The 42,098-nt window shown below is 42.0% G+C and carries 33 protein-coding genes and 1 tRNA gene (1 of these 34 only partly in view); 25 read left to right on the forward strand and 9 right to left on the reverse strand.

Annotation, left to right across the window (positions count from 1 at the left end; all coding sequences use genetic code 11):
- Positions 1-2,241 carry the 5' portion of a sodium:solute symporter family protein gene (locus J6I44_RS18230; RefSeq protein ID WP_265767626.1) on the reverse strand. Its footprint begins 501 nt before the window's first position, so only the first 2,241 of its 2,742 coding nucleotides appear in the window; it begins with the start codon at positions 2,239-2,241; its stop codon lies off the left edge, out of view.
- A 566-nt stretch (positions 2,242-2,807) separates the two neighbouring features.
- Between J6I44_RS18230 and J6I44_RS18235 the strand changes: the two genes are divergently transcribed.
- The 5 genes from J6I44_RS18235 to J6I44_RS18255 all read left to right on the forward strand — a co-directional run bounded on the left by J6I44_RS18235 (position 2,808) and on the right by J6I44_RS18255 (position 10,566).
- Positions 2,808-5,999: a SusC/RagA family TonB-linked outer membrane protein gene (locus tag J6I44_RS18235; protein ID WP_265767628.1), complete on the forward strand. Its 3,192-nt coding sequence runs from the start codon at positions 2,808-2,810 to the stop codon at positions 5,997-5,999.
- Positions 6,000-6,051: 52 nt separating this feature from the next.
- Positions 6,052-7,521 carry a RagB/SusD family nutrient uptake outer membrane protein gene (locus tag J6I44_RS18240; protein ID WP_265767629.1) on the forward strand — a complete coding sequence of 490 codons (1,470 nt, stop codon included), beginning with the start codon at positions 6,052-6,054 and terminating at the stop codon, positions 7,519-7,521.
- Positions 7,522-7,641: 120 nt separating this feature from the next.
- Positions 7,642-9,207: a sialidase family protein gene (locus J6I44_RS18245; protein ID WP_265767630.1), complete on the forward strand. Its 1,566-nt coding sequence runs from the start codon at positions 7,642-7,644 to the stop codon at positions 9,205-9,207.
- Positions 9,204-9,608, forward strand: coding sequence for a hypothetical protein (locus J6I44_RS18250; protein ID WP_265767631.1), 405 nt, complete (start codon positions 9,204-9,206; stop codon positions 9,606-9,608). The genes J6I44_RS18245 and J6I44_RS18250 overlap by 4 nt, the downstream gene beginning before the upstream one ends.
- Before the next feature lie 34 nt (positions 9,609-9,642).
- Positions 9,643-10,566, forward strand: coding sequence for a dihydrodipicolinate synthase family protein (locus J6I44_RS18255; protein ID WP_265767632.1), 924 nt, complete (start codon positions 9,643-9,645; stop codon positions 10,564-10,566).
- 289 nt (positions 10,567-10,855) lie between these two features.
- Here the strand turns inward: J6I44_RS18255 and J6I44_RS18260 are convergent, their stop codons facing one another.
- Both J6I44_RS18260 and J6I44_RS18265 read right to left on the reverse strand, forming a co-directional pair.
- Complete coding sequence (locus tag J6I44_RS18260; RefSeq protein WP_265767633.1) at positions 10,856-11,938, reverse strand: serine hydrolase domain-containing protein; 1,083 nt, start codon at positions 11,936-11,938, stop codon at positions 10,856-10,858.
- A gap of 87 nt (positions 11,939-12,025) precedes the next feature.
- Positions 12,026-13,075, reverse strand: a complete 1,050-nt coding sequence (locus J6I44_RS18265) for a serine hydrolase domain-containing protein (RefSeq protein WP_265767634.1) — start codon at positions 13,073-13,075, stop codon at positions 12,026-12,028.
- Positions 13,076-13,406: 331 nt separating this feature from the next.
- Between J6I44_RS18265 and J6I44_RS18270 the strand changes: the two genes are divergently transcribed.
- Positions 13,407-13,772, forward strand: coding sequence for a recombinase family protein (locus J6I44_RS18270; RefSeq protein ID WP_265767635.1), 366 nt, complete (start codon positions 13,407-13,409; stop codon positions 13,770-13,772).
- A gap of 228 nt (positions 13,773-14,000) precedes the next feature.
- Positions 14,001-14,234, forward strand: coding sequence for a hypothetical protein (locus J6I44_RS18275; RefSeq protein ID WP_265767636.1), 234 nt, complete (start codon positions 14,001-14,003; stop codon positions 14,232-14,234).
- 30 nt (positions 14,235-14,264) lie between these two features.
- On the opposite strand, the gene J6I44_RS18280 is transcribed toward J6I44_RS18275, so the two are convergent.
- Positions 14,265-18,086, reverse strand: a complete 3,822-nt coding sequence (locus J6I44_RS18280) for a PAS domain S-box protein (RefSeq protein WP_265767637.1) — start codon at positions 18,084-18,086, stop codon at positions 14,265-14,267.
- 494 nt (positions 18,087-18,580) lie between these two features.
- Between J6I44_RS18280 and J6I44_RS18285 the strand changes: the two genes are divergently transcribed.
- Positions 18,581-18,793, forward strand: coding sequence for an MbcA/ParS/Xre antitoxin family protein (locus J6I44_RS18285; RefSeq protein ID WP_265767638.1), 213 nt, complete (start codon positions 18,581-18,583; stop codon positions 18,791-18,793).
- A gap of 78 nt (positions 18,794-18,871) precedes the next feature.
- On the opposite strand, the gene J6I44_RS18290 is transcribed toward J6I44_RS18285, so the two are convergent.
- From J6I44_RS18290 to J6I44_RS18300, 3 genes are read right to left on the reverse strand one after another with little or no spacing between them, the layout of a single operon-like run.
- Positions 18,872-19,072, reverse strand: a complete 201-nt coding sequence (locus J6I44_RS18290) for an addiction module protein (protein ID WP_265767639.1) — start codon at positions 19,070-19,072, stop codon at positions 18,872-18,874.
- A 14-nt stretch (positions 19,073-19,086) separates the two neighbouring features.
- The gene (locus tag J6I44_RS18295; protein ID WP_265767640.1) at positions 19,087-19,743 is read right to left on the reverse strand and encodes a DUF2442 domain-containing protein; all 657 of its coding nucleotides are present in this window, start codon (positions 19,741-19,743) and stop codon (positions 19,087-19,089) included.
- Positions 19,740-19,982 carry an addiction module protein gene (locus J6I44_RS18300; RefSeq protein ID WP_265767642.1) on the reverse strand — a complete coding sequence of 81 codons (243 nt, stop codon included), beginning with the start codon at positions 19,980-19,982 and terminating at the stop codon, positions 19,740-19,742. Before J6I44_RS18300 ends, J6I44_RS18295 begins: the two co-directional genes overlap by 4 nt.
- 599 nt (positions 19,983-20,581) lie before the next feature.
- On the opposite strand from J6I44_RS18300, the gene J6I44_RS20945 reads away from it, so the two are divergent.
- The 16 genes from J6I44_RS20945 to J6I44_RS18375 all read left to right on the forward strand — a co-directional run bounded on the left by J6I44_RS20945 (position 20,582) and on the right by J6I44_RS18375 (position 37,707).
- Positions 20,582-20,707: a type IV toxin-antitoxin system AbiEi family antitoxin domain-containing protein gene (locus tag J6I44_RS20945; RefSeq protein WP_350356720.1), complete on the forward strand. Its 126-nt coding sequence runs from the start codon at positions 20,582-20,584 to the stop codon at positions 20,705-20,707.
- Positions 20,708-21,156: 449 nt separating this feature from the next.
- Positions 21,157-23,196, forward strand: coding sequence for a type I restriction-modification system subunit M (locus J6I44_RS18305; protein ID WP_265767643.1), 2,040 nt, complete (start codon positions 21,157-21,159; stop codon positions 23,194-23,196).
- A 3-nt stretch (positions 23,197-23,199) separates the two neighbouring features.
- Positions 23,200-24,723, forward strand: a complete 1,524-nt coding sequence (locus tag J6I44_RS18310) for an RNA-binding domain-containing protein (RefSeq protein ID WP_265767644.1) — start codon at positions 23,200-23,202, stop codon at positions 24,721-24,723.
- Between the two features lie 15 nt (positions 24,724-24,738).
- Positions 24,739-25,656 carry a DUF4268 domain-containing protein gene (locus J6I44_RS18315; RefSeq protein WP_265767645.1) on the forward strand — a complete coding sequence of 306 codons (918 nt, stop codon included), beginning with the start codon at positions 24,739-24,741 and terminating at the stop codon, positions 25,654-25,656.
- Positions 25,653-26,153: a hypothetical protein gene (locus J6I44_RS18320; protein WP_265767646.1), complete on the forward strand. Its 501-nt coding sequence runs from the start codon at positions 25,653-25,655 to the stop codon at positions 26,151-26,153. The genes J6I44_RS18315 and J6I44_RS18320 overlap by 4 nt, the downstream gene beginning before the upstream one ends.
- Positions 26,150-28,126: a restriction endonuclease subunit S gene (locus J6I44_RS18325; protein ID WP_265767648.1), complete on the forward strand. Its 1,977-nt coding sequence runs from the start codon at positions 26,150-26,152 to the stop codon at positions 28,124-28,126. Before J6I44_RS18320 ends, J6I44_RS18325 begins: the two co-directional genes overlap by 4 nt.
- A gap of 2 nt (positions 28,127-28,128) precedes the next feature.
- Positions 28,129-31,158 (forward strand): type I restriction endonuclease subunit R, encoded by a 3,030-nt coding sequence (locus tag J6I44_RS18330; protein ID WP_265767649.1) that lies wholly within the window; start codon positions 28,129-28,131, stop codon positions 31,156-31,158.
- Positions 31,159-31,290: 132 nt separating this feature from the next.
- Complete coding sequence (locus J6I44_RS18335; RefSeq protein WP_265767650.1) at positions 31,291-31,746, forward strand: YccF domain-containing protein; 456 nt, start codon at positions 31,291-31,293, stop codon at positions 31,744-31,746.
- Between the two features lie 355 nt (positions 31,747-32,101).
- Positions 32,102-32,377, forward strand: a complete 276-nt coding sequence (locus tag J6I44_RS18340) for a hypothetical protein (protein ID WP_265767651.1) — start codon at positions 32,102-32,104, stop codon at positions 32,375-32,377.
- Position 32,378: 1 nt separating this feature from the next.
- Entirely contained in the window at positions 32,379-32,708 is a 330-nt protein-coding gene (locus tag J6I44_RS18345) for a helix-turn-helix domain-containing protein (protein WP_265767652.1), read from the forward strand.
- 2 nt (positions 32,709-32,710) lie between these two features.
- Positions 32,711-33,565, forward strand: coding sequence for an ImmA/IrrE family metallo-endopeptidase (locus tag J6I44_RS18350; protein ID WP_265767653.1), 855 nt, complete (start codon positions 32,711-32,713; stop codon positions 33,563-33,565).
- Complete coding sequence (locus tag J6I44_RS18355) at positions 33,562-34,365, forward strand: hypothetical protein (protein ID WP_265767654.1); 804 nt, start codon at positions 33,562-33,564, stop codon at positions 34,363-34,365. The genes J6I44_RS18350 and J6I44_RS18355 overlap by 4 nt, the downstream gene beginning before the upstream one ends.
- A 1-nt stretch (position 34,366) precedes the next feature.
- Complete coding sequence (locus J6I44_RS18360; protein ID WP_265767655.1) at positions 34,367-35,017, forward strand: dCTP deaminase; 651 nt, start codon at positions 34,367-34,369, stop codon at positions 35,015-35,017.
- A gap of 20 nt (positions 35,018-35,037) precedes the next feature.
- The gene (locus J6I44_RS18365; protein ID WP_265767656.1) at positions 35,038-35,625 is read left to right on the forward strand and encodes a dTMP kinase; all 588 of its coding nucleotides are present in this window, start codon (positions 35,038-35,040) and stop codon (positions 35,623-35,625) included.
- Positions 35,626-35,657: 32 nt separating this feature from the next.
- On the forward strand, positions 35,658-36,713 hold the full coding sequence (locus tag J6I44_RS18370; RefSeq protein WP_265767657.1) for a nucleotide kinase domain-containing protein: 1,056 nt from the start codon (positions 35,658-35,660) through the stop codon (positions 36,711-36,713).
- Complete coding sequence (locus J6I44_RS18375; RefSeq protein WP_265767658.1) at positions 36,700-37,707, forward strand: thymidylate synthase; 1,008 nt, start codon at positions 36,700-36,702, stop codon at positions 37,705-37,707. The genes J6I44_RS18370 and J6I44_RS18375 overlap by 14 nt, the downstream gene beginning before the upstream one ends.
- Here J6I44_RS18375 and J6I44_RS18380 read toward each other — a convergent pair.
- Together J6I44_RS18380 and J6I44_RS18385 are read right to left on the reverse strand one after the other, a co-directional pair.
- The gene (locus J6I44_RS18380) at positions 37,700-38,566 is read right to left on the reverse strand and encodes a nucleoside triphosphate pyrophosphohydrolase family protein (protein WP_265767659.1); all 867 of its coding nucleotides are present in this window, start codon (positions 38,564-38,566) and stop codon (positions 37,700-37,702) included. The two genes, J6I44_RS18375 and J6I44_RS18380, sit on opposite strands and share 8 nt — an antisense overlap.
- Positions 38,567-39,082: 516 nt before the next feature.
- A tRNA-Arg gene (locus tag J6I44_RS18385) sits at positions 39,083-39,156 on the reverse strand.
- Between the two features lie 165 nt (positions 39,157-39,321).
- On the opposite strand from J6I44_RS18385, the gene J6I44_RS18390 reads away from it, so the two are divergent.
- Entirely contained in the window at positions 39,322-41,958 is a 2,637-nt protein-coding gene (locus J6I44_RS18390; RefSeq protein WP_265767660.1) for a zinc-dependent metalloprotease, read from the forward strand.
- Positions 41,959-42,098: the final 140 nt, after the last annotated feature.

The raw sequence follows: 42,098 nt of genomic DNA on the forward strand, positions 1-42,098 counted from the left end.
AATGAGCAGTCCGGAAAAGCCTATTGGTAACTGTTGGCCAATGAAAAGTGGAAATACCTGATCGTTTTGCATCCCCGTGGATAAAAGGTCTGGATTCATTTTATAAAAAACATATAAGCAAGTTCCCAGAGCAAAAAAGAGAAACCCTGTGGGAATTGAAATAATACCATTGGTCCAGATGCTGGAAGCTGCTGATTTTTCATCTTTAGTCGTTAAATACCTTTGGATGACTGCTTGGTCCGTTGTATAGGGTCCAAACTGTAAGGCAAAAGAGCCAAAGAAAATAGACCAGGTTGCCAGGGAAGTGAAGCTAAAGTCAAAATTAAAGAATTGTAGCTTACTGTTCTCTAATGCCGTGGTGTATACTACGTCAATACCACCGACATAATTGATGATGAAATAAATACTATATATGATTCCACTTATGAGAATAATAACTTGAAGTACATCACTCCAGATAACGGCTTCAATACCTCCTAAAGCAGTATAAATGATAGCCAGTATCCCCATTAGTATGATTGCAGTGTAAATATTCATGTCGAGTATAGCCGTAAGTGTAAGGGCCGGTAAAAAAACGACGATACTCATGCGGCCTAACTGAAAAAGGATAAATGAAACGCTCCCAAATAAACGAACGGCAAGATGGAACCTCTTTTCCAGATATTCATAGGCCGAAGTGACGTTAAGCCGGTGAAAGAAGGGTAGATAAAAATAGATAACGACTGGGGCCATCAGGAAGATTGTAAAATAGGAGATATAGACTACCCAATTGTCGGCGAAAGCCAATACCGGAGTAGAAATAAATGTGATAGCGCTTAATTGAGTGGCATAAATACTAAGTCCAGCAGCCCACCAAGGAATACGATTGCCTGCCAGAAAATAGTCGTCAGTGGCATTTTCTCGTCTTGAAAAATAAAAGCCCATTCCTACTAAAACCAGTCCATATAACCCCAAAGCCCCATAATTCACCCATCCAAATGCGGGTGATTGTGAACTGATTCTACCCTGCCAAACTTTGGGGGTACGTACACTAGGCTGTATTTCCCCGCTTGGCAGAATAATTTGATCGTTCCATTTAAGCACTCGGGTAGTGACTGGGGATGGAGAGGGCAGATCGCCAATTTTATGCCAGCTGTCGGTAATCGTATGATACGCCAAGACATCACTGGAAAAAGGATTTTTCTGGGTTAGGTTTTGTCGGATCTCTTTATTTAGTTGGTTTATTTTTTGTCGAATAGCTTCTTTTTGCGAGGATTCAGCTGCTTCCAGTTGCCTTTTTAAGGAATCGCGTTTAGCGGCTTTATCCAGGCGCGACAATAAAGCTTGACCGGGGGCACCGCCAAATACAACGATATGGGCATCACCCAGTGAAAGAGCTGAGCCCCCCATCACAGAGCGACTGTGATTATTTGACAAGTCATTCCCCACATTTTGAAGTTTCTTCCATTCTTTACTTTTAATATTGAAACGATAGGCGTCCTCCAGAACTTTCATTTTGCCATTCGGATGAACATTACGTCCACTGAACAAGAAAAAATAAGGCATATCCCCTTTATGCTGAGTTGCTGCGACGGGAAGAACGCGGGATGGTCCCGGCCATGGGGGAAGCTTTTCCCACCGGAATTGAGTTGGTTGATTTTGTTTTGAAAGGTCGAGTCTCCAAAAACTTTTCGAAGCTTGTGGTTTATTCATCGTATGTTGGCCGCCGGCTACGTAAATCATATCTCCCAGTCGTGCAGCATCCATAAAAGCGAGAGGCCGGGGCAAAGAGGGGAGTGTATCCAATGCAATCGATTTTTCTTGTGAATGCCATTTGAGTTGAAATACCATGTTGGACACAGAGTTGCCATCTGCCCCGCCGATAAGGATAAGTCTATTGTCACTTTCAACCGTTGCCCCATAGGCAAGCGGTTTGGGTAGTGTATGGGCAGAATCGGATTGCCAGCCATACCCCGTGCTATCTTTGTTAAGGATATGAATCTGATCGTAAAACACTTTTTGCCCACCTTCCCATGGTTTTCGCTTGGGAAAATTGGCTCCACCGGCCAAAATGAGCATATCGTTGTTCAGGATACCAGAAAATGCTCCTGCAAGCCCTTCTTGGTTGGGTAGGTCAGGTAGTGATTTCCAGTTTATAATTTCTTTTGATTGTTCCTTGTCTGGAAGCTCTTGAGCGGAGACTAATCCAGAAGGTAACAAAAGAAGGGATAAAAAGAATAAATACGCAGGTCGGAATGCCATGGTGTAATGAGTCCTCACTTAAATTGGATATAGCCATTAGTATCTAAGCTATATCAACTTTTTAATGATATGGAGATAGGCTGTAGCGCGATAAAAGGAGTTCTACCGCTATATTTATCGCTTGGAGGACTTGATTAATTTATAAAAGAAATGGAGAATTCAAAAAGTTTTTTGTCCACCCTTCAAATATACAACATGAGGTATCTTGGCATATTCCTTTTGAAGTAATTTGAAAAACTATCTGAAAATGGGCTTGACATGTAAGCTTCCCAAAATTGATTGCACTGTTCTTAACCAATTTACTACACAGAAAAATTGCCACTTTATTAACGGTTTTCTGATAAATAAATACTTGAATATCAATATAGTGGCAAGGAGAGTCAATTCTTGAGTAGATATGAGTGCAGCTGTTCGACATTATGGCTTTGGAGATAAGGCTTGGAGGCTGAAAACTTCAAATAAAAACGCTAAATCAGCTAAAATTTAAATCTGAAATTAATTTACCCAGACAGGATAGATCAGTAAAAAAGATAACAGGGATTTCCAACCTATAAAGATAAGATGTTATGAAAACTCAGTTACGTTTAGTACAAATTTTAGTAGTTTGCCTGATACTATTGGGACAGGCTAATATATCGAAGGCCCAGGATCAGCTGACGGTCAAAGGGACCGTTACGGTTCAGGAATCCGGTAATACCCTTCCGGGCGTTAATGTAGTTGTAAAGGGTACAACGCAGGGTACCTCTACGGGTGCAAACGGGCATTACGAAATTATGGTATCAGAGAATGATACCCTTGTATTCAGTGCTGTAGGATTCGCCACCCAAGAAGTTGCTGTAGCAGGTAGATCAGCAATTGATATTGCTATGGTTGCAAGTGTAGCAGAGCTGGATGAAATGGTCGTCATCGGTTATGGAGAACAATCCAGGAAAACGCTTACAACATCCGTTGCCAAAATGGATACATCGGTGCTTAACAATGTTCCTTTTGCCAATGTAAGCTCAGCATTGCAGGGTAGCGTTTCCGGGTTAAGGGTACAAACAACAACCGGACAGCCAGGAGCTTCTCCGCAGGTTGTTTTAAGAGGTGGAACCTCAATCAGTAATCCAGATGGTGCCACTCCACTTTATATCGTTGACGGGGTTAAAAAGAGTAATCTTAATGATATCAGTTCCAATAATATTGAAAGTATCCAGGTGCTTAAGGATGCAGCTTCGACCGCTATTTACGGGGCACGGGCCTCTAATGGTGTTATTATTGTAGAGACAAAATCAGGACAACGCGGAACTACTCAGATCAACTACCGATCGAGCATACAAATGAGCCAGCTAGGTGATTTTTATGATCTTGGCACAGCCCGCGAGTATATTAAGTTTGCTCGTATGGGAATGGCTGCAACCGGAGAAAAACATCCCGAATTTTTGGGCCGTCTCGATATGGCTAATGGCTTCGGTACGGGTAACGATCTGACCAAAAATACGGCTTTTACCACTCAATATCTGACGCCGGACAATGAGCATAAGCTCAATGAAGGCTGGCAGAGTATGCCTGATCCTCTTGATCCATCCCAAACGATTATTTTTAAATCGACGGACTGGCAGGATAAGTTATTCCGTACAGCAATGACGACCAACCACTATTTGTCAGCTTCGGGGGGATCTGAAGTTGCTACATATCGAGTGGGAGCAGGGTACCTGAGTAATGAAGGAGCTGCAATACAGACCGGATACCGTCGACTCAACTTTGATGCCAGCGGAAGCGTCAAGGTGCGTGAGAACATTGATGTCAATGCCAACGTGAATTTTAGCAATTCGAGTGATGAGCAGGTATTCAATATCAATCAGATATTTCAGCGTTCACTGGCCCTGCCATCGACTGCAAAATTTCGTTATGAGGATGGCACGCTGGCCCCAGGACAGAACCGTAGTATCGGAAATCCGGTGTATCACCTTAATCGTAGTGTATCCGAGAATAACCTTAATCGGTTGACGTTGGGATTAAATGCCCATTGGCAAATTGCAGATAACCTATCATTTGAGCCCTCAGCCTCATTATATACGGTTCAGGGCATAGATAATGAATTTCAAAAATCGTATTTCTTTTCTGCGAACCAGTTTATCGATTCCCGTGATGCCTCAGGTTCTCATAGCCTGTTCTGGCAACGTGAATTAGATGGGGTCTTTACCTATGATAATACTTTTGGCCAAGATCATAATTTTTCTGCTAAGGCCGGGTTTTCATATTTCGACCGTAAGAACTATAGTTTGTTTGCAGCTGGACGAGGAGCAGCCACTGATAATATCCCTACATTGAATGCTTCTTCAGAAGAAACAGCGGTCTCGAGCAGCACCTCTCATCAGGTTATCGCAGGATATTTTGGTAGGATAAGTTACGATTACAACCAAAAATATCTTTTATCTGCCTCGGGACGATATGACGGGGCTTCAAATTTAGGGGGCAATAATAAATGGGGCTTCTTTCCAGGAGTGTCAGTAGGATGGAATGTACATGAAGAAAAGTTTTGGTCGTCAATTCCTGATGTGGCATCCTCATTTAAACTGCGTGGAAGTTATGGAGTTACCGGAAATATCAGTGGCCTGTCGGACTTCCACGCTCAGGGGCAATATAGTGTTGGCTCTGAGTATAACGGTCAGCCTATGGTCACTAGCACTCGACTGCCTAATCAGGACCTGAAGTGGGAGCGTTCCAGAACTGTAGATGTTGGGTTCGATTTGGGATTGTTTAATGACCAAGTGACTGTACTCTTTGATTATTACCGTCGCGTTACGGATGATCTGCTTCAAAGTCTTGAACTGCCACAATATACCGGCTTCACCAGCATCTTGACGAACCTCGGATCGCTGGAGAATAAAGGTGTTGAATTTGAAATACAGGGGGATGTTATCCAAAATCGTTCCGGCTTTAATTGGTCGCTGGGTGCTAACGCTTCCTATAATCAAAATAAAATTCTGGAGCTTCCCGAAAACGATAATGAAAATAACCGCATCGGGGGCATACTGGTGTATGATCGCTCCTCTGGTGAATATGTGTACAAAGGGGGCTTGCAAGAAGGAGGACGTCTCGGTGACCTTTTTGCCTACCAGCAGCTAGGCATTTATGCAACGGATGAAGAGGCGGCGAATGGCCCTACCGATGAACTTGTAGCTGGTTCGGATAAAACAAAATTTGCCGGAGATGTTCGATGGTTGGACAAAGACGATAATGGCACGATCGATTCTCGCGATCGGGTTTATGCAGGTAATATCCTTCCCAACTGGACCGGAGGTTTTTCTAATACCTTCAGCTATAAAAATTTATCTCTTATAGTTCGTACAGACTTTGCACTCGGACATACCATCTACAATGAAAGCTTAGCCCGTTTTAACGGACAATTTCAGGGTGATATCAATATCTCGAAGGAAGTCGTCAATCAATCGTGGTTATCCGATCGACGGCAAACGGATGTTCCTCGTTATTACTGGGCAGATCAGTTAGCGCAGAATAACCTGTTCCGTGGTAATACCCGTTACTATGAAAAGGGCGATTACCTGGCCCTGCGGGAGATTACGCTCAGCTATACCTTGCCAACTAGGTGGGTAAAGACACTGGGCATCCGTAATGTAAGAGCTTATGCGACCGGTAATAACCTGCATTATTTTACGAATTACAAAGGGCTGCTTCCCGAAGAGGGAGGGCAAGACAGCGGAAGATATCCTAATCCACAAAGTTTCATTTTTGGAATCAATGTGGGCTTGTAAAAAGAAGGGCTGATATACCAATTAAAAAATTCAAGAAATATAGCATAGTATTATGAAACGAATACTCAACATATCATTTTTGATTGTCGGTCTTGTTATGGCCGTTTCATGCACAGATAACTTAGAGCTTTCACCAACCAGTACGATTACCTCCAATTCATTTTGGCAAAATGAGCAGGATGCCATGGGTGGGTTGAATAGTATGTACCAATGGTTCCGCCCACAGGTATCCTCAAACTTATATATTTGGGGAGGCGCCAGAAGTGAGGAGTTGTCGTATGGATTACAGGCTTCAGAAGGGCGCGAGCGTTATTTTGAGAATACCATCGACGCTAATTTCGCTGGTCCCGATTGGATACGGCTTTATACGACCATTTATGCGGCAAATTTAGCAATTGCTGAAATTCCGGACATTAATTTTACTGAGGAATCCGATAAAAGCAGAGCATTGGCACGAGCTCATACAATGAGAGCCTATGTTTATTTTATACTTGCAAGAACATGGGGAGATGTTCCCATGGTAACTGAACCCATAGATGGTTTTCCCGAGAGCACCGGTAAGGAACGAACCGATGTTAATGAGATCTTTAATCTTATCAAACAAGACCTGGATGAAGCACTTAGCCTGTTTCCGGATAATAGCTTCCCAGATTGCAGGTGCCAATGGTCCCGTCCTGCTGCTAATGCGTTGAAAGGTAATGTAAATCTCTGGACAGCTAAACAAATGGATGGCGGCCAAGAAGATTTGCAAGCAGCTTTGACGGCTCTGCAGCAAGTCCAAGAGGCAGATGTTTCGCTACTGCAGAATTTTGACGACATTTTCAGGTACAATAATAAGGGTAACAGTGAAATCCTGATGGCAGTCCATTTCGAAGATTTAGAATCTGGAGCAATGTATAACAACTCCATGTATGTACGTAATGATCAGATTCCTTCAAATGTAGATGAGGAATCTAAAGAAGTACTGGGGACCGGAGGTGGACTCAACCGTTGGGCTCCATCAGAGTTATTGAGAAACCAGTTTACGGAAGATGACAGTCGCAAAGAGGCTTCTTTTGCTGAACTTTATACCGTTGAAAACGGTGATTCCACCTTCTATGCCTCTGCTGTTACTAAGTTTCGTGGTTTTGTAGATGCCGGAGCTCGTAAGTTTCTGGATGATGTTATTCTTTATCGGTATGCGGATGTCCTGTTAATGATCGCAGAAGCCAAGAATGCCTTGGGACAGGATCCAAGTGCAGAGATCAATCAGGTACGACAGCGAGCATATGGAGATGACTTTTCTGATCATCTGTTTGTTAATGGTTCTCAAGAAGTTAATGAGGAGGCTATTTTACAAGAACGCTTGCGTGAATTAGCTTTTGAAGGCAAACGCTGGTGGGATCTCGTAAGGTTTGGAAAAGCATTTGATCTGGTGCCATCGCTACACGATGACCAGGGCGAAGGTCATCTACTTTTGTGGCCTATCCCAGAAAGCACACGAAGTCTTAACGGACTGGTTGAGCAAAATCCAGGGTATTAAAAAAGAATTTACATTTAAGAAATCCCCTTCCTGGCCTGACCTTGTTACGCTTAGTGCGAACCAGTGAGTGAAGGCCGGGTTTTATTTTACAACAATTGAAATATTGATAATTTGAAAACTATGAGATTGAAAATTTTTCTTTTCATTTCAATTTTATTCTTCATCATTTCCTGCAGTCAGGATGAAAAGCCATCTGTAAAAGTCCACCAACAAGTGAGCCCTGTACTCATCGGCAAAGATGCCAATCCGGTGCTGCGCATTGCCATTGAGGTAGACAGCTTGGGGCAGAACCAGACCGTTAACCGCATGTCTGTCAATACTAAAGGCACTACGGATATCAGTGATATAAAGAAAACGGACATGTACTATACTGGCACCGATTCCTCTTTCAGTGCCGCAGATGCTTTCGGTGAGCCCCAACAACCAGGGGAAACTCTCCGATTTTCAGGTGAACAGCTCCTGCAGCCAGGAACGAACTATTTTTGGGTTTCATATACCCTTAACCCTGGCATTGACCTGTTACATAGGGTAGATGCCAGACTGGAGTCGGTTAGGCTGTCTGGTGGCATAGAAATTACATCCGTCAGTGGGGCCCAAGAAGGAGCCAAGCGTGTGGGCGTGGCTCTGCGCCAGCGAGGAGAGGGCGGAGTCCATACCTACCGCATTCCGGGTTTGGTGACCACAAATGAAGGTACCCTAATTGCTGCCTATGATATCAGGCATGAGGGGTCAGCCGACCTGCAGGGCGATATCGATGTGGGCATCAACCGGAGCACCGACGGCGGAAAATCTTGGGAGCAAATGCAGGTAATTATGGATATGGATGAATGGGGTGGACTTCCGGAAGATCAAAATGGCGTAGGAGATCCTTCTATTTTAGTGGATGAGCAGACCGGCACCATCTGGGTGGCGGCTCTCTGGACCCACGGAATGCCCGGCGGGCGAGCCTGGGATTCCTCGGGGCCCGGCCTTGAACCCGCCGAGACCGGCCAGTTTGTGGTAGTTAAAAGTGAAGACGATGGCCGCACATGGTCGGAGCCAATGAACATCACGAAACAGATTAAGCGGCCTGAATGGCGGCTGTTATTGCAAGGGCCTGGTAAGGGCATCACCATGGGCAACGGGACACTGGTCTTTCCCGCCCAATTTAGAGCTGCTGATGGAAAGCCGTATTCGACCATAATTTATAGCGAGGATCATGGGGCGAGTTGGGAAATTGGCACTGGAGCCAAGTCCAACACCACTGAAGCACAAGTAGTTGAATTAAGCGATGGCTCGCTGATGCTTAATATGCGTGACAACCGTGGAGGATCACGGTCGGTCTATACTACGGAGGACCTGGGACAAACCTGGCAAAAACATCCTACCTCACGTTCGGCATTGCAGGAACCGGTCTGCCAGGCCAGCCTGATCCAATTCCCCTCTCCGGATAGTTCTCGGGCGCACTGGCTGCTGTTTTCTAACCCCAACAGCACCGAAGAACGCAAGAATATGACGATTAAGCTGAGCACGGACGATGGCAACAGTTGGAAGAGCGAGCATCAGCTACTTCTCAATGAAGACCGTGGTTTTGGCTATTCATGCCTCACACCGGTGGATGACCAGACCGTAGGCATTTTGTATGAGGGCGTACGGGAGCTTTACTTCCAGAAAGTAACATTAAAAGAGGTGATGGAGAAGCAATGAAGAGATACGCTCTGTTGTTTCTATGCATTTTTACGGTGGGTACGGTGTCTGTTCAGGCACAGCTACATTTGCCTCAAATTTTTAGTGATCATATGGTGATACAGCAAGAAAAGCCGATACTTGTATGGGGAGCTGAAGCAGGCGAATCCGTGACGATACAACATTTTTCACAAACCATTACTGACAGCACTGGAGCCTGGAGGTCAGAGTTGCCAGCTATGAAAGCGGGCGGTCCATTTAATCTGACAAATTTTATGTCAAAAGGTTCAGTCACGTTCATAGATATGCTGATTGGTGGGATGTGGGTTGCATCCGGTCAGTCAAATATGGCTTGGTTACTAAATCAGTCTAATACCGTAAGTTTTCGTCTGACTATGAATGAACTGGATCAAAGAGCATAAGATTTTAACGTTAGTTTTAATATTAGTTTCAAATATGAGCAATCAAAAAATTAAAGGATTAGTCGCAGCGCCCTTTACTCCAATGAATGAAAATAGGAGTATTAATCTATCATTAATTCCAAAGTTATATGAGCGATTTCAACAAAACGATGTGATTGGAGTCTTCATCAATGGATCTACCAGTGAGGGATTATCGCTAACCACCAACGAGCGAAAAGCACTAACCGAGGCTTGGAACGAAGTAATTGATGATGGGTTTAAGCTTCTGGTTCATGTTGGTCATACCAGTATAGAAGATGCCAAAAATCTTGCGAGGCATGCAACAGATTTAAAGTCCGTCTCAGGTATTTCTACGGTAGGACCTTTTTATCAAAAACCTGATTCGACGAAAGAGTTGGTTGAATTTTGCAGAGAGATTGCTACAGAAGCTCCGGAGGTACCATTTTATTATTATCATATTCCTCCAATTACAGCAGTTAACTTTCCAATGCATGATTTTTTAAGTCTCGCTTCGGATGAGATACCAACGCTGGCTGGAATAAAGTTTAGTAATCATGACTATGTAGACTTTAGTCAGTGCCTGGAATTCCAGGATGAGCGCTTTGATATCATGTTCGGGAATGATGAGCTACTGAGCTGTGGACTCATGCTGGGTGCCCATGGTTTTGTAGGAAGTACCTATAATCTATTTCCAGAATTATACCACAAAATTTTTGAAGCCTTTGAAGAAGATAACCTAAAAAGAGTTCAGCATTTACAGCGAAAATCAATGGAATACGTGCAAACTATCGACGAGTATGGAGGATATAATGGAGCGGCCAAAGGGGTAATGAAGTTGTTAGGCATCGACTGTGGACCAGCTCGGTTACCTCTAAAAACGCCTTCAAATGGTCAACTTGATAAGTTAGAAGTAGCTCTTAGAAAGAAAGGATTCTTTAAATATACTCAGAAAAGATAGACCTCATAAATAGAATGTGTAACGACAGTAAAATTCTATGTTTATTATGTTAATAACTAATTGTCGTATAATGCCGAATTATGTAAAGGAGAGATAAGTGGACCCAGCGAGTATTTGAGGTAGGGGAGAGGTGTTGGGAAGGTCAAAAATTCCTTGTCAAACCGGTTCGATTTGTAAGATAAATGAAAGTTAGGTAAAGTGGCAGTGGCCAGCTTTTGGTTTGAAATAGAATTCTATCAATGAAGATGCAGACATTCTTCTTGATACTTGCTTTTTAAAAGGTTTAGTATTATTTCGCCTGTGCTGTGTTTTCTACAACAATGCTCCGTATTAATTCTAATGTTTCAGTGCTTTGATATTTAACCGTGGCTTTATTGAATCGATCCCGTTGTAATCTTGCTACAACTAATTCAATATCGGGAAAAACGATACAGTTGTTATCCCCACTTCCTGCCGCCGCATAATTTGAACGCTCTGGATCTAGCCACCAAAGGAAACCATAGTTTTTCATGATCGGACTTGAGGTAGTTGATTGTTCTACCCAGGAGGTTGATACAATTTGGTGTCCGTTCCAATTTCCTTTATTTAACATTAATTGACCAATTTTGGCAAAATCACGCAATGTCGTTCTGGTACCGCCGAAAGTCACAGTATTATGATATTCATCTACTAACATAATGGTTGAATCCATTTTTAAGGGGTTAAATAGACGCTCCCGGGCGTATTGTGATACTGGCATGCCAGCAGCCCGTTTTAATATCGGCGAAAGTAGTTGAACTCCTTCATTACTATATGAAAAATGCTTTCCGGGAGGCCAATCGAGTTCTAAGTCAAGAACGTAAGCGTTGTGATTCTTTTGGCCTACTACACCTGGATGCCGGTTTTTATTATCATGGGGTTGGTCAACCCGAGGGACGGTTATTTCTCCACCAGTATGATCTCGAAGACCAGCTGTCATAGTGAGAAGATGTCTTATAGTTACTCCGGCTTTTGCTCCAGCCGTCCACTCAGGTATGTATTTTGCAACTGGATCATCGATACTTTCAATAGATCCATCTTTGATAAGAATGCCTGTGAGGAGCCCCGTCCACGATTTAACAGCAGAACGAGTTCCAATCCATGGCAGATAATCCTTCGGGCGATACCATTGCTGTACAATATATCCCTTATAAGCAACAAGGCATCCTGAAGCTCCGGAACGGCGGCATCGTTCGAGATGCGATTGTAATGCCTCTTTATTCAAGTCTAAGGTATCGGGATTGGCTACGGGCCAATAATTTACAGGGGCTTCAATTGTTCCTTGACCAAGCCCCTGGCCATTAACGGACGTTGCGATTAAGAATAAGCCGATAATGTATAAAATAGATTTCATAATGGTCCCTTCTGTATCGATAAATAATTAACTTCTTATATAGTACTATTATATTAGTAATTATGCCAATTCAATTAATCCATAATGTTATTTGTGTCGGCTTGTGAGTTTTGCCCCATTCAATAACCTTGCTAAAAATTCAGCATCACTCCAAGTGAGGTCAGCTGTTCCTAACCTAACGACCACTAATTTTTTCGATGGGATGATATAAAGCCTTCGGTTAGAACGACCGGCGGCCATGTAAAGGTCAGTAGGGGCTCCATCATAAATGAGTCGTTCGTTATTAAGTCCCTGGAGAAGCATAATATCTTCTGGAAGCTTCTGTAAAAAATCATTGTCAGATTTAATCTTTTTATTTAACCAAACTCCCATACCATAGCTGGGACTGGCTGTTGTAGGAACTGTAAGCTGGCTAATGTCATTAACGATTGTTTCTTCATTCCAAACTCCTCCGTCCACCAGAAAATTTCCAATCCGGCCTAATTCTTGGGCGGTTAAGTTAGCGCCATCAAAGAATCTGGGAAACATTGTTACGTTAGATTGAGTACACTCTTGAGTAGTTATCCAATACCCACCTTTAATTCCAAGTGGTTTTAAAACTCGGTTGCGTAAATAATCCAATCCTACTCGTCTTTCAATTAAGAGGCCAAATAATTGGAAAGCTGTTGGGCCATAACGAAATTCCTCACCTGGCGGGTGCCTTAAAGGTGCTTTAATACTTTGCTTAATTGATGGATATGTTTCATCAGTACTAAGACCACTTGTAAGATGCAGAAGCTGCGAGACTGTTATTTTTGACTTTTGTGGGTCTTTTTTCCATTCCGTAAGTGTTTTGCTGACCAACTCGTCTAAGGTAAGTATTCCATCGTCTATAGCAGCCAAAGCCATTAGGCCAGAAAGCAAAGTACTTGCCTCAAAAATTGGATATCTTTTTTCTGGATCAGCTCCATTTTGATATCTTTCTAAAATCTGATCTCCATTTTTCCATATCAGCAGTGCTTTACCTGATTTTTCAGCAGAATATTTTTCTGCCATTTCTAACCGGCTCGCTCTTTCTATGCTGGTTTCTTTAGTCCTTAGGCATCCAATGGTAAAAATTAAAACCAAAAATACAGGATATTTTATTTTCTGTAACATAATAATAGATGAAACTTGATTAATTTATCAGCCAAAAGGAGAACTAGTGTAGCCAAGACACCTCAATAGGTACAAGTAGGGATGTTTGGTTAATTAAAATGATGAGTTAATGGATGATAATATTATTATTGTAGTATTTAAACCCTAATTCAAAAATGATAATTAAAAAAGAAATAAAGGCAGGTCCCTTAAATCTTTTGTATTCAAATTAGGGTATACCCTAAATCGGTACGGTTTTCCAGATCCGGAATCGTTGTTTATGGGCTGATATTGCAGGTTTGAATACAACACCCTAATTTCGGTACAGTTGAATGCCAACTATACCAATATAATGATGAAAGCCACCTACGTACGCGTGTCGACCTTTGAGCAAAACATTTCCCGCCAGCTGGAGGGTAAAGAAGGGGAGGTCTATTGGGATAAAGTTTCCGGCATGGTCGCCTTTGAAAATCGGGAGGACGCGGCCCAGCTGCTGGCCGACGCCGAAGCCGGGAAGATCGAGGAGGTCGAAGTGCATTCGATCGATCGCCTGGGTCGGGACGCGATCAACGTGCTGCAAACCATCAAACGATTTACCGAGCTGGGGGTGAATGTGAAATCCCAAAAGGAAGGGCTGAACACCAGCAACAGATTGGCCACCTGTTTGACTGAGGGTATGAGGTTGTTGGTTCTCCGGATACGTTTAACCGATGGCTGAACTCGCCTATTTTGGCGCTGGGTAAAACTACGCCCCCCTTAGCTATTTGGATACCGAAGAAGGGGTCCAGTCTGTTCTTGATGTCTTTACACGCTTGGAATGGGGCGTGTACTCCTGAATTGTGTGAACTTTAGCATCAGAAGGGGAGGGCGATAAATTCGATTTCTTCTTGAAAAAATCTTACCTTTCAGGATCATTTTATATCTATAGATTGAGGGTGAGGCCATAATGGCTGTCGATAAAAAGTTTTGCGGAGTTAGAGTAACAGCGCACTTAAATGGGACCCAAGTGTTTTCTGGGCTGGTTGAGGAATTATCTGTTTATTTGGCCCAAGGACACCCGGTAGACAAAATTTTAGTTCATGAGCAAGAGCATATCCCATCGATCCAAATGAACTATGAGGAGTTTGTCCTTTTGGTTGGCGATCCTCCCTTCCCAGATAATGTGTTGTCAGGGTTTTAAACACGAGCTTCACATTGTTGGAGTGATGAATTAATGTTCGGTTTTGGTAAAGGCCGAGGATCCAACCCCTTTTACGTCCCCTTTTTTAAATTCCAGGCGAAAAGAAAGCCCCTCAGTGAGGGGTTCATACTGGTAGGTTCCCTCCAGCTGGTTGGTAAGCTGGCGAATAAGTAACAGGCCTAACGAGGTGGTTTTGCTATTGTCAAATCCCTCGGGAACCCCCACGCCGTTATCAACAATAGTTAGCTGTACCTTCTCCTTCCGTTGACGTAAGGAAATACTTATCATTCCATTCTGCCTTCCCTTCAAGCCGTGTTTTATGCTGTTCGTTATCACTTCATTTATAATTAACGAACAGGGGATGGCATGGTTCACATTCAGTATAACCGGATCAAGGTCTAATTTCCATGTTACTTCAACATCATTTGTTAATGTTTTAATCACGCTCGTGGCCAGTTCTTTGACCACCTCAGAAAACATAAGCCGGGTAAAGGTGCTCGATTGGTACAGCATCTCATGGATCGTGGCCATGGATTTAATACGACTAACACCGTCAAGGAGTTTGTTTTTTACTTGAGGGTGGTCCACCTCAAATGCCTGCAATTGCATCATCCCCGATACGACGGCCAGGTTATTTTTCACCCGGTGATGAATTTCAGTCAATAAGGTTTCCTTTTCCCCAAGGGCTTCCCGTAACTCTTGCTCTTGTTGCTTAAGTCGGGTTATGTCCTGAAGGGCTCCAATCATGCGTACGGCTTCACCCTCTGTATCTCGAATTATAAACCCGCGTTCCAGGATATGAACATAGGTCCCATCTGCCAAAGCAAAGCGGTATTCGGCATTCCATTCGGTGGCTGAGGAGTCTGACAAGGTGGACTCCAAGCTTTCTTGGGTCGTGGCCAAATCATCGGGATGGACATTTTGGGCCCACTGGCCAATATTAAAGACCTCTTGGCCATTGGTATGACAGAATTTTTCCGAATAGCTATCGTCCCATTTCAAAGTATCGCGCTGGATATCCCAGTCGTAGACGATATCCTCAGTGGCTCGGGTGACATACTCATAGCGCTCCAGGCTTTCTTTTAGCTTTTGTTCGCGTTCTTTTTGATCGGTCACATCCCGCGAATTGGCTACATATCCTTCGACTGCGGGATTATCCAACAGGTTGGTAATAACTGTTGCAATCCATCGCCATTCGCCTTTATTATTTTTAAATAAAAAAGGGTCAGTAGTAACTCTTTGCCCGCTCGATAGGCTTGATAAGGTCTGCTGTACCCGAGAGGTATGATCGTCATGAATATAATCAAAGGCATTGGTGCCAATAAATTCATCTGGGGAAATGCCCAGAATAGATTCCGAAGAGGGGGCCACGTACGTATAGTTTGCCTCTTTATCCAGGATGGCAATTAAATCAGAGCCATCCTGAACTAAGGATTTAAATCGTTGTTCCCGCAGTGCCAACTCCTGCTCTGCCTTTGCCTTTTCAAAGCTGTCGAACAGTAGCCGTAGTAAGTGGACTACCCGGTCAATAGTATTTCGTTCTCTATGGGATGGGTGATGCTGGTTTTTATAATAAATGGCAAAGGTGGCGATCACCTGCTGGTTATGACCCAAGACCGGTTGTGACCAGCAGGCGCTAAAATTGTATTTTCTTCCCAAGTGCCGATACCCTTCCCATTGTGGATCTTCAAAAATATTTTCTGATATTACTGGCTCTTTTTGGTAAGCAGCAGTGCCACAAGCCCCCGCATTAGGTCCAATAGTCAGATCTTCTATGGCTTCTACATACTCCGGGGGCAGGCTGGGGGCCGCCAGGGGATATAGCCTACCGTTCACGATGCGTTGCAGTGAACACCGCATGCGGGGGTGTAATGTTTCTAGTTTTTGTAAAAGCTCCTCGGCGAGTCCGGATAACTCCACTTCCCCAATGGTATTTTTTTCCAGGATATCACGCTCTATTTTTTCCATCTGAGTGTAATATTGTCGGTCGGTAACCTCATGGCAATTAATCACATAGCCGTCTATAATACCATCATCGGAAAGGTCCGATCCAATGCTTTCTTTCCAAATCCAATGGCCCTCTTTATGCTTGAATCGGAAGGGTAAGGTGTGTTGATTGCCTTCCTGACTTTGTAAATTATCAAAGGCTTGCTGGATTCGATCCCGGTCCTCCGGGTGCATGTACGCAAAGGCATCTTGACCGAGCAGTTCCCACGAGGTCCACCCGGTGATTTGCTTGTAATTATCACTGGCGTAGCGAAAAATCCCATGCTCATCCAATACCGCAATCATGCTTGCCCCGGATTGGACCAGCGACTTAAACTTTTGCTCACTTAGTTTTAACTCATGCTGGGCCTGACGCTTTTCGGTCACATCTTCGGCGAGCACCATGGAAGCGGTTTGTCCATTATACTCAATTGAGTTTCGTTTTATGTTTACCTGTATCAGTGTTCCGTCTTTTGTTTGATGCCGGAACTGCCCTTCAAAATAGTGGTCTTTGTGGTTAGGGGGCTGTCTTGTAGCCTCCAAAAGCTCAGGGATATCGTCCTCGGGCCGTATGTCTTTTAACGTCATGGCTAAAAACTCTGCTCGGGTGTACCCGTAGTGTTCAATTGCGGCTTGGTTGACATCCAAAAACTGTAGTGTTTGCGGGTCATATACCCAAACCGGTTGGGGAGATAAGTCAAAAATCTCCCGGTATTTTTTCTCTGACCTCTTGCGATCTGTGATATCCTGGAAACTTCCATACACCCGGATACACTCTCTATCCTTAAACTCTGCTTGTCCGATATTACGTATCCAAAGCTTATTGCCTTTTCCGGTTTCAACCAGTAATTCATTATCGTAGGGCTTTCCTTGGGAAACGGCTTGTTTAAAGTCGTTCTCTGCTTGTTTTCGACTTTGAGGTTCAATGAACGACAGGGTATCTTCTACCGTCGGTTTATAGTCAGCCTTCACTTCGAGCAACTCTTTGGTCATATCCGACCAGTATACTTCGCCCTCCTCTTGTTCGGAGAAATCAATTTCCCAACTACCTACTTGGGCCAACCGGTTGGTACGGTGAAGAAGATCCTGTAATTCTTTTTGTTCGGTGACATCAACCATAATTCCCCGCAGCTGGTCTGGCTCCCCATCATCCAGGATAACTGTCACATAATCGCGCAACCACACATATTTACCCTGGGCATCACGCATGCGATATTCGAACTCATGGTGTTCTCCCTGCTGGGTTTTTTGGTGACAATAGGTAACGGCCTGGCTCCGATCCTCTGGGTGAATATGGTCTTGCCAGAACTGGGGAGTGTTAAGCCACTGGTCAGGAGGATATCCCAATATAGATTCAACTTTTTGGCTAATAAAAGTAAACTCAAAGGTCTGAGCATCAGCCTCCCAGACGATTCCATCCACAGAATTAATAATGGTTTGCTCTCGCTGTTTGGCCTGCCTAAGTTTCTGCTTGTTTTCGAGATATTGTCTGTATTTTTGAATCTCCCTTGGCACAGCTACATGTAATCGCGTGAGGTTGTCTTTCCTAATACAATCAGAGGCTCCCTCCAGCATTAAATCAATGGCCGTTTCTGTCTCAATATTTTCCGAAACAATAATAAAGGGCAATTTAGGGTATTGCGCCCGGGCCAGTTGTAAGGCTCCAATTCCCGAGAATCCTGTAAGAGAATACGCACTAATAATAAAGTCTGGTTTTGAACCATCAAGACAAGCCTGTAGCTGCTCTTTATTACAGATGGTTTCAAGGTCCACCTCAAGGGGGAGCCTGTTGATTTCTTGCCGAATGAGGGCAGCATCCACTTCATCGTTCTGTATTATCAGTATATGATACCGTTGTTGTGACATATATTTTATTTATTCCCTGCCAAGTGTTCTGATTAGCCAACTTACAATATTATATTAAACCCTAATAATTTAGACACTACTAAGCCCCGGTCATAAAGCTTGTTTCAAAAATAATGACCCCAAATAGTAAGAAAGGATTGGTTTTTGGCCCTTATTCCATACTTAAAGCGGATTTCTGCCGGTGGACATAACCTGTACCTTGCGTAAAGTTCGTATTTTTTTGGGCTATTGCAACTTTTAAAATGAGTGTACTTATACAATATTCTAGAAGGCTGTTTATATGCCTTACATATGCGATCCATGCACCTTCGTGGTCCGTTATTGTGGTGGAATAGCTTGTAATCTTACATATGCTACTAGCTATTTTTTTGTTATTTAGTTATCTACGAGTAAACACTCCAACAACCTATATTAGCTGTCGTCCGATTAGTTTTTTCTTCATACAATCAGTAGGTTCTTAATTACAAGTAAGCAAAAAATAATGGGTATAGAATATGTCTATTTCTATTGAACACCAGCAACAGATAGGCCACCTGTTTAACCGGGGGTATGAGGTCTTTGGTTCTCCGGAAAATTTTAACCGGTGGCTGAAATCGCCTATTTTGGCTCTGGGTAAAACTACGCCCCTTAGCCATTTGGATACCGAAGATGGGGTCCAGGCCGTCCTAGATGTCCTTGCGCGCATAGAACATGGCGTGTACTCCTGATTGGGCCTGTGTTCTTTTTAGCTTCATCGAACAATGATAAAATCTCATCTAATATGTGTTCTTTAGTCATAGCCTATCTCAGGTATTTCTTTTTGATAAGCGTTCTCTGATAGAACGGACAACTTCCTTTCCTGGAATGGTTTCCACTTCGCCATTCTCTACCTCTGCAAGCCTTTGCTCGGCTTCGGCTATCCACGCTTGTTTTATGGTTGGCTTCCAATCATCGCCCTCGATGGGTTCGTCGAATTTGTCCTCACTATCTTTGTTATTTGTACTCATAATATTACTCCTCTTTATTGACTTACCGGATCGCTGTTCTTATAGAGCCGGCGGGCTCCCATACCCTCACGTTCGGGCCATTGTATCCCGCCTTGGTGGACTCGTACCCAACTGAAATACTCCGGGTCTTGTAACCTGGCAAACAGGCCACGGCAGTAGGGTTGCATATCAAAAACGCGCTGCTCACCGCCAGCGAAAGTTAGATGGAGTTTAAAATCATCCAAGGGACGAACTGCTGTTACATCGGGGGTTGATCTCGGGCCCATTTCCAGTCCGCCCAATAGATCCTCGCGTTGTTCCATACGCTCCCGAATTTCTCGCATAGCTTCTTCATGCGGGGTACCTTCACGCGTATCCTGCAAGGCAACCTCCAGACCAAAATGGAAACGCAACCGGTCGATATACGTCCAAATGTTTTCAATCATCTGGTAGTCTGGGACGTCCGTTGTTTCATCGCTCCCACCGGGGGCAATATCATCATTACAATCTTCTTCCGGAAGAGCAGGTGGGGTATCTTCCAATCGTTGCATGTGGTGATTTGCTTCCACGATCCAAGAGGCATTAAGAGATTCCTCACCGGGACTCAAGCTTTGATATATTTCCTCAGCCAGTTGCTCGCGATGTTCGGACGGCAGGTCTAAAATGATATCCAGGAGTTCGTCTTTCTTCATAGGGGATAATGATGTTTTTTGGGAAATCGCTTTCTCATTTCTTTCTTCACTTCCGATAAAGGAATCATATTAGCTTCCCCGGACTCAATTTCATTAACCCTGCGCTTTATTGTTTCTATTTGTTTGTCTGTTAATACTGACTCTCTGTCGTCAAGTGAAGCCAATAAAGCTTTTGCTATTTCTTTTCTCTCATCGGCGGGCCATTTCAAAATTTTTTCTATGATCTCCTCTTTTGTCATAATACTTGCCTTCTATGTGGATTAGAAAAATAGTATAACTCTTTTATGGCTTTATAGCAGCTTATTCGACTCGAGTTCTTTCAATTATTCTTCGCTATCAGCCAATTCTTAGTCAATATCTGATTCTAGTACTGCTTCAATAAACGGGCAAATGAATATATTTATGGAAAATTTACCCCCGTTATGCTTTTCTCATTTTGATACATTGTATCTGCAGCTGGTCAGCTTATGTATGTTTAAATCTCTCGAATTATTGACGTTTAAGTAAGCTAAATAACAAGATCGCCGCTTAGAAACAAAACTTGAATTTAAATATCAATAAATGCGTAAATAAAATGGCAGCTATTCTATCTAATTGGATAGCTGCCATTTTAAGCCATAAGAAATCAATTAATCGTTAAGCTCACTCGGACAGTCAGTTTTTTTAGTAAACGTGATTATGTTAACCAATTACACCAAGTAACTGCGAAGAATAAATGAAAAGAAATATCGCATCACAATAAATAACCACATATGTTTGGTTCGAATACAAGGTCCTTTTAATGTAATGACCTTGGAAACGAACCAGTTGAATTATGTCTGACTCAATCTTTATCTACATGAGAGATAAGGGTGGCTACGCCACTATGAAAGAGCTGAAAGAGGCGGGAATTCACACCCGAAAGATAAAAGAAGCCAGGAGAAAGAATTTATTGATAAAATTAAGCCAGGGCTTTATAAGCTGAGGTACTATCAGCGTGATGAATATGAAAGCTTTGTAGATATTATTCCGCCATTTACATTTGGTATTACACTTGGTGAGAACTTTTGGTAATTAACTATAGCTCTTGAGTACGTTTCTTACTTGCTGATTCATTTTGCAGTGCTTAGAATGTAATCAAACAATATGTTGATTTTCTAACTTATTGCTTATTAAAAAAAGGTTCACACTGAGCAGTTTGTAAGTGCTAATTAAACCGAAATGGCAATTCACAGTCACTGGTGATTATATTTCATTGCAAACGGTTAGAGATAGTTCAAAAAAGAGATAGAAGAAGTATGTTATCCTCATTTAGGCTTAAATCATAAATTTAAAATTATACTTCTTTCTATTGTTAGCTTGAAGCTGTTTATTTGTATGCAGGAATGTGCAATTTATATCATCGGGTAACAGCTAACCAATTCGAACTACTTCATGACCAACTTTCGGGAACGTGCAAATTTCATCTGGGATGTAGCAAACCTTATTCGGGATAGTTTCAAGAGAGGAAAATATCAGGATGTAATCCTCCCTTTTACCGTATTGCGACGCGTAGATAGCGTCTTGCAGCCTAATAAAGAAGAAGTCCTTACCACCTACAACAAGTACAAGGAAAAGCTGGAGGACATGGACGACCTGCTCCGACAGTCCTCCGGTTATGCCTTCTATAATACCAGCAAGTATGATTTCGAACGTTTGTTGGCTGACCACGAGCACATAGCCGATAATCTGCGCAGGTATATAAACGGCTTTTCGGATAATATGCGCGAGGTGCTCTACAACTTCGACTTTGACAATACAATCCGAAAGTTGGATGACCAGGGACTGTTATACCAGGTGATGCAACGTTTCAATGAAATCGATCTGCATCCTGATACGGTAAGCAACATGGAGATGGGTTACATCTTCGAAGAGCTGATTCGCAAGTTCAATGAGGCTACCAACGAGAATCCCGGGGAGCACTTTACGCCGCGTGAAGTGATTAACTTGATGGCCAATATAGTTCTTGAACCTGATCTGGAGGAGCTAAAAAAAGAAGGGATTATCGTTAAAGTGTACGATCCAGCCTGTGGAACGGGTGGAATGCTCAGTATTACCAAGGATAAGATTCAGGAGATCAATCCTGATGCAGATGTGAGGGTATTTGGGCAAGAGCTTAATCCGGAGACCTATGCCGTAAGCAAAAGTGACTTTTTCCTGAAGACGCAGGACGGTAAAGATGCAGAGAACATTTTGCAGGGCAGTACGCTCTCCGATCCCAAGCACAGTGGGGAAACGTTCAATTATATGCTTGCCAATCCACCTTATGGGAAAGATTGGAAGCGAGATAAGAAAACGGTACAAGATGAAGCCGATCGGGGCTATGCCGGACGTTTTGGGGCTGGTACGCCACGAAAAAATGATGGACAGCTGCTGTTTACGCAAGATATGCTTTCTCACAAAGCTCCTTTTGAAGATGGCAAAGGTGGAAGCCGTATTGCAGTGGTTCATAATGGATCTCCGCTATTTACTGGTGACGCAGGGAGCGGAGAAAGCGAAATCCGCCGTTGGATGCTGGAAAATGACTGGCTGGAAGCCATTGTAGCACTTCCTGAACAGCTGTTCTATAATACCGGCATTGCCACCTACGTGTGGATTCTAACCAACAAGAAATCTCCTGAGCGCAAGGGGAAAGTCCAGCTTATTGATGCCTCAGACATCTGGGAGCCGATGCGTAAAAGTTTGGGTGATAAACGACGCAGAATTTCTGATGAACAGCTAAAGCAAATTACCCGGCTTTATAGCGATTTCGAGGAGGGCGACAAGGTTAAGATTTTTGAGAATGAGGAGTTTGGCTATCGCAAGGTTCGTATTGAGCAACCGTTACGGTTGAACTACCATGCTATTCCTGAGCGTATAGAGCGACTCAAAGAAGAACGAGTCTATCAGAATTTTGCCAAGAGCCGTAAGAAAGACAAAGAGGAAAAGCAGAAAGAGATTGAAGAGGGCAAAAAGGAGCAGCAGTTTATCCTCGATGTGCTCCATTCGATGAGTGACGAGAAGTTCACCAACAGCCGCAATTTTTTTATGCGACTAAAAGAACGATTCGCTGAGCACGATTATAAGCCCAAGAAAAGTTTGCGAAATGCGATTGAGCGTGCGATCGGTGAGAAAGATGAGGAAGCTGACATTGTAAGGGATAAAAAAGGCAATCCTGAATCAGATACCGACCTTCGGGATTATGAAAACGTTCCGCTGGATGAAGATGTGTTTGAGTACTTCGAGCGGGAGGTGAAACCGCACGTGCCGGAGGCTTGGATTGACGAAGACTATACCGATGAGAAAGATGGCGAAGTGGGACGCGTGGGCTATGAAATTCCTTTTACGCGTCACTTTTATGAATATGAACCACCACGACCGCTGGATGAGATTGAAGGCGAAATAAAGATGTTGGAAGAGCAGATTCAGGACTTAATGAAAGAAGTCATAGACTGATCAATGGCATTACCGGTGAACATAGAAAAGCTTATTAAGGGCACGGTTGTAGAAACCGAACGCATTGAATTCAAGAAGGGATGGAATCCCGAAGCCGTGATTCATACGATGTGTGCTTTTGCCAATGATATCAATAACCTGGGAGGAGGCTATATTGTTATTGGTGTCGATGAAGAGGATGGTAGTCCTATACTGCCTCCAGCCGGTCTCCAGAAGAATCAGTTGGATGCGATCCAAAAGAAGCTGGTGGAGCTGAGCAACAAAATTCAGCCTACCTATTTTGCGGTGTCGGAACCAACGAAGGTGCAAGGGCAGTATGTGTTTGTGCTCTATTGTCCGGGTGGAGATAATCGTCCCTATAAAGCTCCGGTATCGCTCTCGGTTAAAATGAGAGGTCACGCTAATTGGATTCGCAGATACAATTCCACGGTACGGGCGGATGATCAGGAGACACAGCAGCTTCATGAGCTGGCGGCTAAAATTCCGTTTGATGACCGTATAAATCATCAGGCTTCACTGAACGATCTGAAGCTATCGCTGATCAAGGAGTTTTTGCAAGAGATCGACAGTCCGCTCTTTGAGCAGGCCGACGATATTTCCTTTACGGAGCTATGCCGACAGATGCAGATTGTGAAAGGGCCGGTTGAGAATCTTAAGCCGGTGAATGTAGGGCTGCTATTGTTCAATGATGAACCGGATCAGTTTTTCCCAGGCGCTAAGATTGAAGTGATTATTTATCAGGATGAAGTGGGCGACCGCTTTTCTGAAAAGGTCTTTACCGGCCCCATCCACAAGCAGCTTACAAGAGCGCTGGAATACCTCGAGACTAATGTGATTCGGGAAGAAGTCATGAAGGTAGAAGGGAAGGCCCAGGCCAATCGCTTTTATAATTATCCGTATGCGGCCATCGAAGAGGTGTTGGCTAATGCCGTGTATCATCGCAGTTATGAGCTCCGTAATACCATCGAAGTAAATGTACGGCTGGATCAGATTGAGGTGCTTAGCTTTCCGGGGCCATTACCGCCGGTAGATAATAAAACGTTACAAAAGGAGCGGATCGTTGCCCGCAATTACCGCAACCGTCGTATTGGTGATTTTCTGAAAGAGCTGCAGCTTACCGAAGGACGTTCCACCGGCTTTCCCAAGATTTATGATACAATGGAGAAAAACGGTTCGCCGGAACCAAAGTTCGAAACCGATGATGACCAGTATTACTTTTTGGCAACCCTCCCCGTTCATGATCGCTTAAAAGAGCAGGCCCAAGCGGGGGCCCAAGCAGGAGCCCAAGTCCAAAAATATGATCTTAATAAGACAGAGAAGGCGATTTTAGCTTATTTGGATAAGGGCCCAAGCTCCCGGTCTGATATAATTAATCATCTGGGAAGTGGTTCTCGTTCGGGGTATTTCAAAGAGACATTAAAGGGCCTATTAGAGGATGAACTTATTGCCTATACGCATCCGGATTCCCCAACGCACCCGGACCAAAAGTACAAAATTACAGACGTTGGCAAGCAACAAATAACATAAACTGAACTATTCACTATGAGTACATTTGGCAACTTACAACAAGTGGATCTCCGAGAGGGGTGGGCACATGAAGCCTTTGACTTTACCGAGTGGCTGGTCGATCCCGAAAATCTGCAGATGTTATCGGATGAGATTGGGATTGAGATTGCGCCAATTAAACCTGAAGCGAAGACCGGACGGTACAGCGTAGATATCTTAGCAGAGGAGGAGAATACCGGACGCAAGCTGGTGATCGAAAACCAACTGGAACAGACCGATCATGATCACTTAGGGAAACTGGTAACCTATGCCTCCGGCCATGATGCCGAATATGTGGTTTGGATTGTGAAAGATGCCAATGACGAACACCGGCAGGCGCTGGAGTGGTTGAATGACCATACAGGCAATGAACTAAATTTCTTTCTGCTGCGACTGGAACTATGGCAAATTGATAATTCAAAACCTGCGGTCAAGTTTAATACCATCGTAGAACCCAACGAGTGGACCAAAACGCTTCGGGAGCAGACCAAGTCAGACAATCTTTCTGAGACGAAGCTCATGCAGCTGGATTTCTGGCAACAGTTTAAAAGTTATTGCAAGGAACATAATTCACGAATAGGTAGCCGAAAAGCTCAGGCTCGGCATTGGTATAGTATTAGTATCGGCAGTTCAGAGGGACATTTGACGTTAACGGTAAACACTCGGGACCAAGAACTGGGCTGTGAACTCTATATCCATGATAATAAAACCTGGTTTGATGAGCTGCATGAACGAAAGGAAGAGATCGAAGATAAAATTGGGTCAAAGCTGGTATGGCAAAGACTAAATAGTAATAAAGCAAGCCGCATAAAACAGGCCAAAGGTTTTGACTTTGAGAAACAGGAGCAGTGGCCTGAGTATTTTAAATGGCTAAAAGAGAAGGCAGATAAATTTAAACAAGTATTTGGGACATGAACTGGGAACTAATCATATCAGGTGCAGCATTCGTTGTCTCTTTGGGAGTTGCAATTTATAGTTACTTACAAGGCCGTAAGAGTAACGATTTGCAAGAAGAACAAACTAAATTACAACGTCGTGTAGTGGAAATTGAAGAGCAGCGCGAACAAGAACGATTAGCCAAAGAAAACCGCGCAGACTTACAGCCATATTTTAGATATATATCGAGAAAAGATAGTCCTGTAAAAATTGCACGTCAGATTACAATTGAAAACTTAGGCAAACATGAAGCGCAAAATATCCGAATGTATGTAGATGGAGATCCTGTATCTATGCATCGAGATATATTTTGTCGGCCGGACAATAAATTAAGTCCTATTCAACCGGATAGTGACCAAATGTGGTGTATAGAAGTTGATGAAGAATCACCAGAAGTATGCGAAATTATGCTTAAATGGGATGATGAAACAGGCAGCGATTATGAGTTTAAAGATAAATTACCTCTAAAGAAATGAGATACCGTAAATCGGAAGAATTGAAAGAGACAGATTTAGAGTGGTTTGGCGAAGTTCCCAAATCATGGGATATCAGAAAGCTGAAATTTCTTTCTAATGTTAATTCCTCTAATGTTAATAAAAAATCCAAAGAAGGAGAAGAAGTAGTAGAGTTATGCAACTATACAGATGTTTATTACAACGAGTTTATTACTAATGAGCTCGACTTCATGAAGGCCACTGCAAGCGATAAAGATATTGAACGGTTTCAGTTAGTAGAAGGTGATGTAATTATTACCAAAGATTCGGAGTCACAAGATGATATGGCAGTGCCGACCTTTGTTGAGGAGACAAAAGAAAATCTATTATGTGGATACCACTTAGCTCTTATTAGAAGTGATGAAAAAGTTTTAAATGGGAAATACTTATTCCGTCTTTTCCAGTCAAAAAAATATCGTGAAGAATTTGGTATTAGGTCCAATGGAATAACACGATATGGTTTAGGGGTGCATGAATTGAAAAATATATCGATTCATATTCCACCTCTCCCCGAGCAACGCTCCATCGCCACCTTCCTTGACCGTAAGACCGAAGCCATCGACGGGCTCATCCAAAAGAAAGAGCAGCTCATCGAGCGGCTGAAAGAAAAACGGCAGGCGCTTATCACCCGGGCCGTCACCAAAGGCCTTGACCCGGATGTGCCGATGAAGGACTCGGGCATTGAGTGGCTGGCAGAGATTCCTGAGGAATGGGAAATTAAAAGGTTGAAATTTTTAATGGAAACAAATCCTAGCAAACAAGAAGTTTCCGATCTACCTGGAAATTTTGAAGTATCATTTTTACCAATGGAAAAGGTCGGTGAAACAGGAGAATTGACTCTCGATGAGACGAAACAGCTAAAAAAGGTCTTCAATGGGTATACATATTTTACCAATGAAGATGTAACAGTGGCTAAAATCACACCCTGTTTCGAAAATGGCAAAGGAGCACTTATAAAAGATTTAGAAAATGAGGTAGGGTTTGGTACTACAGAATTAACAGTATTTAGGCCTAACCCCCAAAAGGTTTTACCAGAATACCTGTATTATATCACAATTAGTTATCCAATAAGAAAGATTGGGAAATCTTTTATGTACGGTGCAGGAGGACAAAAGCGGGTTCCTGATGATTTCTTTGAGAATTTCCAATTAGGAATTCCGTCTATTGAAAAACAAAAGGAAATCATAAATGATCTAAAAATAGAATTAGAACGTTTATTCATATTTCGCAAAAAAATTAGAGAGCAAATTCAAAAACTAAAAGAATATCGCCAGTCTCTCATATCCGCTGCGGTAACGGGCAAGATTGATGTGCGGGCTAACCAAGAACTTGCAATATCTGATGAACCCAGAAAAGAGATTTCAAGCTGGGATAAGTTCGTTTTGGCCTTAGAGATTATTAAGCGCATGCAAAATAATCAGCATTTTGGAAGAATTATGTTGGTTAAAATTCTCTTTTTGATTGAATACCATCTTCGAGTAAAGGGGTTTAATAGTAATTATAAACGGTGGGACCATGGTCCTTTTGATAATCAGCTCATTAATTCTGTAGAATACAATCTAAAAAAGGATGGATGGATAGATATTGACTCAATAGAGAGTAGTGATTATGATCAAAAAATATATACACCAACAGGTAAAGCCTATGAAAAGAGTCATTATTTTAACAATAGTTGGGGAGATCTCGATGATGAGATTCAGGATATACTGAACATTTTTAACAATGCCAATTCTACTCAGGCAGAAATTATAGCAACGATTTATGCCGCTTACAATGATCTCTTAATTGAAAAAAAAGAACCAAGTGAAGATGAAGTCTTAGATGAGATTTTGAATAACTGGCACCCTAATAAAAAGAAAATATCCAGGAAACGTTGGAAGTCTGCCTATAGGTGGATTAAAGAAAAAGAATTTTTACCCACTGGTTTCGGAAATTCAACTAAGGAAGCAGCTTAAATATGAGTCGACAGATCAGGGAAAAGTATTTAGAGGAAGATATCGAAAACGTCCTGCTGCAGGAGCAGCCGGAAGATGATCGAGCGTTGGATGAAGGCAAAGAATATACCGTAGCCGGTCAACAGGGAGGCTATCACCAGCGCACCGCCGAAGACTACGATAAATCGCTCTGCCTGATCCCCGATGATCTGATTGACTTTATCAAGGCAACCCAGCCTAAGCAGTGGCGTAAGCTGAAAAAACTGGAAGGCGACGATGCCGAACAGGTGCTGCTTAAGCGCGTTAAAAAGCAGGTAGATAGAAAAGGCACAGTGTATGTGTTGCGCAATGAGCTTAAGCTATCCGGATGCCGTTTTCGGCTTACTTACTTCCGTCCCAACACGGGCCTAAACCCCTTATTACAGAAAAAGTACAAAGCTAACTTCTTTTCTGTAATGAGGCAGTTTTATTATGCCCCAAAAAATGATGATAAGCCACGGAGTGGTCCAAGTTTAGATTTAGGTATATTTCTCAATGGTCTGCCCATTTTTACTGCCGAGCTCAAGAATCCTATGAATGGCCAGGAGGTCGGGGACGCTGTGGCCCAGTACAAACAGGATCGGGACCCACGGGAGCCGATATTTCAATTCAAACGATGTCTGGCCCACTTTGCCGTTGACCCACAGGAAGTTTATTACACTACCAAGCTCGAAGGGCATAAGAGCTATTTTCTGCCCTTCAATAAAGGCAAGCAAGGCGGAGCTGGAAATCCCACTCCCATGGGAGATGAAGATCGGTATGCTACCTCTTACCTGTGGGAGAAGATCTGGAGCAAAGACAGCGTGCTGAATCTGATTCAGCACTTTATTCACAGCCGTAAAGAAAAAGATGATGATGAGATTCTCTTTTTCCCGCGGTACCACCAACTGAAAGCCGTCCGGCGAATGGTGAACCATGCCAAGCAGCACGGCACCGGTCAGCGCTACCTGGTACAGCACAGCGCGGGCAGTGGCAAGAGCAATACCATTGCCTGGCTGGGACATCAGCTCTCCTCTCTGCACGATGCTACCGATAACAAAGTGTTTGATACGGTTGTAGTTATTACCGATCGCCGCGTGCTGGACAAGCAGCTTCGGGATATCGTTCTGGAGTTTCAGAAAGTACCAGGTGTGGTAGAAGCTATTGGGGATGATGATACCTCCGAGGATCTGAAGAAAGCCCTGCGGGATGGGAAGAAGATCATTACTACCACCTTGCAGAAGTTTCCCTACATCACCGAAGCGATGAAAGATTATAAAGGGAATAACTTTGCGGTACTCATTGATGAGGCGCACTCCTCGATGGCCGGATCGACGACGCGACAGATGAACGAAATTTTGTCGTCAGTATCTCTTGAGGAAGCAGAATCCGATGATGATGTGAGCCCGGAAGATCTCACTGATCATATCGAGAAGCTGATTCAGAGCCGAGGCCAGCTGCCGAATGTTAGTTATTTTGCATTTACGGCTACGCCCAAAGAGAAGACCCTGGAGTTATTTGGCACTGAGGAACCCGATGAAGGCTATGAGCCTTTTAGCTTATATACTATGCGTCAGGCAATCGAAGAAGGATTTATCCTGGACGTGCTCGAAAACTATACGACCTACAACAGTTACTTTAAGCTGCTCAAGGCCATTGAGGATGATCCCAAATATGATCAGGGCAAAGCCTCGGCCATGCTAAAGAAATTTGTGAGCCTGCACGAACATGCTGTCAATGAGAAAGCCAAGATCATCGTCGATCATTTTCACCAGTTCGTATCCCACGCGATCAAGGGCAAAGCCAAGGCGATGGTCGTCACGCGATCGCGCTTACATGCCGTACGATTTGGGTTAGCCATTAAGAAGCTGGTAAAGAGCGAAAACATGCCCTATAAAGTACTCACCGCTTTTTCTGGGACGGTCAAAGATCCCGAAACCAGCAAAGAGTACACCGAAAGCGGTATGAATGGTATTCCTCAGACCCAAACCAAAGAGCAGTTCAAACAGCAGGATTATCGCTTTATGGTCGTAGCCAATAAGTTTCAGACGGGTTTCGATCAGCCCTTGCTGCACACCATGTATGTAGATAAAAAGCTGGGCGGAGTGAATGCTGTGCAAACGTTAAGCCGATTGAACCGCACGCATCCACAGAAGCAAGAAACGATGGTGCTGGACTTTGCAAACGAAGCCCAGGATATCCAACACGCGTTCAGCAATTACTACGAAAAAACGTTCTTGAGTGAGGGCACCGATCAGAATGTGCTCTATAACCTTATGGAGGATCTGGAAGAATACCGCTTGTACAGCGATATTGATATGGATCAGTTTGCCGAGAACTACTTTGCCAAGAATGTGAAGCAGGCCAAGTTGTATTCCATTTTGGAGCCTGTGGCCGACCGTTTTAACGAGCTTGGGGAGGACGAGCAGCGCGACTTTTATCGCAAGTTGCGCAAATACGTACGCACCTATTCCTTCTTGTCCCAAATCCTCCCATTCGATGATGTGCCCATGGAGAAGTTCTATGCTTTTGGCAAGTATCTGCTCCGCCTGATCTCCTTAGAGGAGTCCAAATTGCCGCGTGAAGTGCTTCAAGAAGTGGATATGGATTCCTATCGTATTCAACGCATGTATAAGGGACAGATAGACCTTAAACGCGGTGGTGGGGAACTTAAATCAAGTCAGCTGGATGGCGAAACCTCGAGCAGTGATGAAAATGAGGAATCCCTTTCCGAAATTATTCGCGTCATCAATGACCGTTACGGCACCGACTTTAGCGAAGATGATAAGGTGTTTACGGCTTTTCGTGATCGCCTGTATGAAGATGATGCCGTTCAAAAAAGTGCTAAGGCCAACACGAAGGAAAATGCCAAGATCACCTTCGAGGATAAAGCTCGTGAACATGCTCGAGAGATGATCGACGAGCATTTCGGCTTCTACAAGAAGTTCAACGATGATGACGACTTTCGGGATGCCTTAGTACATATGCTCTTTAACGACTTCCAGAGCTGGATGCAGGAGAAGAGTTCGCAATAGTATCGCTCTTTTTTTACATCAAAACAGCGAAATACCATAAGCAACAAAACCTAAAAAACGCATGGTTTTAGTAGTTTCTCCAAAAGTTGTTATTTAGTCCTAAACTTTTTCAATTAACTATAGACAAGAGATATGAAAGCATTAGGTAATGTACTTTGGTTTATATTTGGTGGGTTCATAGCCGGCCTTTTATGGTGGTTTGCAGGGGTCATGATGTTTATATCCATTGTTGGGATTCCATGGGGTAAGGCTTGTTTTGCCATCGGAAACCTTTCATTTTTCCCATTTGGTAAAGAGGCTGTAAACCGAGAAATCTTAACAGGAAAGGAAGATGTTGGGACTGGTGGTTGGGGCACGCTGGGGAATGTACTCTGGTTTATTTTCGGTGGGTTTTGGCTTGCTCTGAGTCATGCTTTAGCAGCTATTATAAGTTTTATTACCATTATAGGGATTCCCTTTGGTATTCAACACGGTAAGCTTGCTCGTATTTCATTATCACCAATTGGGAAAGAAGTAGTTGATAAAGAGGTTGCCGAGCAGGCCCGAAAAAAGAGTGCTAAACGAGTTGTAGAAGAGTATAGTAACTAAACTGTTAAGCACATTTATTTTGCTCTTTCGCTCACCAGTTTTTAGAATGAGTATTTTTCTAATACCGATTTGGATGAGCGGTATACCTATGATTCTTCAATTCGCGGTCTCAAAAAGATGCGAAAGAAAGAACCGGATAAGGCGGCTGCTGTAGCGGATAGGATTATTAAGAATACTACCGTACACTGATGACGAGAGGTATGAAAGGATGTTATATCTATTGCAATGACGAAGAAACTGAAAACTATCTTAGATCCATAGTTGGAAACTTAAATATAAATTATTGAGAGATTAGACATTAACAAAATTTATCTGTAAGATATTATTACAAATAGTAATAAATTCCTACAATAATATGACGAAGCAAGAAATAGAAGACGTACTAATTGAAAAAATTAAAGAGAACCATGCACTGACAACAGGTGAAGAACCTGATATTGACGGAAATACAGCACCCTTCAAGGACTTAGATTTTTTTGACAGTTTATTAGCATCAGAAGTTGGTATTGACCTCCAAGATGAAATTGATTGTGATTTCGATAATGTTAAAGAAGCCTTTAAGGAGGCTCAACTAGAGGGTATTACCATTGAACAAATGGCAGATATAATTTTAAAGGTTGAGGAGGCATAAAATGACTGATTTAAAAAAATGTATTGCCAATAGGTTAAAAGAGGCAAGGGCAAGTGCTGGGTTGTCCCAAAATCAAGTAGCGAATTTTTTAGGTCTTAAGAGACCATCAATTTCTGAAATTGAAGCTGGAAGAAGAAAGGTAAGTGCTGAGGAGTTAGTCAAATTTTCAGATATATATAATGTTAGATTGAACTGGTTAGCATGTAAAGAATCAGAACTCAATAATGATATAAAAGAAAAATTGAAGCTTGCAGCTCGAGAGGCATCTAAGATAAAGAGTGATGATTTAGATAAGATCATAAAAATTCTAACGGCGTTTAAAAGTGAATAGAAGTGGCTAGAACTAAAAAAGAGTTAATTGAAAAAGCATTATTTGCCGCATTAAAAGAAAGAAAAAAAATAAGTGGAGATCATTATAAGCCTTTTTGTCTGTTTGATTTTATTGAAAAGCAAGATGTTCAGCTAAAGTTTACAGATATTAGTAGCCTAGAGGGTATATATAGTAAAGAGCCCGGTCCATTAATACTCTTGAACTCCCTTAGGCCGCATGGGCGACAGTATTTTAATTGTGCACATGAATATGGACATCATGTTTTTGAGCATGGAATTGAATTAGATGAAATAATTGATAGTAATAGTCATTTTGATCCTGAAGAATTTTTAGTTGATACTTTTGCAGGTTTTTTGCTAATGCCTAAATCAGCAATAAGGAGAGCTTTCAACATTCGAAATATTAGATTCGATGAATTTAATCCAGTCGAATTTTATAAAATCGCTTCAAATATAGGGGTAGGCTATCAAACAATTTTATTCCATTTGTTTAGATCTTTACGGTTGATTGAAAAATCACTGTATAAGAAATTATCTTCTGTTAAGGTTCAAGAAATAAAAAAAGAAATTTTAGGCCAGAGCTTTCCTGGAGAACTTATCTATGTTGATGAAAATTGGGAAGGAAGACCTATAGATATCCAGGTTAATGATATACTTGCAATTGAGGGCAGCTATAAAATTGAATGCAATAATGTCAAAAGGATTGATGAGGTAAATGGAATTTCGATCTACAAGGGTGTTAACACAGGGATTGGTAGAATAAGATTGCAAATGCAGGATAAAGTACATTTTCTAAGGGTGTCACGTCACCAATATGTGGGAATAAATAAATACAAACATCTAGAGACAGAAATATGAGATATAAATATGTCCCTTCCAGTGGTAACTTGTCAATAGCTTGGTTTAAAGCTTTTAAGCATATAAATAAATATGGTAGAACATCGCCGTTAATAATTAGAATTAAAGATATACCTAAAGATATATCAAATCTCGAAGATAGCTCTGTTAGGGATATATTTGATGATTTTTTAAACAGGAAGGGACAGTCTAGTATTAACACGGTCGCCAATACAATATTTCCCTGGTCTCTATGGAATCCAAAAAAGGAAAGAAAAGTGTTATATAAAAGACATTTCCGAATTACCCCTTCAATAAAATCATGTAATCCCAATAAATTCGGACATTATTTTCGAAGAATGATTGGATTTAATACAAGCTATAATGACACGAAATACTCAGACGACTTTATTAATCAGATAGAACATGTTATTGATACTTATCGGAGTGGTACCCATAGACACTCAGCCTTACAGATTGGGATTTTTGATCCTGACCGTGATCACTCTAAGAGTAGACAGAAAGGGTTTCCTTGTTTACACCAAATCGCGATTAATTCTCATGGTCCCAATGGAAAAGATGGTTTAGGTATTACAGGGTTTTATGCAAAACAACTAATTCTTAAGAAAGCTTACGGTAATTATTTGGGTTTATGTCGCTTAGGATATTTCCTTGCGAGAGAATTAAATATGGACTTTGTACAAATGAATTGTGTCATATCTGAGGCCGATATTAATAAGAGTATTTTTAAAAAGAATGATAGGGATAAACTTTATAAAAGAATTAATTCCCTAGATATTTATAATCTACATACGATTTAATATGTCCTTTCTGTCCCACGAAACACTCAAGTCACGTATAGTAAGCGATAATATAATAATAAATGGCTTTGAAGAAGATAATATTAAATCTGCAGCCTATGAATTATCAATGGGGCATGAGGCTTTTGTTACTACGGAACAAATAAAGGAGGTCTATGAAAAAGGAAATCAGATTGTTATTGAGCCGGGTCAATTTGCTATTCTTTTAACCAAAGAAAAGTTAAGTGTCCCATTTGATTTAATAGCTTTTATTTCAGTTAAATTTAGTATCAAGAAAGAGGGTTTAGTAAATGTATCTGGCTTTCATGTTGATCCTGGTTTTAACGGAAGGTTAAAGTTCGCAGTTTATAATGCGGGAAGTCGAAATGTCGTTATAACTTGTGGTGAGCCAGCTTTTCAGATTTGGTTTGCAACTCTTGACAAAGAAGATAAATCAAGTGAATATGATGGAGATCATAATGGTCAAAATAATATTACGGCAAATGATGTTATGCAGACACAAGGGGATATTATATCACCAACAAAAATGAAGGAACGAATTGACAAATTGGAGAGAGTTTATGAAACAATAAAAACACTAGCCTTTGGAGTTATAATATCATTATCAGGTTGGTTTATAGTTGAACTGGTCAGATACTTGCAACAACAATGAATCAGTGAATAGGAATTAAAATGCTTGTCGTATTTGAAGGACCAGATAATGTTGGGAAAACTACTATCTCAGAAAATGTTTCAAAACAGCTTAAAAAAGACAATATCCCAACTCAAAACGTGGCATTTCCTGGTAACCAGCATGGAACCTTAGGAAGGTTTATTTATGAGCTACACCACAAGCACAATTATTATAATATAAATCATATACCTCAAATCAGTTTACGGTTATTACATGTAGCAGCTCATTTTGATACCATAAATACTTCTATTTTACCAGTAATAGACAAAAAACTTGTACTTCTTGATAGACATTGGTGGTCAACTTTTGTGTATGGTAAGGTTGGAGGCATTAAGAGAGAAGTTTTAGACAAAATAATGGAAATCGAAAAGATGGCTTGGAAGGATATAGAGCCTGATATAATATTCTTGATTAATAGAAAGAAACCTATTGAGATACGAAAGAATCAAAAATGGATGAAATTACGTGCTGAGTATCTAAAATTAGCAAAAAGAGAATCGGTGAAAAAAAATATTATCAAGATAGAAAATGATAACACAATTGAGGAAACAACCCAGAATATTATTAGTATATTAAAAGCTTATTAAAACACTTACTTTAAAGTTTTAACCCATCTGAGTTGCAACAAACGGATCTCAATTTAACAAGCTCAAATAAGACTAATAAAAGTGGATTATTCTCTATTAATAAAAAATTAGCTCCTGCAAAACCTACAGAAGTTTATAATACATATTGGAGATTTGCAGCTAAAAGACAAAGACTGTTTTTTAAAAAAATTAGTAAAAAGTATCCACCTTGGACAGATGATCCTATTCTAAATAAATATAAATTCACTAATGCTTATAGAGCATCGGATAGAGTCAGTCAATATTTAATTAAAAATGTTATTTATAGTGATTCATATTCGCTTAACGATTTATTTTTTCGAATCATCCTTTTCAAGATTTTCAACAAAATAGAGACTTGGGAACTTCTAAAATCAGAACTTGGAGAGATTAACTATAACACATTTGAATTTGATGCCTATGATAGAATATTAACTGAAGCACAAGCCTCTGGACAAGCTATTTATTCAGCTGCTTATATAATGGCCTCTGGGAAAAGTGCATTTGGCTATTCCAAAAAACATAGAAATCACCTTACTTTAGTTGCCAAGATGATGCAAGACAAATTGCCAGAGAGAATTGCTTCATCAGAAACTATGCAGGAAGCATTTATATTATTGAAAAGTTATCCATCAATCGGTGATTTTCTTGCATACCAGTATGTAACTGATATTAATTACAGCAATATTACAAGTTTTTCGGAAAAAGAGTTTGTTGTGCCTGGACCTGGTGCCATTGATGGTATACACAAATGTTTTTCCGATTTAGGAGGCATTAGCGAGATTGAGATCATCAAAATGATGTATGACAATCAAGATCGAGAGTTCGAGAGGTTAGGATTAAATTATAAGTCGCTTTGGGGAAGGCCATTGATGTTAATTGATTGCCAAAATTTATTTTGCGAGGTAGACAAATATGCTCGTGTTGCACACCCGAATATTAAAGGAAAAAGTGATAGGAAAAGGATAAAACAAAAATATTCACCAACTAAAGATAAGTTTAAGTATTGGTATCCACCACATTGGGAAATAAACGGGAAGGTAGAAGATTTCTACAATGAAATACAATAATATTTTCAAGGGTGGTTCAGCAAATGAAGTTTGGGTAAATACCTATGCTGAACTTTCCAAGAAAACGGAGGATCCTCAAAGTAGTAGGATAGGTCCAACTCAAGAAATACTGCATGCTTTTATTTCAATTAGTAATCCAAGGCAAAGGTGGATTTGTGCTAGGATTCCCGCGATAAATCCCGCTTTTGCAATTGCCGAGATAATATGGATTTTAAATGGTAGAAATGACTCAAAATTTCTAAATTATTGGAATGGGAAATTACCTGAATATGCTGGAAAGGGTGATGAATATCACGGAGCATATGGGTATCGATTACGGAAAAGTTTTGGTTTAGATCAGTTAAATAAAGCTTATTTAGCTCTTAAAAATAACCCAAATAGTAGACAGGTTGTTCTACAAATTTGGGATCCCAATCAAGATTTACCAAATGAGGACGGAAGTGCAGTAAGTAAGGATATACCATGCAATATAGTAGCAATGCTAAAGGTGAGGGAGGGAAAGTTAGAATGGCAACAGATAATGCGTAGTAATGACATTATCTTAGGTATGCCTTACAATTTTATCCAATTTACTACACTACAGGAAATTATTTCAGGTTGGCTCAGAATTGAAGTAGGTACATATAATCATCTTAGCGACAGTTTACACCTGTATTTGAACGATATATCCGATTATGGCTCTAAATCTTCAATTAAAGTTAGTGCAAATGAAGATGACCTTCGTTTGCCTAAGAAAAGGTCAGAAAAAGTAGTTAAAGAATTTGCTGTTAAGATCGAGCAAATAATAAATGATCCATTTTTGAGTACAAAAAAATTACGTGAGATAGCAAGGTGGGAGGGAGCTCCAAAGGCTTATAAAAATCTTTTAAAAATTATTTGTGCTGAGGAAGCAAGAAGATCAGGCTTTTCTACTCTTGTTGAGGAATTTATGGCTTATTGTAAAAATCCTATTCTTAGTCAGTACTGGAGTTTATGGATGAAAAGATTTAAATAATTTTTATTTCTCTTTTTTTTAGGTCTACACTGAGCTTTCCTCCACAATTTCTCCTCAAGTATCGGTATATTTTGTAGGATTCTAATATTGCAAATTCCCACTCCTTAAGACTCCTTTTGCTAACCTCAAAAGGTGAGGATAGTCTTCGAATAGTTTTTAATATTTCAAAATCAATAGTATCTATTCCTTTGAAGAAGTTTGTCTCTTCCGCAAATGGATAGATATAAGCAGCAATTGCTTCCTCAATAATTGCAGCTCTGGCTCCGTCTTCTACTTCATCTATCTTGGAATCGCTCTTTCTTTTTTTATTTAATAACTTCCTCAATACTGGAGACCACCCCAAATAGGCGGCAAAGCCATAATGAAAAACATCATGATACCTATAACCATCATTCCGATGAGAATTATCAGTTATCGGATCCCCAACTTGATTCCCATTTACATAGACTTCTACAAAAGAGTCATTTCCATTATCAATTTCTTTAAACTCTAACTCAAAACTTCTGGGTAATTTTTCACTTTCTAAACAATTATCATCGAATAGTTGGTAATTTTCATAATCCAGTTTCCAGCGATTTTGAGTTTTATTGATGTTATTTATTGCAATTTCCTCTAAGTCTAGATTCATTTTTGTGGCAACATTAGACATATACCATAATAAATCTCCCAACTCTTCCTTTAAGTTAGTTTTGAAATCTTGGTATGAGTTACCATCTCTTAACCTCTTTTTGAACTCAGAAATAGTTGATCCCATTTCACCAACAAGTCCCAAGAGGGGAATAAAATAGTCAATCAGGTTTTCTGATTTTTTCCGTTGATCGGTTTCTTGTGATTTAATTTGGTATTCACGGAAATCCATAATTAAGCAAAATTCGGTTATACCAGTTTAGAAATACTTTTTAAAAATAAGTAACCTAAGCCAAAAAGAAATTCCAATACTTTACTTTCTGAACTTAAATATGAAAAAGTATAGTATAAATAAATTTATGGCATCATCATAAGTAGTTATTTATGGACTGGCTAAAGAGTAGAAATTACCGTTGTGAGCTCATAATATCCTACTTAAAGTAAAAGTACCCAGAATAAAATGGATCAATCCAAAATCACTTTAACCGGGGGGTGGATTAGAAACCTAGTTGATATCATAATCTCTAAAATAAGGAACGGGTGCTAGAGGTACTAGTGAATTTTCAACTTTTCAGATAGGCCTACAAATCGATTGGTTTTATCGTAAAACTGTTAACAAAAGGATATTTATTAGAATATTCTGTGACCCAAATGTGACCCAAATATAAATGAGAGAGTAAGTCTACTTAAAATTATAAGGGACTTAAAAAATTCTTAAGTGATTGGGAGGGATAAAGTTAGGAGGGAGTACGCCTGAGAGGATTCGAACCCCTAACCTCCTGATCCGTAATCAGGTGCTCTATCCAGTTGAGCTACAGGCGCATTGAATGAGATCCCAATGATACGGGGAATAAATCAGTTAATCAACTGTATTATTTGATAATTTTGTTATGAAAAATAGCATTTGGGTGCTAACTTTTACAGCTTAAATCCGTAGAGGGAGTGACCCATAATGAAGGGAAATGTTAACCAACCAAATAACCAGGTATGATGAAATCTAAGCTAACCATTGTGCTGCTGTGTGCGGTAGTATTTTACGGGGGGTGCGCCTCGTCTCAAAAGACCACCAGCGATCAGCAGACCAAGACCGAAGAACAGTCATCCAAAGAAGAATATGATAAGCTTATTAAGGATGCGGAGCAATACGAAGGATATTTCGATTTTTATCAGAAAGATAGTGAGCTTTACCTTTCGGTTTCCGAGGAGCAGCTCAACAAGCCTTTCTTAATGAATTTTGAACTGGCCCGGGGCGTCGGGGCATCCGGATTATACGGGGGAACGATGCTGAATATTTTTGAGGGACTGCTGGTCTCTTTCCAGAAGCATGAGGGCAAGATTTTCCTTGTGCAGCATCCGCATCGCTATACGGCCCAAGCGGGAACGCCCCAAGCCAAAGCCGTGGATTTAACATTTGGAGAATCCGTGGTAGAAGCTTCCGAGATCAAAGCGTTTAATGCCGACAGCTCACGCATGCTGGTGGATGTGTACGACTGGTTTGTGGGAGACCTTTCAGGTATCTCAACACGGGTAGCGTATGCCGTAGGCGAAGATGGACAACCTGGTTCCGCAACTTTCGACAAAGGGCGATCGCACCTGGAGAAGGTTCAGGCCTTCCCGGAGAATGTGAATATCCAGGCACGATTGACATTCAAGAATGGCAAAGCCCAGAACGCGCCTCGTACGGTAGCGGATGGGCGGTATATTCCTGTATCGCTGTTCTATACGATGGTTAAGCTTCCGGAAGAACCCATGAAGCCCCGGATGGCGGACGATCGCACGGGCTACTTTATGACGGTCCATAAGGATTTTACTGACGACAGCGACACCTTTTTCAAGCGTTACGTCAATCGCTGGAGGCTGGAGTGCAAGGAAGATGTAGCTGAAGGCGAGCTTTGTACGCCCAAAAAGCCGATTACTTATTATATCGACCACACCGTACCGGAAGAATATCGTCAGGGTATGATGGATGGGGTAGAGGCATGGTCGAAGGCGTTTGAAGCAGCTGGCTTCCGGAATGCGGTGCAGGCCAAGATGCTGCCCGACAGCGTGATGGCAGAAGATATCCGATATGCTACGCTCCGCTGGAATACCTCGGATCAGCCGGGTTATGGTGCTATTGGTCCTTCGGTGGTAGATCCGCGCACCGGCGAAATCCTGGATGCAGATATCCTGTTCGAAGCGAATATGCTGCTCAACGATAAAGAGCAATACCGCCATATGGTCGAACCGCGTTCGGCTATTGAGAGTGTTTTTAATGTATCGGAAGAAGAGCTGGAGCTGATGAGTCGTGGTGTGAAGACCAAGTCATTTTATGCGGAAATGAATGCACAGTTCGACCTGGTACAGAGCCTGCTCATTGCACGCGGTGAGCTGAAGCCGGGCAGTCCGGTGCCGGAGGAATTTGTCCACCAGGCGCTGAAGTGGGTTACGATGCACGAGGTAGGGCACACGCTCGGACTGCGACACAATTTCCGGTCCTCCATCGATACGCCGCTGGATAAGCTGTATGATAAAAACTGGACTGAAGAAAATGGCGTCTTTAGCTCGGCTATGGAATATCCGTCCGTGAACCTGAATCCTGAAGGTCAGTCGAACGACGGCTACTATTACAATCCAAGTGTGGGCTCCTACGACCGCTGGGTGATATCCTATGGTTATGCTACTGATGACACTAAAGCTGAAGAAATTGCGCGTCAGGCTGCAGCACAGGGACATGCTTACGGTACGGATGAAGATGCACGCGGTTCCGGAGCTATCGACCCGCATGTGAATGTGTATGATCTGGGATCCGACCCACTGGAATGGGGCAAGGGGCGGGCTGGTTTGCTGCGGATCATGATCCCCAAAGTTGGCGATATTACACTGGAGGATAATGAAGCCTATTACAAGGCTACGGATCTGTTCCAAAGCTACCTGTATCAGTATGCGCGAACGCTTATACCGGCTATCAAGTATATTGGCGGGCAGCATCAGTATCGCGATCATGTGGGGGATCCCAATGGACGTCAACCCTTTGTGCCGGTTCCCAAAACTAAGCAGCAGGAAGCGTTGGATATGCTTACGGAGTCAGCGTTTCATCCCGATGCTTTGATGTTGCCCAAAGACCTCTACCAGAAACTGGGCGCCAACCGATGGAGTCACTGGGGTAACAGTAATACTTACAGTGGACGCATTGACTATCCGTTGCATGGAACGGTTGCGGGTATCCAGCAGGCTATTCTCGGTCAGCTTCTTGATCCCGTGCGTTTGGCTCGTATCCGCGATACGGAAGTAAAATTTGGTGCAGAGAGTACTATCACTATTCCAGAACTGATGGGACAGTTGACCAATGCTATATGGGGTGAGGTAAGCTCGTCGCCGGGCAGCGATATTACAAGCAATCGCCGGGATCTGCAGCGCACCTACTTGGACGCTATGACGGCCCTGTTGATAGATGCGCCGGAAGGAACACCAGCCGATGCACGGTCCGTAGCACGACATCAGCTGCAGGAAGTTCATGACATGCTGGAAGCACGACTACATCCACCGACCCAAAACTTTGATGAATATACCCGTGCTCACCTGGAAGAATCAAAGGCACGCATTGAGGCGGCCCTGGAAGCGGGACTCCAACTGGAGAATTAGCTCTTGGTAGCTGTGAACTTGCTACATTTTGGTGGACACCCAGTTAAGCCATAGATTGTCGCCGCAATTTATGACCAATACCTATTATGAGTAAAAGACGAACCTACAGCAAAGAATTTAAATTGGACGTGATCCAACAA

Source organism: Fodinibius salsisoli (genome assembly GCF_026229185.1).
Taxonomy (GTDB): domain Bacteria; phylum Bacteroidota; class Rhodothermia; order Balneolales; family Balneolaceae; genus Fodinibius; species Fodinibius salsisoli.

Excerpts from the sequence above, each read along its gene's own strand:
- J6I44_RS18235 (WP_265767628.1), top strand. The coding sequence starts at position 2,808 with ATGAAAACTCAGTTACGTTTAGTACAAATTTTAGTAGTTTGCCTGATA.
- J6I44_RS18240 (WP_265767629.1), top strand. The coding sequence starts at position 6,052 with ATGAAACGAATACTCAACATATCATTTTTGATTGTCGGTCTTGTTATG.
- J6I44_RS18245 (WP_265767630.1), top strand. The coding sequence starts at position 7,642 with ATGAGATTGAAAATTTTTCTTTTCATTTCAATTTTATTCTTCATCATT.
- J6I44_RS18250 (WP_265767631.1), top strand. The coding sequence starts at position 9,204 with ATGAAGAGATACGCTCTGTTGTTTCTATGCATTTTTACGGTGGGTACG.
- J6I44_RS18255 (WP_265767632.1), top strand. The coding sequence starts at position 9,643 with ATGAGCAATCAAAAAATTAAAGGATTAGTCGCAGCGCCCTTTACTCCA.
- J6I44_RS18260 (WP_265767633.1), bottom strand. The coding sequence starts at position 11,938 with ATGAAATCTATTTTATACATTATCGGCTTATTCTTAATCGCAACGTCC.
- J6I44_RS18265 (WP_265767634.1), bottom strand. The coding sequence starts at position 13,075 with ATGTTACAGAAAATAAAATATCCTGTATTTTTGGTTTTAATTTTTACC.
- J6I44_RS18270 (WP_265767635.1), top strand. The coding sequence starts at position 13,407 with ATGATGAAAGCCACCTACGTACGCGTGTCGACCTTTGAGCAAAACATT.
- J6I44_RS18275 (WP_265767636.1), top strand. The coding sequence starts at position 14,001 with ATGGCTGTCGATAAAAAGTTTTGCGGAGTTAGAGTAACAGCGCACTTA.
- J6I44_RS18280 (WP_265767637.1), bottom strand. The coding sequence starts at position 18,086 with ATGTCACAACAACGGTATCATATACTGATAATACAGAACGATGAAGTG.
- J6I44_RS18285 (WP_265767638.1), top strand. The coding sequence starts at position 18,581 with ATGTCTATTTCTATTGAACACCAGCAACAGATAGGCCACCTGTTTAAC.
- J6I44_RS18290 (WP_265767639.1), bottom strand. The coding sequence starts at position 19,072 with ATGAGTACAAATAACAAAGATAGTGAGGACAAATTCGACGAACCCATC.
- J6I44_RS18295 (WP_265767640.1), bottom strand. The coding sequence starts at position 19,743 with ATGAAGAAAGACGAACTCCTGGATATCATTTTAGACCTGCCGTCCGAA.
- J6I44_RS18300 (WP_265767642.1), bottom strand. The coding sequence starts at position 19,982 with ATGACAAAAGAGGAGATCATAGAAAAAATTTTGAAATGGCCCGCCGAT.
- J6I44_RS20945 (WP_350356720.1), top strand. The coding sequence starts at position 20,582 with ATGAGAGATAAGGGTGGCTACGCCACTATGAAAGAGCTGAAAGAGGCG.
- J6I44_RS18305 (WP_265767643.1), top strand. The coding sequence starts at position 21,157 with ATGACCAACTTTCGGGAACGTGCAAATTTCATCTGGGATGTAGCAAAC.
- J6I44_RS18310 (WP_265767644.1), top strand. The coding sequence starts at position 23,200 with ATGGCATTACCGGTGAACATAGAAAAGCTTATTAAGGGCACGGTTGTA.
- J6I44_RS18315 (WP_265767645.1), top strand. The coding sequence starts at position 24,739 with ATGAGTACATTTGGCAACTTACAACAAGTGGATCTCCGAGAGGGGTGG.
- J6I44_RS18320 (WP_265767646.1), top strand. The coding sequence starts at position 25,653 with ATGAACTGGGAACTAATCATATCAGGTGCAGCATTCGTTGTCTCTTTG.
- J6I44_RS18325 (WP_265767648.1), top strand. The coding sequence starts at position 26,150 with ATGAGATACCGTAAATCGGAAGAATTGAAAGAGACAGATTTAGAGTGG.
- J6I44_RS18330 (WP_265767649.1), top strand. The coding sequence starts at position 28,129 with ATGAGTCGACAGATCAGGGAAAAGTATTTAGAGGAAGATATCGAAAAC.
- J6I44_RS18335 (WP_265767650.1), top strand. The coding sequence starts at position 31,291 with ATGAAAGCATTAGGTAATGTACTTTGGTTTATATTTGGTGGGTTCATA.
- J6I44_RS18340 (WP_265767651.1), top strand. The coding sequence starts at position 32,102 with ATGACGAAGCAAGAAATAGAAGACGTACTAATTGAAAAAATTAAAGAG.
- J6I44_RS18345 (WP_265767652.1), top strand. The coding sequence starts at position 32,379 with ATGACTGATTTAAAAAAATGTATTGCCAATAGGTTAAAAGAGGCAAGG.
- J6I44_RS18355 (WP_265767654.1), top strand. The coding sequence starts at position 33,562 with ATGAGATATAAATATGTCCCTTCCAGTGGTAACTTGTCAATAGCTTGG.
- J6I44_RS18360 (WP_265767655.1), top strand. The coding sequence starts at position 34,367 with ATGTCCTTTCTGTCCCACGAAACACTCAAGTCACGTATAGTAAGCGAT.
- J6I44_RS18365 (WP_265767656.1), top strand. The coding sequence starts at position 35,038 with ATGCTTGTCGTATTTGAAGGACCAGATAATGTTGGGAAAACTACTATC.
- J6I44_RS18375 (WP_265767658.1), top strand. The coding sequence starts at position 36,700 with ATGAAATACAATAATATTTTCAAGGGTGGTTCAGCAAATGAAGTTTGG.
- J6I44_RS18380 (WP_265767659.1), bottom strand. The coding sequence starts at position 38,566 with ATGGATTTCCGTGAATACCAAATTAAATCACAAGAAACCGATCAACGG.
- J6I44_RS18390 (WP_265767660.1), top strand. The coding sequence starts at position 39,322 with ATGATGAAATCTAAGCTAACCATTGTGCTGCTGTGTGCGGTAGTATTT.